The organism is Caballeronia sp. SEWSISQ10-4 2 (assembly GCF_030464885.1).
Taxonomy (GTDB): Bacteria; Pseudomonadota; Gammaproteobacteria; order Burkholderiales; family Burkholderiaceae; genus Caballeronia.
Window position 1 is genome coordinate 114,198 of sequence record NZ_JALPRJ010000009.1, and the last position, 57,671, is coordinate 171,868.

The following is a 57,671-nucleotide window of genomic DNA, read 5'->3' on the forward strand; positions in this document are numbered from 1 at the left end:
AGCGATTTCGCAAATTCGACGATGCCAGACTTGTCGGAAACGGAAAGGAGCGCTTGCTTGATCATGATGGGAACGGCGGAAGCCGGTAGGGGAGTCGAGGGAATCAGGAAATTCGAGTCGACCGCCGTACGCCGCGACGGTCCGGGTAAAACAGATACGTCAAATCAGGCCGTGCTGTTGCAGCTTCTTGCGCAGCGTGTTGCGGTTGATACCGAGAAACTCCGCCGCGAGCGACTGGTTGCCCTCGGCTTGCTTCAGCACGACTTCCAGCATCGGTTTTTCGACGCACGAAATCACCATCTCGTAGACGTCGTGCGGCTTCGAGCCGTCCAGATCCTGGAAATAATTGTCCAGGCTCTGGCGGACGCATTGTTCTATGTGATGTCTACTCATGCGGCTAGTCGGTCTGTGTGGTTCTGCCCGTCGCACGATTCTTCTGCTTCGTCGTTGCCGCCGCAATCGGCGTTCGCGCCGAGTTCTTCGACATAGACGAGACGGTCGGACAACGCCTTTTGGGCGTCGAAGAATTCGTTCACGGCAAGCAATTGTTCTCGTGTGGAATCCAGCGTGTTCATCCGATGTCTGAACGTGTTGGCGCCGGAAAGGCCGCGAGTGTACCAGCCGATGTGTTTGCGCGCTGTACGAACGCCCGTGAATTCGCCATAGAAATCATAGTGATCTTCGAGATGCTCATTCATCAGTAACTGGATCTCGTCGATACGCGGCGCCGGCAAATGTTTGCCCGTTGCCAGAAAGTGTTCGATCTCGCGAAAGAGCCACGGACGGCCCTGTGCGGCGCGGCCGATCATGATTGCATCCGCGCCGGTGATGGTCAGCACGTGACGCGCTTTTTCAGGCGTGGCGATGTCGCCGTTCGCTACCACTGGAATGCGCACGGAAGCTTTGACGGCCGCGATGGTCTCGTATTCCGCGTCGCCTTTGTACAGATCAGCGCGCGTGCGGCCATGTACGGTCAGCATCGAAATGCCTGCGTCCTGCGCGATGTGCGCAATGTTCAGCGCGTTTTTGTTCTCGCGATTCCAGCCCGTGCGGATTTTCAGCGTGACGGGCACGGCATCAGGACCGACGCCGACCGCGTTCACCACGGCCTGCACGATCTGCGCGACCAATGTTTCGTTTTGCAGCAATGCCGACCCAGCCGCCACATTGCAGACTTTTTTGGCTGGGCAGCCCATGTTGATGTCGATAATCTGCGCGCCGTTCGCGACATTGTGACGCGCGGCTTCGGCGAGCATTTTCGGATCGGCGCCGGCGATCTGAACCGAGACAGGCTCCACTTCGCCCGTGTGATTCGCGCGACGCAGCGTTTTCTCGCTTTTCCACAATTGCGCATTCGATGCAACCATTTCGGACACCGCGTAACCCGCGCCCATGCGCTTGCACAACTGCCGGAACGGCCGGTCCGTCACACCCGCCATGGGGGCGACGAACAAGTTGTTACGCAAAATATGGGGGCCGATGGCCGGTGTGGAAATGGGCATGAAACTCGCGGCGTCCCGGATCGGAGGGACGCAAAAGCGCTTAAGGAAACGCGTATTTTAACGCGAACACGCTGGGTCAATTAAGTCCAATCGACGGGCAAGTTGTTAAATCCTCTATGAAACTTGCGAACGTCATAGAGTAAAAGCACGACTTTGGGTAGATGAATGCCGTATCGGGTAAGGCATGTGATCAGTCACCGCAAGCTCGCAACTTACGCGCCCGACTCGCGAAGAATCAGCGTCGCTGCCCGAACATCATCTGCCGTGCCAGCACGGTCTTAACCGGCGGGACAAATTCCAGCGCGCTCAATGCCAGTCCGCGCAGCGCGGCGAGCGGTGGGAAGTCGATAGTGAAAAGACGCGCAAGGGTGTCGGTGGCGCCGATCGTCATGCGCCGGTCCAGCGCGCGTCGTTGAGCAAAAAGACTCAGGGCAACCGTTGTCGGGCCATTCGTCGATAACGCGTCGCAAAGCGCGTGGGCATCGCGGAGACCGAGATTGAGTCCTTGTCCGGCGACTGGATGCAGCGTTTGCGCCGCGTTGCCGATAGCGACCGTGCGCCTGTCGACGAGTGCATTCAGCGCGTTTAGTCCGAGCGGGAACATGGCTCGTCCCGCAATTCGCGTGAAGCGGCCCAAGCGCTCGCCGAATGCCGCGCCGAGTTCGGCGAGGAACGCGTCATCGGGGAGTTGCGATCGGCGGGCCGCCTCTTCGGGATCGCAGCACCAGACCAGCGCGTAGTCCGCCTGACGCGCGCCGCCGCACGGCAGCAATGCGATCGGACCCTCGGGCGTGAAGCGTTCCCATGCGACGCCAGGTTGGGGCGACGACACGCTCACCGTTCCGACGATAGCCGTCTGGCCATAGTCGCGCGTGTTTTTGACGTCGGCTGAAAGAGCGGAAGAGGCGTCCGTTTCCTTATCCTTATACAACCCGCCTTCCGCGTTCACCAGAATGCGCGCGCGAATCGTGCGGTCGCCGGTTGCCGAATGGATCGGCAGCGTGACGCCGTCGTGATCGTGCAGGGGCGTCGACGCGGTGGTTTCCGTGAACCAATGCACGCCGGTTTTGCTCACGGCCTGCGCCAGCGTCGTAACAAGCGAGCCATAACGCACGACATAGCCGAGCGCGGGCAGACCGTGTTCATCGTGATCGATCAGCGTGCGGCCGAATTGACCGCGTTGAGAAACGTGAATGCGTTTGATCGGCGTGGCATCAGCGGGAAAACCGAGCGACGATTCGAGCATCGCGCGGCTGCCATGCGAAACGGCGATGGCACGTGGATCAGCTAATGCCGCGTCAGGTTCGCGCGCGTCGATCAACGCCACCGATAACCGCGATGTCGCGCTCCGTTTCACCAGCCAGCCGGCAAGCGCGAGCCCGACGGGTCCCGCGCCGACGATTGCTATATCGAAGTGATAATCGGCAGGCGGTGCATGGCCGATAGTTTCCGCAGTTTCAATTTGCATCTTGCGTTTGCGCGTCGCGCATCAAGGCTTCGATTTCGTCGGCGTCGACGGGGACTTCGCGCGTCATCAACTCGCAGCCGTTTTCGGTGACGATGGCGTCGTCCTCGATCCGGATGCCGATGTCCGCATAACGTTCGGGCACGTCAACGGCCGCGCGAATGTACAGGCCCGGCTCGATGGTCAGCGTCATGCCCGCCTTCAACGTGCGCCATGCACGTGCGCCCTGGTCGTCGAGGTGTGCGTGGGCGTCGCGGTAATCACCGGCATCGTGCACGTCCATGCCGAGCCAATGTCCCGTCCGATGCATGTAGAAACGCTGATAAGCGCGCTCGGCGATGACATCGTCGACGGTGGCGAACGTGTTCTTATCGACAATGCCAGTGTCCAGCAAACCTTGCGCCAACACACGCACCGCAGCTTCGTGCGGCGCATCGAAACTGACGCCCGCGCGGGTCGCGTCGACGGCGGCGTATTGCGCGGCCAGCACGATGTCGTAGATTTCCCGTTGCGCCGATGTGAACCGCCCGCTCGCCGGAAACGTGCGCGTGATGTCGGACGCGTAGCCGTCGAGCTCGCACGCGGCGTCGATCAGGATCAGGTCGCCTTCGCACACGATCGCGTTGCCCGCCGGGTAATGCAGCGTGCAGGCATTTGCGCCGGCCGCGACGATCGTGCCGTACGCGGGCGATTGCGCGCCGCGTCGGCGGAACGTGTAGAGCAACTCGGCTTCGAGTTCGTATTCGTGCATGCCGGGGCGGCAGGTTTGCATCGCGCGCCGGTGTGCTTCGGCGGAAATCTTTCCGGCGCGCCGCATGATCGCGAGTTCGTGCGCGTCTTTGATCAGGCGCATTTCGTCGAGCAAAGGCAGCAGGTCGTTTGCTCTCAGTGGCGTTTTCACACCAATCCGGCTTTGCGCCCGAACCGCCGCGAGCCAGCCGCGCACTTGCGCGTCGAGTTCGGCGGAGCGGCCGAGCGCGTAATACAGCGCAGTTTTATCGGCGAGCAGGCGCGGCATTTCTGCGTCGAGCTGATCGATGGGGAACGCCGCCTCGAAACCCAGCGCGAGACGCGCGCCTTCGGGGCCGTACCGGAAACCGTCCCAGGTTTCCCGCTCGGCGTTTTTCTCGCGGCAGAACAGGATGGCGGCGGGTTCATCGGCTTCGGCGCTGGCGTCGAGCACCAAAGTCGCTTCGGGTTCGGTGAAGCCCGTCAGGTAATAGAAGTAGCTGTCGTGACGGAACGGATAGTCGGCGTCGCGATTGCGCATCACCTCGCGCGCAGTCGGCACGATGGCGATGCCGCCGCCCGATTCACGCAGCGCCGTGAGGACGCGGTCACGGCGGCTGCGATAGACGTCGATGGCTAAGGATTGGGCTTCAGTCGATGAGTTCATGCAGCGATTGTAGCGCCGCGTTTGCGATGCTTCACTCCGTCGCTTCGGGCGCCTGATCGGCGGCTGGGGCCGGTCGATTCCGCACGCTGCCGGCAATCAGATCGAAGCGGAACAGGCGGCATTCGAGCGCGCCGTTGAAGAGCGGCGTTTTCGTCGACTCCCGCAGTCGCAACATGCCCGGCAATTTTCGATCCGATGTCAGCACGTATGCGCGCCAACCCGGAAAGCGCTGCTTGAGTGCGTTGCCAAACGAGATGAAGAATTCCTGATCGGCCGGATCGGGTTGAGCGCGGTGGAACGCTTCTTCATCTTCATCGCGGCCACGATTTTTCGGTTCGCGAAGCTCGCCGCGCGGACCACGCCCGCGTACTTCGATCCGTTCACCGTACGGTGGATTCGCGACCAGGATCCCGGAGGTGTCGGACGGCGGCGTCATATGGCGCGCATCGACTTGTTTCAGCGATAGTTCCGGCAAACCCGCGCGTTCGAGATTCGAATACGCCTTGTCGAGCATGTCGCCGGAAATGTCGCTGCCATAGATCTGGAGATCCGCACGCGATGACCGCGCGGCGCGTTTGGCGTCGACGGCTGCGCCTTTCAGCTTTTGCCACGCGTGCACGTCGTATTGCTTCAACTTTTCGAAGCCGAAACGGCGTTCGACGCCGGGGGCAATGTTCAGCGCAACTTGCGCTGCTTCGGCGAGGAAGGTGCCGCTGCCGCACATCGGATCGAAAAGAGGTGTGCCGGGCGTCCAGCCGGTCAGACGCAAAATTCCCGCCGCGAGATTTTCACGCAAAGGCGCTGCGCCCTTGTCAAGCCGCCAGCCGCGTTTGAAGAGCGGATCGCCGGAAGTATCGATGTAAAGCGTACATTCGTTCAGCGTGAGGAACGCGAAGACGCGGACGTCGGGTTGCGCGGTGTCGACGCTGGGACGATTGCCCGTCAATTCACGCAAGCGGTCGCAGACGGCGTCTTTTACGCGCAAGGTCGCGAATTCGAGGCTGCGTAAAGGCGATTTGATGGCGGTGATATCGACGCGAATGGTTTCATTCGGCGAAAACCACTTCTCCCATTGCTGCTGATACGCGAGCTCGTAAATGTCGTGTTCGCTGCGATAGGGGCCTTGAGCAAGCTTCAGCAACACACGGCTCGCGATACGCGAATGCAGGTTCGCTGCCATGCCGGCCGCCCAGGAGCCGCGGAAATGCACGCCGCCGGGGACTTCCTTGCCGGTCCGGAACTGCGAGCCATCCACATGCTTCGCTCCGATTTCGCCGAGTTCGGCCGCAAGCGGGGCCTCGAGACCGCGCGGGCAGGGGACAAACCAGTCGAAAAGGAAAGTAGTGGCCATGGGGCGGTGCTTGTAGGGGAGATCGAAGGCGATATTGTACGCGGGGGATGAGAAGTGACCGGGCTATACGCAGTCTGGCGCAACGGATCAACAAAAAACGCCGGTGCCTCGCGAGAGCACACCGGCGTTCATGACTCAAACCACAAGCACCCTCACTCCACCGCCTTCACCATATCCTCGATCACCTTCTTGGCGTCCCCGAAAACCATCATCGTCTTGTCCATGTAGAACAACTCGTTATCCAGCCCGGCATAACCCGCCGCCATGGACCGTTTATTCACGATAATCGTCTTCGCCCGATAAGCCTCCAGAATCGGCATTCCCGCAATCACCGATTTCGGATCGGTTTTCGCTGCCGGGTTCACCACGTCATTGGCCCCCAGCACCAGCACCACGTCCGTTTGCTGGAACTCGCCGTTGATGTCTTCCATCTCGTGGACCAGCTCATAGTCCACTTCGGCTTCAGCCAGCAACACGTTCATATGCCCCGGCATACGACCTGCCACCGGGTGAATCGCGTACTTCACGTCGATGCCTTTCTCGATCAGCTTATCGGTGAGCTCCTTCAACGCGTGTTGAGCGCGCGCCACGGCCAAGCCATACCCCGGTACGATCACCACCGTTTCAGCGTTGCCAAGCATGAACGCGGCGTCATCGGCGGAACCGGATTTCACCGGGCGCTGCTCTTGTGCACCACCCGTTGCAGCCGCGCCGCCTTCGTTACCAAACCCACCCAGCAGCACGTTGAAGAACGAGCGGTTCATCGCGCGGCACATGATGTACGAGAGGATCGCACCCGATGACCCGACCAACGATCCCGCAATAATCAGCATCGGGTTATTCAACGAGAAGCCGATACCCGCCGCCGCCCAGCCCGAATACGAATTCAGCATGGACACGACCACCGGCATATCGGCGCCGCCGATCGGAATAATGATCAGCACGCCGAGCGCGAACGCGATCGCCGTCATGATCACGAACGGCAGCCATGCTTGCGTCAGCATGAAGATAATGCCAAACCCGAGCATCGCGAGTGCGAGCAGCAAGTTGATCATGTGCTGGCCGCGATACACGACCGGCGCACCCTTGAACAAGCGGAACTGATACTTGCCCGAGAGCTTCCCGAACGCAATCACCGAACCGGAGAACGTGATCGCACCGACAAACGTGCCGATAAACAACTCCACGCGATTGCCCACGGGAATCGGTTCACCCAGCGCAGCAAGCCCGAACGCTGAGGGTTCCGAAACAACTGCATACGCAATACACACCGCCGCCAAACCGATCAGCGAGTGCATCGCGGCGACGAGTTCGGGCATCTTCGTCATCTCGACTTTCGCCGCGACATACGCACCTACCGCGCCGCCGACCACGAGCGCCCCGAACAGCAGGCCCAAGCCCAGCGACAGATCCGACCCGAGCGCTGAAGCCTGCTTCACGATCAACGCGATGGTCGTCAGAATCGCGATCGCCATGCCAACCATGCCGAACGTATTGCCGATACGCGCCGTCTTCGGGTTCGACAGTCCTTTGAGCGCCTGGATGAAACACACCGAGGCGATGAGATACAGGAGGGTAACGACGCTCATGCTCATTACGCGACCCCCTTCTTCGAAGAATCAGTGATCTGCTTGGGCGCTTTCTTCTTGAACATCTCGAGCATGCGCCGCGTCACTAAGAAGCCACCGAACACATTGACGGCTGCCAATAAAACCGCAAGCGTGCCGAAGAACTTGCCTGCATCGCCAATCGTCAAGCCAGCCGCGAGCATCGCGCCGACAATCACGATCGCCGAAATCGCGTTCGTCACCGCCATCAATGGCGTGTGCAACGCGGGCGTGACGTTCCACACCACGTGATAGCCGACATAGATCGCCAGCACGAAGATGATCAGGTTGATGACCGTGTGATTTACCAGTTCCATATCAGTCTCCTTTGATCCCGCGCGTCACCTGGCCATCGCGGCACAGGAGCGTTGCGGCGACGATGTCGTCGGCCATATCGATGTTCAGCGTCCCTTCCTTCGTCACAATCAACTTGATGAAATCGAGCAGATTGCGGGCATAGAGGGCGGAGGCATCGGTGGCGACCATCGAAGCGAGATTGGTGTAGCCGACCAGATGCACGCCGTGTTTCATCACGACCTGATCGACTTCGGTGAGCGGACAATTGCCGCCGCGCCGGCCTTCGAATTCAGGACCGCGTCCCGCCGCCAGATCGACGATAACCGAGCCCGGTTTCATCGCCTGCACGGTTTCCGCTGCAATCAACGTAGGTGCGGGACGGCCGGGAATCAGCGCGGTCGCAATGACGATATCGGCTTGTTTTGCACGTTCGGCCACCAGCACGGATTGCCGCGCGAGCCAGCTTGGCGGCATGGGACGAGCGTAACCACCGACGCCGACAGCGGCTTCGCGTTCTTCATCGGTTTCGTAGGGGACTTCGAGGAATTTCGCACCCAGTGATTCGATCTGTTCCTTCACCGCCGGACGTACATCGGATGCTTCGATCACCGCGCCGAGCCGCTTGGCCGTGGCAATTGCCTGCAAGCCCGCCACGCCCGCTCCCAGCACGAGCACGCGTGCCGCTTTCACGGTGCCGGCCGCGGTCATGAGCATCGGCATGAAGCGCTGATAGATATTGCTCGCGACCAGCACGGCCTTATACCCGGCGATATTCGCCTGCGACGACAACACGTCCAGACTCTGCGCACGCGTGGTACGCGGGGCAGCTTCCAGAGCAAACGCGACAATTCCGGCCGCAGCCAGGCGCGCATTGTTCTCGGCGTTGAACGGATCGAGCATCCCGGCTAAGACCGCACCGGATTTCAGTAGCGGCAACTCGGCGTCATTCGGCGAATGAACCTTCAAGACGAGCTCGGCGGCGAACGCGGTGTTCACATCGACGAGCTCGGCGCCGGCCGCGGTATACGCGTCGTCGATATAACTCGCTGGCACGCCCGCGCCGCGCTGCACCGTGACCCGGTGACCTTGCGACACAAGCTTCTTGACCGTCTCCGGCGTGGCGGCGACTCGCGCCTCGTTCGCCCGCGTTTCGGCAGGCACTCCGATATGCATCTTCATCCTCCTCACGTTCTAGTTTTGATATGGCCGTGTTCAGTCGCTCGCGCTGTTGCCTGGGAGACGCCTGTGCACATGATTAAGCGGTTGTTTAAGCTGTTATTTGCGGCTGATCGTCACTGTAACCGAAACATTCCTGAAAAATGACTCGTTCCAGCAACATCGCGCGTTATGTCCGCGGGCGACGGAAAAACGCACAAAACGGTAAAATACCGTCCTATGAAACCAGATCGTTGGACTCCGCGCGTGACCGTCGCGGCGATTGTGGAGCGGGACGGGCGCTTTCTCGTCATCGAGGAGCAAACGTCGGACGGGCTCAGGATTAATCAGCCGGCCGGGCATCTGGAAGCGGGGGAAACGCTCGTCGATGCCGTGAAGCGCGAGACGCTCGAGGAAACGGCGCACCATTTTGAGCCGGAGGCGCTTGTCGGCACGTATCTGACGCACTTCGAGCGACCGGGAAGGTCGGTCACGTACCTGCGGTTTACGTTCTGCGGCACAACCTCGGGCGAGGTGCCGGGCATGCAACTCGATTCGGGTATCGTGCGTGCCATGTGGCTCACCGCCGACGAACTGCGCGCATGCGCGGAGCGGCACCGGTCGCCGGCGGTGCTGGAATGTCTCGATCACTACCTCGCCGGGCGGCGCGTGCCGCTCGACTTCATTCATACGCATTCGGTCGCGCCGGTGCGGGTTCAGGATTTGAATTCAGCTTCAGGCAAGTAATTCAGGCAAGTAACGCAGAGAGCAAAATGAGCAAGGCCGGAAAACAGAAAGTCGTGGTGGGCATGTCGGGCGGCGTGGATTCGTCGGTGACCGCGTGGCTGCTCAAGGAGCAGGGCTACGACGTGATCGGCCTGTTCATGAAGAACTGGGAAGATGACGACGACAGCGAATACTGCTCGACGCGGCAGGACTGGATCGACGTGGTGTCGGTGGCCGATCTGATCGGCATCGACGTGGACGCGGTCAACTTCGCGGCCGAGTACAAGGATCGCGTGTTCGCGGAGTTCCTGCGGGAATATTCGGCTGGCCGCACGCCGAATCCGGATGTCCTGTGCAACGCCGAAATCAAGTTCAAAGCCTTCCTCGACCACGCGATGTCGCTTGGCGGCGAAACCATCGCGACGGGGCATTACGCCCGCGTGCGTGAGCGCGACGGGTTGTTCGAGCTGCTGAAAGCCACCGATTCGACCAAGGATCAGTCGTATTTCCTGCATCGGCTGAATCAGGCGCAGTTGTCGAAGACGCTGTTTCCTCTCGGTGAAATGCCGAAGACGAAGGTGCGTGAAATCGCCGCGCAGATCGGCCTGCCGAACGCGGCGAAGAAGGATTCAACGGGAATTTGTTTTATCGGCGAACGGCCGTTTCGCGAGTTCCTGAACCGCTATCTGCCAACGCAGCCCGGCCCGATGAAAACGCCCGATGGGAAGGTTATCGGCGAGCACGTCGGGCTGGCGTTCTATACGTTCGGGCAGCGCAAGGGCATTGGGCTCGGCGGCAGCAAGGACGGTAGCGGCGATCCGTGGTTCGTCGCGGGCAAGGATATGGCGTCGAACACGCTGTACGTGGTGCAGGGCCACGATCATCCCTGGCTGCTGTCACGTTCGCTCGTGGCAGGAAATACGAGCTGGGTGGCGGGCGCCGCGCCGGTCGAAGGCACCGTTTGCGCAGCGAAGACGCGGTATCGGCAGTCGGATGCGCCTTGTGTGATGGGGGCGTCGGAATCGGCGGATGGTCACTTCGGCCTCCGTTTCAACGATGACCAATGGGCCGTCACGCCGGGACAATCGGCGGTGCTTTATCAGGGCGATGTTTGCCTGGGCGGCGGGATCATCGAATCGGCGGCAACCGCGCAGCCCATGCGCCGCGACGCGGGAGCGGCGTTGCTTACTGCGGCGAGGTAGACGGGTCCTCGGACCATCGCGGTGGTTGAGAGCGGGCTGCGGCCCGCTTTTGTCTATTGCCGAGTTCGCGGGGAAACGCACACAAATCAGTAATTCACAAAAAATCGGTACATACCCGATGGGGTTTGTGCGTGCTGTGGGCTGCCCAGAGGGAAAAATATGGCCCGGGTAGTGGGAATGTTGTGCAAAAAATGTTGTACAAACCCCTTGACTATCTATCTTCTAGTAGATAAATTAGACCCCTGACACACTCGTGATGAACACATGGGCGTGAGCGATTTAAGGTTGAAGCGAACGGATTTGAACCCGATTGATAGCAACAACGCAACACGAGGCAACACCAGCGCAACAATACTGTGGAAGCAGCGAGCCAAAACTGAAATGAACACCGACAAAACACCCGACAAAAATACTGTGCGCGAGCAATTGCTCGATCATGCACAGGTGTTGCTCATGACTCGCGGCTACAACGGCTTCAGTTATCGGGATCTGTCGGCGCTGGTCGGCGTGAAGACATCGAGCATTCACTATTACTTCCCGTCGAAGGAGGATTTGGTGCTCGAAGCGGTGAATACGTACAGCGCGGACGTCATGTCGTCTATTTACGCCATCGACAGCTCCGCTTCCGCCGAGAAAAAACTCGACCGGTATGTGAAGTTGTTCGGAAAAATCGTGGGAGAGGGCGATCAGGTTTGTCTTTGCGGAATGCTCGCTGCGGATATTGAATCGCTTCCTGAAGATGTCCGTCATGCAGTGCAGGCTTTTTTCAAGGCCAACGAAACCTGGTTGGCAAAGGTGTTGGCCGAAGGCGAGAAGCAGGAAACCTTGCGTGTGAACGGAAAGCCGGACGTGACGGCGCGCGCGCTGTTCGCGGCATATCAAGGGAGTTTGCTGGCATGCCGATTATTTCACACCAAGGTTCGTTTGGATGAGGTAACTCAAACTGTGAAACGCTAATTCACGATGTGGATCAAAACGTCGATGTTTTTGTGCGGGTTATCTGGGAACTGCTTCATTGAATCGAGTTGCAGCTCGGCAGTGTCTGAATAGCCACGGCCAATGCAAGCGTAGAGCGTCGGAAAGAACGGACTTATTGTTACGCCGGCGTCACTGTAGGGAATATTGTTAAAAATGGATAAGTTTGTGTCAAAAATAGCTGGTATTGGATTATCTATCTTCAGATAGGTAGATTTTGATTACCGATTTTTAAGTGATTTTCCTGTGATTTTCTTCATAGGGAAGATATTTTTTACTGATCAGCATGATTTTTTATCGCGATCGAACAGGCGTCTATACCGATATTTGGTGACTTGCGGCGCAGTGAGTGAATGAAGGATTGGGATCGCCGCTTTTTAGCAGATCAGGCAATCAAGCCGGCTTGCACCGTATTGGAACTGACGGGATTAAGTGATCAGATGCTTGCCGGAGTCTGAAATGTGGTGGCTCAAGTCCGTTTCCTTGTTCTTGTAATAACTAACGAAAACCATAACCAACAATAACGGACAAAGAGGTTAGTGAAACTTATCCCATTGTCTATCTACAAGTAGATTCACTAACTATGAGTTTACGGAAATTTGAGTGAATTTGAGTAGCTCGGTTTTACCCGCCTTACCGCAGTCGCAATGACCCGGTCCCTAAACCGGACCCTAACCCGCCGTCCCCTCACTAACAGGAGTGAAACATGTACAAGCTCAAGTCCTTCGCCGTTGTCTCCGCCGTCGCTGCAATGGTCGGTGCAAGCGCCGCCGCACAAGCTGCGCCGGTGCTCGAACCCACTACGCAGCAATTCATCGACGCGCTCACGGCGCAAAAAGGCCCGCCGATCTACACCTTGTCTCCGGCCGATGCCCGCAACGTACTCGCCGGCGCCCAGTCGCAGCCGGTGTCGAAGGAAGCGGCGCAGATCGAAGACCGGGTGATCAAGGCTGGTCCGACCGGCAAGATCGCGATCCGCATCGTGCGCCCCGCGCACGCGTCGGGCGTGCTGCCCGTCATCATGTATTTCCACGGCGGCGGCTGGGTGCTCGGCGACAAGAACACGCACGATCGCCTGATTCGCGAGATCGCGAATGGCACGCAGGCAGCGGTGGTTTTCGTGGATTACGATCGCTCGCCCGAAACGAAATTCCCGGTGCCGACGGAACAGGCCTACGCCGCCACGCGCTACGTGGCTGAGCATGCAAAACAGTTCCATGTCGATGCCACGCGCATGGCGGTGGCGGGTGACAGTGTCGGCGGCAACATGGCCGCGGCCGTCACGTTGATGGCGAAGGAGCAGGGCGGCCCGGCGCTGCGTTATCAGTTGCTGTTCTATCCGGTCACCGATGCGAATTTCGACGACGGCTCGTATAACGAGTTCGCCGACGGCCCGTGGCTCACCAAAAACGCGATGAAGTGGTTCTGGGACGCGTACGCCCCGAACGCGGCCGATCGGGAAAAGATCACGGCGTCGCCGCTGCGCGCGTCGCTTGAGCAGTTGAAGGATTTGCCCCCGGCGCTCGTCATCACCGATGAAAACGACGTGCTGCGTGACGAAGGCGAAGCGTATGCCCGCAAGCTTTCACAGGCAGGCGTCCGGGTGACGGCGGTGCGCTACGAAGGCACGATCCACGACTTTGTGATGCTGAACGCGCTGGCTAAAACCCCGGCAACGCGCGCTGCGATCGAACAGGCGAACGCCGCGCTGAAAAAGGCGCTGGCGAAGTAAGCGGATTTCACCGCCGCGAAAAAGCCCCGCGCGCCCGAAGGCGCGCGGGGCTTTTGAATCATCGTAACTGCTGCGAAAAAAGTTCGAAAACCTTCAGGTTGGCAAGGTATCGATGAAAGACTGGCGCTGCGACAAACGCTGAAGGTGTTTGTCCAGATTGGGATACTCGTCGCGCCAGTTCACCTCGGGCATCCGGAAATCGAGATAACCGAGCGCGCAGCCGCAGGCGATATCGGCGAGGGTGAAGTGATTCGCCGAGCACCAGTTCTTGGCGGCGAGCCCTTTGGACATGGCCTTGAGGCCATCGTCGATCTTGCGCTGCTGACGTGCGACCCACGCGTCGTTGCGTTGCCCTTCCTCGCGTTGCGTGGATTCGAGGCGAATCAGCACCGCCGCGTCGAGCATGCCGTCGGCGAGCGCTTCCCAGCATCGCACCTCCGTGCGCTCGCGGCGCTCCTGCGGCAGCAGCTTGCCGACCGGGGTGAGCGTGTCGACATATTCACAAATCACGCGCGAATCGAAAACGGCTTCACCATCGTCCAGGATCAGGCACGGCACTTTGCCGAGCGGATTGAAACTATGGATTTTCGAATCGGATGCCCAGACGTTTTCGAGCACCAGTTCGCAGTCGATTTTCTTTTCTGCCATCACAATCCGCGTCTTGCGAACGTACGGGCTGTTGAGCGAACCGATCAGTTTCATCATCTGTGTTGTCGTTTCTGCAAAAGAGTAGTCACGGAGATGGATCTTAACCGCCCCGACGCGCGCCGACTCTAAATTCAAGATGGTGGCGTTGTGGTCGGGCGACAAAAAAAACGGCGCACCTTTCGGTGCAACCGGGTTGCTGTGCAGCGGCGCGAAGTCATGTCTGAGACAGGTGCTTCGGATTACGCTTCAGGTGCTCCCGAGATACGGAGCGCAAGCCTCTCAGCCACGTTCACTGTGTCGGCGCGGCGGTCGCGGACATAGCGGCCGCGGGACAAGGAAGCACGGCTGGCGCGGGAGTCGGAAGCTTCGCCGCCTTGCCCGCTGCGGCTGACGTGGTTGCCGGCACGGGCACGGAACTCACCGTGCGCACGCCCGTGGAAATCTCGCTGGCGAGTTGATCGACAGCTCTCCGATGCCCTGCCACAAGCGCGTCATAACCGGCATCGACGGATTGTTCTGCCCGTGTCCGGCACGTCAAAACCGCTTGATTGCTCACGCCGCGCACGCTCCATACGGCCTCGATCAACGCCCGTCGGCCCGGCGACGATTCGAAGCGCTGCACGTTCACCTTCACGCGATACACCGGTACGCCCTCGGGGTGCGGCGTGCCGTAGACATCGATAGCACCCAGCCGCTGCGACAGATCCGCCGACAGCGCGCGCCGGACTTCATCGGCGGGAAGCGAGGCCCAGCGCTCGTCCTCGAGCACACGGACTTGCGCCGAGCCATCCTGCACGACCATCTGGTTCTTGGCGACTTGCGGCGGCATGTCCACCTGCGACACTTCCAGATAAAACGAAGCGGGCGCAGCCGTTCTTGCCGCGGCGTCGTTGCCGCCGAGCGTATAAAAGCGGCTGACCGGCGAACTGCTGCACGCGGCGAGCGCGGCGACCAGACCCACTGCCGACACCCCGCCGACGGTCCTCAATACTCTCGCCAAGCTCATGGCTTATCTCCTGGTTTCCCGCGCACAAGCGATTCCGGATGACGTTCCAGATAATCGGCGAGCGCATTGAGCGATTGCAGCGTCCGCGTGAGTTCCTGCAGCGCCTGATGAACATCCGACTGCAGCGGCGAATCCTGTTGCAGCGTGTTCTGCGCCTCGCCGAAGGTTTTCTTCGCGGCGACGAGCGTGTCGCGCGCTTCCGGTGCAACCTGCGTATCGAGCTGCTTGAAGAGGCTGTTCGCGTTCTTCAGCGCGCTGTTCAGATTGTTGCCGATGTCGTCGAAGGGAATCTTGTCCAGCTTCTTCGCGATATCCGCCACCTGCAGTTGCAGTTCGTCGAGCGTATTGGGCACGGTTGGCAACTCGACCGGATCGGCGGTGACATTCACCGTGACCTTCGCCGCCTTCGGGAAGACGTCGAGCGCCACATAAAGCTGTCCGGTCAGCAGGTTGCCGGTACGCAACTGTCCACGCAAACCATTCGCGACCAGCTTCTGGAGCAGTTCCTGTCCGGCCGCGGTGTTCGCGGGCGGCGCGGAATCCCGGAAGCGCTTGCCCAGCCGGTCCGGATAGACATTCATGGTCACCGGCATCTGGAAGCTGCGCGATTTCGGGTCGTATTCGATCCCGATGCCCGTCACATTGCCCAGCAGGATGCCGCGGAAATCGATCGGCGCGCCCACCGACAATCCGCGCAGCGACTGGTTGAAATTCATGACTACGCGTATTGGCTGGCCGTCCGGATCGCGCATGGCGTCCGATTCGTCCGAACCGAGGCGGAAAGTCATGTTGTCCGGCGCCTGCTGTCCGGGTTCCTGGTTCGGCGGCGTCTGGAACGCGATACCACCCAGCACGACGGTCGCGAGCGACTGCGTGTTCAGCTTGAAGCCGCTCGCATCCAGCCGGAGATCGACGCCGCTTGCGTGCCACCAGCGTGAATTCGTGCCGACATACTGATCGTACGGTGCGTTGACGAACACCTGCATGGTGACGCCGGTGCCGTCCTTGTCGAGCGAAAAACCGACTACCTGGCCGACCTGCACGCGCCGGTAATAGATAGGCGAACCGATATCGATGGAACCGAGCGACTCGCCGCGCAGGGTGAACTGCCGCCCTTTTTGATCGCCGGTCACGGCTGGCGGCGTTTCGAGCCCCACAAAATGGGTCTCGTCCTCTTTGGATTTCCCGGCATCCACGCCGATATACGCACCGGACAACAACGTGCCGAGCCCGGTCACGCCGCTCGCCGCCACGCGCGGGCGCACGACCCAGAAGCGCGTGTCTTTCACCGCGAAGTCCTCGGCGACCTTGGTCAACTGAACCTCCACGAGCACCCGCGCATGATCTTTCGACAACGTGATGTTCTTGACCGTGCCGACATCGACGTCCTTGTATTTCAGCTTGGTCTTGCCGGTTTCCAGGCCTTCGGCGCTCACGAAGCTGATGGTGATCGTCGGTCCGCGTCCCGACACCGATTTCACCACCAGCGCAATGCCGATCAGGGCGGCGATCAGCGGAATCACCCAGACGAGTGACGGGATCCAGCGGCTGCGCGGCTCGATCACCGGATCCGGAAGATTGGGCGGCAAGCCACCGCCGCCGCCCGCATTTCGCGAAGGCTCGTTCGGGCCCTTGACGGTGTTGTTCGAAGGACCTTGCGGGCTAGTCATGTTTCTTTCCTGAAGGTTCGATGTGATCCCACATTAGTCGCGGGTCGAATTGCATGGAGGCCAGCATGGTGAGCACCACCACGCAGCCGAACGCGAGCGCGCCCGGTCCCGGCGTGATGACGGCGAGTGAACCGAAGCGCACGAGCGCCACGGTGAGGGTGACGACAAAGACATCGAGCATTGACCATCGGCCGATTTTTTCGACGATCCGGTACAGCGTCGTGCGCTGGCGGGGACGCCATTTAGAGCCCGATTGGGTGGCCCAGGTGAGAAACGCGAGCGTGCCGAGCTTGAGCATCGGCACGAGAATACTGGCGATGAAGATGATCGCGGCAAGCGGATAGTCGCCGTCGTTCCAGAACATGGCCACACCGCTCATGATCGTGTCGTCTTCTGAACCGACGATCGACGATGTATGCAGCACCGGGTAAAGATTCGCCGGAATGTAGAGGATCGCGGCGGACAACAGCAACGCCCAAGTGCGCGCGACCGAGTCGGGATTGCGCCTGTGCAGGGTCTCGCCGCAGCGCGTGCAACGCTGGCGTTCGACCGTCAGCACGCGCTTTTGCACGCGGTTGCAGGCGTGACAGGCGATCAGACCCGCTTCCCTGGCCGTGGTGTAGACCGGCTCGGGAGTCTCGGATGGGGCGGGTGCGCTGGCGGTATCGGGCTGGTCGTTCATGACTTTGTCTGTTGCGCGGCAGCGTCGGGTGGCGTTCCGGGCGTTGGCACGAACGGACGCAGCGGGTCGGAGGGGGGACTGGCATGCAGGTCGGCTGAGTGAGCCGACACCGGGCCCGAGCGCAGGCCGCCGAAGGGCGAATACCGCAGTGGTCCGCGACCCGCCAGCCGCTCGGCGATGTCCCACAGCGCGCGTGGATCGAAGGTCAGGATGACGGCGAACAGGAGGGTCAGCGCGCCGAATGCGAACAGCGCCGCCTCCGGAATCACGCGTGCGATGCTCACCATTTTCACCAGCGTCACCAGCACGCCGAGCATGAACACTTCGATCATTCCCCACGGCCGTACGAACTGGATCGCGCGCAGCACCTGGCTGAATCCCGCCGGAATAAACCCCGCGCGCAACGGCACGAGCAAATACAACATGGCGATGAGTTCAGTGAGCGGAAAGAGGACGGTCGCCAAAAAGACCATCACGGCGATGATTTCCATGTTTTCGCCCCACAACGCGACGATTGCACCAATCAGGGTCGTTTGGGACGTAATGCCGTTCGTTTCGAGTTCCACAATAGGAAACGCCTGCGCGATCAAAAACGTGATCAGCGCAGCGAGCGTGATGGAGCAAAGCTTGTCCAGATTTGACGCCACGCTCTGATAGAGCGTGGCGCCACAGCGCGTGCATTTCGCCGAACTGCGGGAAGGCAGTGCGCGCTTATGAAACAGCGTATCGCACTCGTGGCATGCGATTAGATCGTCTTCTTCCATAGGCAGATGCCGGGCTCGTACTGGCGTGTTCTTTTAGTGTCTTGAAACGTCGTGATTCTGGGGCGGCGGCTTAAAAGAGCAAGGCTCGGGCCAGCGGGCATGGTAACAAACGGCGTGGCTATCACGCGCAAGTCACGTTGTGACCGACCTCGCGGGCCGTATCACGAAAAGGGCCCGATGGCGTGCGATGCAGGTTGTGATCGGACCTTTGCACCGACGGAATGGTTCGCGTGCCTGACTCGTTTAGCCTTTAAGAGCCAGGCAACTGATATCAGATTTGTAGCGCGGACGCAGATGGATCGGCAACTATTTCTTTATGAAAAAGCCGGTTTTTACTTGTTCGGGTAGGATGGCGGCCTTGAGACCCTTGTCGTCGGGTTATTGCTGTTGTTGCGCGATAAACCGGTTGGGTCAAGTCATCAATTCCGCACTCTTTCTGGTGGACCACGTATGGAACGCAGCCCGAATTTCGCCAACTCGGAGCGCTACAGCCGGACCGCGATCGGCCTTCACTGGCTGATCGCGCTGCTGATTGTATGCGGCTTCTATCTCGGCTGGATCATGACCGATATTCCCGGTTTCACGCCAACCAAGCTCAAATACTTCTCGTGGCACAAATGGATCGGCGTGACGGTTTTCGCGCTCGCCGTTGTGCGCGTGCTCTGGCGCACAACGCACAAGGCGCCGGCCATGCCGCGGCGCATTCCCGCCTGGCAGAAGGGTGTTGCCCACATCACGCACTTTCTGCTCTATGCGCTGATGCTGGTGATTCCGGCCTCGGGATATCTCTATAGCTCGGCGGCCGGCATCCAGGTCGTGTATCTCGGGCTGGTGCCGCTGCCGACGATCATCGGACCGGATGCCGCGCTGAAGGTCACGCTGAAGATGGTGCACATTTATTTGAATTACACGCTGCTCGTGCTGGTTGTCATGCATGTCCTGGCGGCGTTGAAGCATCATTTCGTCGATCGTGACGGTTTGCTCGCCCGCATGATTCCGTTCCTTCGATAAGTGCAACCCGGGTTCGCATTCAACGGATTTGAAGTGTAATTGATTCCTTGTTGTTGATAGCCAGTTTCCTCCGCGCGGGTTGCGCCGGATTGCGTTTGACTTTTCAATAGCGGCTCAACCGGTTTTCCCGGTGGCCTTAGGACATACATGAAACACGCGATATTTTCCCGTTGGTTGCTTGCCGGCGTTTCCGCCGTATCGCTGGCCGCGGTGCTTCCCGCGTTTGCCCAAGCCCAGGTCGATACGGCCAAAAGCACGGTTACCGCGACATCGAAACAAATGAACGTGCCGGTTGAAGGCAAGTTCAAGAAGTTCACCGCGCAACTCGACTTCGATCCGGCTAAACCCACCGCAGGCAGCGCGAATCTCAGTATCGATGCGGGAAGCTACGATCTCGGCGATGAAAGCTACAACAAGCAAGCCACGGACAAGGACTGGTTCGATACGGCGCATTTCCCGACGGCTACCTTTGTTTCAACGGCCATCGCACCCGCCGGCGGGACCAAGTTCAACGTCAGCGGCAAGTTGACCATCAAGGGCAAGTCGCAGAACGTCACCGTGCCGGTCACCGTCACGAGCCAGGGCGCGACACAAACCTTCGACGGTTCATTGCCCATCAAACGCACGCAGTTCGATGTCGGCTCGGGTGAGTGGAAAGACACCTCAGTCGTCGCCGATGAAGTCGTCATCAAGTTTCACCTCGTCGCCGCCAAGAAGTAAGCGGTCATCGACCCTCAAATTTATCCAGGAAAACACATGAAAAAGAATCTTCTGATTGCAGCAGCAGGTGCGCTGGTCGCGGTGGCATCGTTTAGCGTCATGGCTGAAGAAGCTACGTATCAGCTCGACCCCAGCCACACGTCCCCGAGTTTCGAAGCCGACCACTTTGGCGGCCTCTCGGTCTGGCGCGGCAAGTTCACCAAGGGCAGCGGTACGGTGACGCTCGATCGCGCGGCGAAGAGCGGCACGCTGGACGCGACCATCGATATGACGACGGTCGATATCGGCAATGAGAAACTGAATGGCGAACTGAAGAGCGCACAATTCTTCGATACCGAGAAATTCCCGACCGCGACTTACAAGGGTACGTCGATGAAGTTCAAGGGCGACGTGCCGGTGGAGGTGATCGGCGAGCTGACGTTCCATGGCGTGACGAAGCCGGTGAACCTGAAGATCGACTCGTTCAAATGCATCATGCATCCGATGCTGAAGAAAGAAGTGTGCGGCACGGAATCGACGGCAACGTTCGATCGCGGCGACTTCGGTGTGGATTACGGCAAGGCCTACGGCTTCAAGATGAAGACCACGCTGCACATTCAAGCCGAAGGCGTGAAGCAGTAAGCCAGACGTCTTTTCTCGCTGGGTAAGAAAACCGCTTCGAACCGAAGCGGTTTTTTTCGCCCCCGGGTTTTGCGAGCATTTCGATCCGGATTTCGGCGTGGCACAGTCGGCAGCGTTTGCACTTTGACCAACAGCCTGTCATACCGATATCAATAGGAGAAGTGCATGAGCAGTACACCCGCAGCAGTACCAATCATCCGTCCGGCCGCGTGGCGCGCCGTGGTGGCTGCGTCAATAGGTAATGCGCTCGAATGGTTCGACCTCGTGGTCTACGGGTTCTTCGCGGTCGTCATCTCGAAGTTGTTCTTCCCTTCGGGCAATGATTCAGTGTCTATCCTGCTGACACTCGGCACGTTCGGCGTGTCGTTTTTCATGCGGCCGCTTGGGGCCATCGTGCTCGGCGCATATGCCGACCGGGCGGGGCGCAAGGCCGCGCTCACGTTGTCCATTCTATTGATGATGATGGGTACGCTGATCATCGCCTTGTTGCCCACTTACTCGTCCATTGGAGTTGCCGCACCGTTGGTGCTGGTGCTCGCGCGCCTGATGCAGGGTTTTTCGGCCGGCGGTGAGTTCGGCAGCGCGACGGCGTTTCTTGCCGAGCACGTTCCCGGCCGGCGCGGTTTGTTCGCGAGCTGGCAGGTCGCGAGCCAGGGGCTGACCACGCTCCTGGCGGCAATCTTTGGCGTGGTGCTGACCGGCAATCTCTCACCGGAACAGATGAGTTCATGGGGCTGGCGAGTGCCGTTCATCTTCGGCTTGCTGATCGGGCCGGTGGCGTACTACATCCGCACGCGCCTTGACGAAACACCGGAATTCCTCGCCGCCGTCACTACGACAACGCCCTTGCGCGACACCTTCGCGTCGAACAAAGAGCGTTTGCTGATCGCGATTGGGACGGTGGTGCTGGGCACGGTAGCGACTTACCTCGTGCTCTTCATGCCGACGTATGCGATCCGGCAACTGGGACTCGCGCCGTCGGTGGCGTTCACCGCGATCCTGCTCACGGGCGCAATCCAGATGGTGCTCTCGCCCTTCGTAGGGCATCTCTCCGATACCCACGGCCGCACGCGCATCATGCTGGTCTCGGCGGTGCTGCTGCTTGTGCTGATCTATCCGCTGTTCACGTGGCTCGTCGGCCATCCGACATTCGGCACACTGCTGGTCGTTCAAGCCGTACTCGGCGTGTTGATGACAGGATATTTCGCGGCGTTGCCCGGGTTGTTATCGGAGATGTTTCCGGTGGCCACGCGCACGACCGGTATGTCGCTGGCCTATAACATTGCGGTCACGGTGTTCGGCGGATTCGGGCCGTTCATCATCACGTGGCTGATTGCATCGACGGGATCGAAAGCCGCGCCTAGCTTCTACCTGATTTTTGCCGCGGTGGTGAGTTTGGTAGCGTTGATGGCGGCGCGCAAGCGACTGGGATTCCGATGATGGTTCGTGCAACCGTCGCCTTATGAGTGCCGCTTCTGCTGCGCCTGCATGTAGGCGCGCAGAAGCTTGTTGATCCGCGTTTGATAACCCTGGCCTTGTTCCTTGAACCACGTCAGCACGTCGGCGTCCAGTCGCATGGTCACGGCCTGTTTCGGTGGTGTATGCAACTCGGCGCGTTGAAAGAAGTCGTCGCCGAGTTCGGGCATCTCGCTTGTGTCGATGCTGGAATCCGGCATGGCTTCCAGGCGCTTCCAGTCGGTCTTCGTTGTTTTGCTCATGGCCTGTGCTCCCACCCCTGATTCCGCGAGGCGCCGGTAAAGCGGTTCAATGTACGAGCGCGTGTCCGTAACGCTTTATTTCGGGCCGCGTGGCTTGGCGTGCAGAAATGATCCGGATGGTGTCGCCGCTGCGCTCGACGTACATGACCACGGCTACGATTAGTTTTGTCCATCCGAGCGCGATCCAGCGATCTTCTCCGAAGTTCTCCCTGCCGTCTGCCGCAGTCAGCACCGTATGCTTGAAAATTTCGACTGCGTCGGTGAAATCGATGCCGCGCTTGTGGATGTTGCTTCGATTCTTTACTTCGTCCCATTCGAATTGCATCGCGCCGCCTGTATTTACGATTGTACATACAATGTACGAGTTTAGAAATTATTTCGCGGCCTCCACGCCGTGCGGCCGTGCTGACGTCATCCACGAAATGTTGCAATCGCTGGATCAAAAGCAAAAAAGGCCGACTCTCTCGAATCGGCCTTTCACACTTTCAAACCCTGAATCTCACATCTGCAAGCTTGCGATCAAACCTCGGCGCCTGCGTTCGGATCGGCGGGATCGAACTTTGCCTTCTTGTCCTTCACCAGATCTTCGCGCTTCACGCCCAGCCACATGGCCAGCGCGGCAGCCACGAACACCGACGAGTAGATACCGAACAAGATCCCGACCGTCAGCGCCAGCGCGAAGTAATGCAGCGTCGCACCGCCGAACAGGAACATGGACAGCACCATCATTTCCGTACAACCGTGGGTGATGATGGTTCGCGACATCGTGCTGGTGATCGCGTGGTTGATTACTTCGATCACCGTCATCTTGCGTTGCTTGCGGAAGGTTTCGCGAATCCGGTCGAAGATAACGACCGACTCGTTCACCGAATAGCCCAGCACCGCAAGAATGGCCGCCAGCACGGAGAGCGAAAACTCCCACTGGAAGAACGCGAAGAAACCGAGAATGATCACCACGTCGTGCAAGTTGGCGATCACGCCCGCCACCGCATATTTCCACTCGAAGCGGAACGACAGGTAGATCACAATGCCGATCACCACGCACGCCAGGGCAAGCAAGCCGTTGGTCACGAGTTCCTTACCGACCTGCGGACCGACGAACTCGACACGCTGCAACTGCGCTTGCGCGTCCTGGCTCTTCAGCGCGGCCATCACCTGATCGCTCTGTTGCGCCGACGTCAAACCCTGCTTCAACGGCAAGCGGATCAGCACGTCGCGTGACGTACCGAAGTTCTGCACCTGAGCGTCGGGATAACCGAGCTTGCTCATCGTGCTGCGCACCGGTTCAAGCGGCACCGCTTGCGGATATTGCACTTCCACCACGGTGCCGCCAGTGAATTCCACCGACAGATGCAGCCCACGATGCACGAGGAAAAACACAGCCGCGAGGAACGTGATGAGCGAGATTGCGTTGAAAATCAACGCGCGCTGCATCAACGGCAAGTCGCGGTGAATACGAAAGAATTCCATGATTTATTCTCCGGGACTCAGTTGGACGAGCCGGGTTTTTTCGGTTCGATGCCAGGACCCGAGCGACGACGCGCAACCGGCTTGCCGGTGCGAACCGCCGGCGCGGCCTGCTTTTGCGAACGCGCGGGAACCGGTGCTTTGGCGCGTGCGGCGGGCTGGACGATTTCATCGACGGGGGAGTCGTCGCCGCGCTGATTGGCGAGGTACGCGGCGGTGGCCGCAGCCGTGTCGCTGCCTGCAGGACGCCAGACTTGACCGATTGCGAGCGACTGCAACTTCTTCTTGCCGCCGTACCAGAGGTTCACGAGGCCGCGCGAGAAAAACACGGCCGAGAACATCGACGTCAGGATGCCGATACAGTGCACGACCGCGAAGCCGCGAACCGGACCGGAGCCGAATGCGAGCAGCGCCAGACCTGCGATCAGCGTGGTCACGTTCGAGTCGACAATCGTGGCCCACGCATGCGCGAAACCGTTCTGGATAGCAAGCTGCGGCGGCGCGCCGTGACGCAGTTCCTCGCGAATGCGTTCGTTGATCAGCACGTTGGCGTCGATGGCCATACCGAGCGCCAGTGCAATAGCTGCAATACCCGGCAGCGTCAGCGTGGCCTGCAGCATCGACAGGATGGCGATCAGCAGCAACAGGTTCACCGACAGCGACAACATGGAGATCAGGCCGAACAGCATGTAGTACGCGATCATGAAGACGGCGATTGCCGCGAAACCGTACTGGACGGAATCGAAGCCCTTCTTGATGTTGTCGGCGCCAAGGCTCGGGCCGATCGTGCGTTCTTCGATGATGTCCATGGGAGCCGCGAGCGAACCTGCGCGCAGCAGCAGCGCCAGGTCGGCGGCGGCTTGCGGCGAAGGCTGGCCGGTGATCTGGAAGCGATCGCCGAGTTCGGACTGGATGGTCGCGACCGTCAGCACTTCGCCCTTGCCCTTTTCGAACAGGATCATGGCCATCGGCTTGCCGATGTTGTCGCGCGACACGCTGCTCACCGCGCGGCCGCCGGCTGCGTCCAGGCGAATATTCACCGACGGACGCTGGTGTTCGTCGAATCCCGCCGATGCGTCGATGATCCGGTCACCCGTGAAAATCACCTGCTTTCTCACGAGCGTCGGACCGGTATTGCCCTGCGTGAAGAGTTCGTCGCCGGGAGGAACCGGGTCGTTCGCACCGGGATGGGTGTTGGTCGGATCGGCGAGACGGGCTTCAAGCGTCGCCGTCCGGCCGATGATGTCCTTCGCCTTTGCGGTGTCCTGCACGCCCGGCAATTCGACCACGATCCGGTCGGAGCCTTGCTGCTGGATCACCGGTTCAGCCACGCCGAGTTCGTTCACGCGGTTATGCAGCGTAACGATGTTCTGCTTGAGCGCGCTGTCTTCTGCCAGCTTCTGGGCCGCCGGCGTGAACGTGCCGACCACTTGGTAACCGTCACCGCCCTGACGCGTCGCCCATTGCAGTTCGCTCAAACCGGTCGACAGCGTCGTGCGCGCGGCATCGGCTGCGGCCTGGTCGGCGAAATTGACCACGACCGACTGATTCACGCGATTCACACCGCCATCGCGGATGTTTTTATCGCGTAAAAGCGCACGGGCGTCGGCGGCGTTCGAATCGAGCTTCTTGTTCAGCGCACCCGCCATGTCCACTTGCAACAGGAAGTGGACGCCGCCGCGCAAGTCGAGGCCGAGGTACATTGGCAAGGCATGCAACGCGGTCAGCCAGCGCGGCGAGGCCGCTTGCAGATTCAGCGCGACGATGTATTGCGGATCGCTCGGGTCGCTGTTGAGCGTCTTCTGCAACAGGTCCTTCACGCGCAATTGCGTGTCCGTATCTTTCAGGCGCACGCGAATGTTGGCGTTGAGCGACGAATTGTCGAACGTCACTTCATCTGGCGTCACCTTGTCGGCGGCCAGCGCGTTTTCGACGTTGGCAAGCGTTGATGAGTCCAGCTTGACCGTTGCCTTGCCGCTCGATACCTGCACCGCCGGCGCTTCGCCGAAAAAATTGGGCAGTGTATAGACGAGGCCGATGACGAGCGCCACCAGCATCACGGCATATTTCCAAAGTGGGTAGCGATTCATGGGGATGGCCGAACAGGAGAGTTGGCGAGGAAGGGTAAGCGATGCGTCCGGCGATGAGCGGGCAACTGGCCGCGGAGGCCGCGCCGGACGCGAGAAAAGTTGGCCTTAGAGCGACTTGATCGTGCCTTTCGGGAGGATAGTCGTGACAGCAGCCTTCTGGATGGTGATTTCCGTGCCTTCCGAAATTTCGACGCCAACGTACGCGTCCGTCACCTTCGTCACCTTACCGACGATACCGCCGTTCGTTACCACTTCATCGCCCTTCGCCATGGCAGACAGCATGTTGCGATGTTCCTTCTGACGCTTCATTTGCGGGCGAATCATGATGAAGTACAGCACCGCAAACATCAAAATGAGCGGCAAAAAACTCATGATGCTCGACTGGGCGCCATCAGCACCGCCGCCGAAGGCTTTTGAAATAAACTCCACGTTGGTCTCTCCGTTATAACGATCAGAAAATTAGCCCGCTATTCTACCACCGGGCCACGCCGCGCAAGCGCGGAATGCGCTTTGTGATCAAGCTGTTAAAGCGCGACGTAAAGCAATTGTAATGTTTATCGCGCCGATTGCAGATTCAATGGCCGAACGTTAGCCATCCGGTCAGTCAATTCCCCGTGCCCGATTCTCTTGAAACTGCTTCACGAATGTGTCGAAGGTGTGATTTTCAATCGAATCGCGGATTTCCTGCATGAGCTGCAAGTAGTAGTGCAGGTTGTGAATTGTGTTCAGTTGCGAGCCGAGAATTTCGCCCACCCGATGCAAGTGGTGCAGATAACCGCGCGTGAAATTGCGGCAGGTGTAGCAGCCGCAGGTTTCATCGAGCGGCTTGAGCGAGTTCTTGTGCGCGGCGTTGCGGATCTTGACGTCGCCGAAACGCGTGAACAGCCAGCCGTTGCGCGCGTTGCGGGTGGGCATCACGCAGTCGAACATGTCGACGCCCGACGCCACGCCTGCCACCAGGTCTTCGGGCGTGCCAACGCCCATCAGGTAATGCGGTTTATCGGCCGGAAGCTTCGGGACGATACGTTCCAGCACGCGCATCATGTCCTCCTTCGGTTCGCCGACGGACAAACCGCCAATCGCGAAGCCGTGGAAACCGATGTCGGCGAGACCGGCCAGCGATTCGTCGCGCAGATCCTCGAACATGCCGCCCTGGACGATGCCGAACAGTGCGTTCGGATTTTCACCTTTGGCGAATTCATCGACGGAACGCTTGGCCCAGCGCATCGACATGCGCATGGAATCGGCCGCGTCCTGATGCGGCGTGGGCACGCCGTTGGTCGCGTACGGCGTGCATTCGTCGAACTGCATCACGATGTCCGAGTTCAGCACCTTCTGGATCTGCATCGAGATTTCCGGCGATAAAAACAGCTTGTCGCCGTTGATAGGTGACGCGAACGTGACGCCATCTTCGGTGATCTTGCGCAGATCGCCGAGGGAAAAAACCTGAAAACCGCCGGAATCGGTGAGGATTGGACGCTGCCAGTTCATGAACCGATGCAACCCGCCATGCGCGGCGATGGTTTCCAGCCCGGGGCGCAGCCAGAGGTGAAAGGTGTTGCCGAGGATGATCTGCGCGTTCATTTCCTCGAGCTCGCGCGGCGCGACGGCTTTCACCGTGCCGTACGTGCCGACGGGCATGAAGATCGGTGTTTCGACCACGCCGTGGTTCAACGTGACGCGGCCGCGGCGGGCTTTGCCGTCGGTGGTGATCAGCTCGAACTTGAGGCCGTTCGCGGGTTGGGCCGTTGCATCGATCGTATCGGCTGCGTTGCTTACTTCGGTCATTCAAAAGCTCCTGTGCCACCGGAAAACAGTCCGGCGCAAATGGGGAAATGTTGTTGGGGCACTGCATTATTCAGTGCCCTGATCGGTCGCGGGCGTGGGGCAGGGGGATCTTGCCGGGTGAACGATTCGCCTCGGCAGGCCGAACGCGGCGCTTTGCGCTCAACCGCGCCGGATCGCGTGCCAATCGTTTCTTCCAGCGTCGTCATTTTCACTGTCTCAAGCCGCCGCTTGCCGCGTAAGCAGCATCGCGTCGCCGTAACTGAAAAATCGATACCGCTCTTCAATCGCGTGCGCGTACGCCGCACGGATCGCGTCCATGCCGGCGAACGCCGAGACCAGCATCATCAGCGTCGACTTAGGCAAATGGAAATTCGTCACGAGTCGGTCGACGACGCGAAATTCGTAGCCCGGCGTGATGAAAATGTCCGTTTCGGCGCTGGTTTCGGATAGCGGCCGGCCGGCTTCAGCCGCATCGCGGGCAGCCGCTTCGAGTGCTCGCAGCGACGTTGTCCCGACGGCGATGACACGATTGCCCCGCGCTTTTGTCGCCGTGATCTTGTCGGCGAGGGCCTGCGGCAGCCGATACCATTCGCTATGCATCCGATGCTCCGCGAGATTCTCCACGCGCACCGGCTGGAACGTGCCCGCGCCAACATGCAGCGTCAGCGTCGCGCGCTCCACGCCGCGGGCGTCGAGAGCGGCGAAGAGCGCCGGGTCGAAGTGCAGGCCTGCCGTGGGCGCCGCGACCGCGCCGGGGTTGGCTGCATAGACCGTCTGGTAGCGGGTTTCATCGAAGGCGTCAGGATCGTGTTCGATATACGGCGGCAGCGGCAAGCGGCCATATTGCTCGATCAGCGTCAGGCAATCCGCCGGGAAATGCAGCGTGTAGAACGGCTCGACTCGCTCGCCGACGGTGACTTCGAAGGCATCGGCGAGAACGAGCTTCGTGCCCGGCAACGGGCTTTTGCTCGCCCGGATCTGCGCGAGCGCGGTCGTCGCGCCGGTCAAACGCTCGATCAACACCTCGATGCGGCCACCGCTGGCCTTCTGGCCGAGGAACCGCGCCTTCAGGACTTTGGTATCGTTGAATACGAGCAGGTCGCCGGGTTCGAGCAGGCTGGGCAACTCGGTGAAATGGCGATCGGTAAAAGAGGCCGTCGCGGCGCGATTATTCACGTCGAGCAAACGGCTCGCGCTGCGCTCGGTGAGCGCCGTTTGCGCGATCAGCTCGGGCGGCAGATTAAAATCGAAGTCGGAAAGCGTGAACATGGGGAAAGCAGGTCGATGCGCAATGATGCGCGCGTGATTTTGGCAAAAGCGCTTGGCCAGGCAGCGCGGGTGTGCGCTTCGTTCTTGAGCGTATGCAGTGTCGTCGCTCGCCGCGTTTCCGGGCGCTGTAACGAGCCCGCACATGGCGTGCGGCGTGCTGCTGTTATGGGCGCCGCCGAGTCGAACGAAGCCGATATTGTACTTTGAAGAGATTAGATGCCCTTGTCCGACCGCCGCTTGCTCGTTGCTCCCGACGCCGAAAATGCTCCCGAAGCAGCCGGAGAACCGGACGCGCCTATGCAAAAGCGCAAGCGTGCACGGGCGGGTGGCGCGAAAAAGCTCGCGGATCTGGAGATCGCCGCGGACAAGGTCCAGCCGTTGAAACCCGCCGCCGCGCCGCCCAAACCCGTCGATAAACTCGCCAAGCTCGGCCTCAAATCCGATATCGATCTCGTTCTGCATCTGCCAATGCGTTACGAGGACGAAACCAGCATTACGCCCATCGGCCATCTGATTCCTGGCGACAACACGCAGACCGAAGGCGTCGTTTTCGACAACGAGATTGCGTACCGGCCGCGCCGCCAGCTGCTCGTCAAGATCCACGACGACGCCGGCGATGAACTCACGCTGCGTTTTCTGAATTTCTACGGCTCGCAGGTCAAGCAGATGGCGATCGGCGTGCGTCTGCGGGTTCGCGGCGATGTGCGCGGTGGCTTTTTCGGCATGGAGATGGTGCATCCGGCGGTGCGTCCCGTCGATGAAGACACGCCGCTGCCGCAAGCGCTGACGCCCGTGTATCCGAGCACGGCGGGGGTGTCGCAGGCGTATTTGCGCAAGGCCATCGACAGCGCGTTGTCGCGGGTTCATCTGCCGGAGTTGCTGCCGGAGAAAATCGCCCGCGCGCATCTTCAGCCGCTGAACGTGCCCGCCTTGCTCGACGCTGTAAAAACGCTGCATCACCCGCACGCCGATTCCGATGAACACGCGTTGATCGACGGTACGCATCCGGCGTGGACGCGCATCAAGTTCGAGGAATTGCTGGCGCAGCAGTTGTCGCTCAAACGCGCACATGAAGAGCGCCGCAGCCGTGCCGCCCCGGTGATGCCGCGTTTGTCGAACGTGCCCGAATCGCTGGTCGCGCGCTTCCTGCAGACGTTGCCATTCAAGCTGACCGGCGCGCAGGAACGCGTGTGCGCCGAGATCTCAGGCGAACTCATGTTGCCGCATCCGATGCAGCGCCTGTTGCAGGGCGACGTGGGCAGCGGCAAGACCATCGTGGCCGCGCTCGCTGCCGCGCAAGCCATCGATGCCGGTTTTCAGGCTGCGTTGATGGCGCCAACCGAAATTCTCGCCGAACAGCACGCACGCAAGCTGCGCGGCTGGCTCGAGCCGCTCGGCGTGACGGTCGCGTGGCTCGCCGGCAGCCTGAAAGCGAAGGAAAAACGCGCGGCGCTTGAAGCGGCGGCATCGGGCGCGGCGCAACTTGTGATCGGCACGCACGCGATCATTCAGGACGCGGTGGAGTTCGCTCGCCTCGGGTTTGTGATCGTCGATGAACAGCATCGTTTTGGCGTCGCTCAGCGGCTCGCGCTGCGCGCCAAGGCGCACAAGGCGGCCGACGGCGTGCACAACTTCCAGCCGCATCAACTGATGATGTCGGCCACGCCGATTCCGCGCACGCTCGCCATGACGTATTACGCGGATCTGGACGTTTCGACCATCGACGAATTGCCGCCTGGGCGAACGCCGATCCTGACAAAACTCGTCGCCGATAACCGCCGGGAAGAGGTCATCGCCCGCGTTCGGGAAGCGGCGCTGACCGGGCGGCAAGTGTATTGGGTGTGCCCGCTGATCGAGGAAAGCGAGACGCTGCAGTTGCAGACGGCCGTGGAAACCTACGAAACGCTCGTCGCGGCGCTTCCGGAGTTGCGCATTGGACTTGTGCATGGGCGTTTGCCGCCAGCAGAAAAAGCCGCCGTCATGGAGGCCTTCACGCGCGCCGAAGTGCAGCTATTGGTGGCAACGACCGTCATCGAGGTGGGCGTGGATGTGCCGAATGCCTCGCTGATGGTGATCGAGCACGCCGAGCGTTTTGGTCTCGCGCAGCTTCACCAGTTGCGCGGCCGCGTGGGGCGGGGCAGCGCGGCTTCCGTGTGCGTGCTGATGTACGCCGGGCCGCTGTCCCAAACCGCGCGCGCGCGTTTGCAGACCATGCGCGAAACCACCGATGGCTTCGAAATCGCCCGCCGTGACCTCGAGATACGTGGCCCCGGCGAATTCCTCGGTGCGCGTCAATCCGGTGCGGCGATGCTGCGCTTCGCGAGCCTGGAAAACGACGGCTGGCTGATCGAACCGGCGCGGGCTGCAGCCGATCAGATGCTCGCGCAGTTCCCCGAGGCGGTCACCAATCACCTCGCGCGCTGGCTCGGAGCGCGCGAGCAATATCTGAAAGCTTGAACTTGGAGCCGTTTTGCCGGTCTGTGAGCCACGGCGTTCAGGCGCGGCGTGCCCCGGGTTGGCTAATTGCCTTGGCGGGTGTATAAGTCAAATCCTATCGATTCAATGACTCTGATTGGCCCCTAATGACCCTAACCGAATTGAAGTACATCGTTGCGGTGGCGCGCGAGCGGCATTTTGGCCGTGCGGCCGAGGCGTGTTTCGTGAGTCAGCCGACCTTGTCCGTGGCAATCAAGAAGCTGGAAGACGAGCTGAACGTGCAGATTTTCGAGCGCGGCACGAGCGAAGTCAGTGTCACGCCGATCGGCGAGCAGATCGTCACGCAAGCGCAGCGCGTTCTGGAACAAACCCTCGCCATCAAGGAAATCGCCAAGCAGGGCAAGGACCCGCTGGTCGGGCCGCTGCGCCTCGGCGTGATCTACACGATCGGGCCGTATCTCCTTCCCACGCTCGTCAAGCAGATGATCAAGCGCGTTCCGCAGATGCCGCTGATGCTGCAGGAAAATTACACGCTCAAGTTGATTGAGTTGCTGAAGCAGGGCGAAATCGATGTCGCCATCATGGCGCTGCCGTTTCCCGAAACGGGTCTGATGGTGCGCCCGCTGTTCGACGAACCTTTCGTGGTCGCCATGCCGGCCGGCCATCCGTGGGAAAACCGCGCCAAGATCAATGCCGACGACCTGAAGCTGGAAACCATGCTGCTGCTGGGTAGCGGCCATTGTTTCCGCGATCACGTGCTCGGCGTCTGCCCCGAACTGATGCGCTTTTCGCAGAATGCCGACGGGATTCAGAAGACGTTCGAGGGGTCGTCGCTCGAAACCATCCGGCACATGGTCGCTAGCGGCGTCGGGATTACGGTGCTGCCGCGGATGTCGGTGATGGAAGTAAAACCGCATGCGGGCGGAGTGGATGCCGGTTTGCTGAGCTACGTTCCCTTCGAGGACCCGATTCCAGACCGGCGCGTCGTGCTGGCCTGGCGCAAGAGTTTCACGCGGATGCCGGCTATCGAGGCTATCTGCGACGCCGTTGCTGCCTGCAATATTCCGGGCGTCACGCGGCTCGAGTTGCCCGCCGCCGTCAGTTAACCGCCTCAAAGCCGTTTCCAGCTTGCACCGCGCCCTTGACGGGCGCGGATTCCGGCCCCATTTCCCCTTCTCCTCAAAATCAAGCGCACTTGAAATTTGCTTGGCCTATCGGATAGATTAAATTAATTGAATTCGATATCAAGATAGTTTTTGCTATTCTTGCCTCCATGGGTCGGCTCCGATCCACCAGAACAAACCGGAGGAAGCCATGACGCTGATTGCCCGCCAGGCCACGCAACTTACCGCGAGATATCGCGAAGCAAGAACCGTTGTAGTGGACGTGCTAGCCAGTTTCGCCGGCACCTGCTGAAACTTCCCCGACATAACGTTTCGTCCCCGACAAATTTCACGGAGTAATCGATGACCAATCCGATGACCAATCGCATCCTCACCACAGCAGCAGGCGCGCCTGTCGGCGATAACCAGAACTCGATGACCGCCGGCCCGCGCGGCCCGATCGCGCTGCAGGATTTCTGGCTGATCGAAAAGCTCGCGCATTTCGACCGTGAAGTGATTCCTGAGCGCCGTGTGCACGCCAAAGGATCGGGCGCGTTCGGCACGCTCACCGTTACGCACGATATTTCCCGCTTCACGAAAGCGAAAGTGTTCGCGGAAGTCGGCAAGCAAACGCCATTGTTCATGCGCTTTTCGACGGTTGCGGGTGAGCGCGGCGCGGCTGACGCCGAGCGCGACGTGCGTGGTTTCTCGATCAAGTTCTATACGCAAGAAGGCAATTGGGATGTGGTCGGCAATAACACGCCGGTGTTTTTCATCCGCGATCCGTTGAAGTTCCCTGACTTCATCCACACGCAAAAGCGCGATCCGTACACCAACATGCGCAGCAACGTGGCGGCGTGGGACTTCTGGTCGCGGCATCCTGAGTCGTTGCATCAGGTCACCATCCTGATGAGCGATCGCGGGATTCCGAAGAGCTATCGGCAGATGCATGGTTTCGGCTCGCACACGTATTCGTTCATCAACGCGAACAACGAGCGCTTCTATGTGAAGTTCCACTTCAAGTCGCAACAGCCGCTCGAGAATTTCACCGATGCCGAAGCCGCAGCGGTCGTGGGCGGCGATCGGGAAAGCGCGCAGCGCGATCTGGTGGACAACATCGATCGCGGCAACTTCCCGAAGTGGAATTTCCGCATCCAGGTGATGACGGAGGCGCAAGCGGCGACGTATCGGATGAATCCGTTCGACATCACCAAAGTGTGGCCGCACAAGGATTTCCCGCTGATCGACGTGGGTACGCTCGAGTTGAATCGCAACGCGGGCAACTATTTTGCTGACGTGGAGCAGTCGGCTTTTACGCCGGCGAACGTGGTGCCGGGTATCGGCTTCTCGCCGGATCGCTTGCTGCAAGGGCGCTTGTTCTCGTATGGCGACGCGCATCGGTATCGTCTTGGTATCAATCACCATCAGATTCCGGTGAACGCGCCGAAGGCCGCCGTGCAGAACTCGTTTCATCGCGATGGCGCCATGCGCACCGACGGCAACAGCGGCGGCCGCGTGAACTACGAGCCGAACCGCTTCGGCGACTTCGCGCAGGACGCGAGCGTGAACGAGCCGGCGTTGGCGGCGGGCGCGGTCGAGCGTTATGACCATCGTGAAGACGAGGATTACTACAGCCAGCCGGGCGCGCTCTTCCGTCTTTTCGACGACGCGCAGAAGCAGCGTTTCTTCGGCAACATCGCGCGACACATTCACGGTGTGCCGAACGAGATCGTCAAGGTGCAGATCGAGCATTTCCGTCGCGCCGATCCGGCGTATGCGGCGGGTGTCGTGGCTGCGTTGGCGGAACTGGGCCAGAAAGTAGAAACGGCTGACGCGGATATTGAAGCCGCAGTGAAGTAAGCAGGGCGGGGCACGTCAAGGTGTGTCCCGGTCGATTGAAAACGCAGGGCTCAAGGAGAGCGACGATGACACAAGCGATCATGACACTCGGACGGGCGGTGAATGGCATTGAGGCGAAGAGCCTGAACGCGTCGCGCGGCGTACGGCTCGCGATCGGCTTTGGTATCGTCGCGGCGAGTTACGCGGCGGTGATTATCGAAGGATTGCACGGTCTGAGTTTCGCCGGACTGTCCTGAAGACGCGTCGTCATGACGCGCCCGATAACCCTTGCGGCCCGCCTCTATGGCTGGTCGCGCCGCGTTTCTAAGATAAACTGACGAACGCTTGGCGGCCTCGGCAGCAGCTTCAGCCGGGTCGTGCGCATTGTTCGTATCACTCTCACGGAGTCACTATGGCGAAGAAAATCGCATCACCGGCTGTGAACATCGGTATCAGCGACAAAGACCGCAAGAAGATCGCCGACGGTTTGTCGCATCTATTGGCCGATACGTACACGCTGTATCTGAAGACCCATAATTTCCACTGGAATGTCACGGGGCCGATGTTCAACACGCTCCACCTGATGTTCGAAGGGCAGTACACGGAACTGGCGCTGGCGGTTGATTCGATCGCTGAACGTATTCGCGCGCTGGGCGTGTACGCACCGGGCAGCTATCGTGAGTTCGCGAAGCTGTCGTCCATCCCGGAAGCGGATGGCATTCCGGTTGCTGAAGAGATGATTCGCCAACTGGTGGAAGGGCAGGAAGCGGTTGTGCGCACGGCACGCGAGATTTTCCCGCTGACCGATAGCGCTAATGACGAACCGACGGCTGATCTGCTGACGCAGCGCATGCAGATTCATGAAAAGACTGCGTGGATGTTGCGCGCGATGCTGGGGCAGTGAGATTTTGGAGTTGATCGCCAGGGATTGAGCGTGGCGAATTGAATAGAGGAAGCCCCGCGTGCGGTCGAACGAGGGGCTTTTGTTTTTGTGGGACGTCGTTGTGAGGGATGTTTATCGCGCCGCATGTTTGTGCGTGATCAGCCGCCGAGCAACGGCTCGAGGCGAGACGCTGCCAATGGCTGCCCGGCTGTCAACAAGCCGGACGCCAGCATTGCGTCCGGCCGCCCGCACCGGCAAACCGAAAAAGAACCGCAAATCGCTGCTGCCTTAAAATAGCGTTACCGCCATTTGCCGTCGTCCATTGCCATGCTCGCTCGCCTTCCCCTTTACCTCCGCCTCGTCCGCATGGACAAGCCCATCGGCAGCTTGCTGTTGCTGTGGCCGACGCTCAACGCGTTGTGGATCGCATCGAGTGGTCACCCATCGCCGATGCTCCTTGTGATCTTCGTGCTCGGCACGCTGCTTATGCGCTCGGCGGGATGCGCGATCAACGACTACGCCGACCGCGACTTCGATAAACACGTGAAGCGCACTGAAAACCGCCCGATCACGTCCGGCAAGATTGCTGCGTGGGAAGCCGTGGCGCTGGCGGCGGCGTTATCGCTGATTGCGTTCCTGCTGATCCTGCCACTCAACACGCTGACGAAAGAACTCTCGGTGTTCGCGTTGTTTGTCGCGGGAAGCTATCCGTTCACCAAGCGGTTTTTCGCGATTCCGCAGGCGTATCTGGGCATCGCGTTTGGCTTCGGCATTCCGATGGCCTTCGCCGCCGTGCAGGACCACGTACCGCCGCTCGCGTGGATCATGCTCGCCGCTAACGTATTCTGGTCAGTCGCCTACGACACCGAATACGCGATGGTCGATCGCGACGACGACATCAAGATCGGCATCCGCACGTCGGCGCTGACGTTTGGCCGTTTCGACGTGCTCGCTATCATGCTGTGCTACGCGATAACGCTCGGGATCTACGTGTGGATCGGCGCGGCGTTGGCGTTCGGCGCGCTGTACTGGATCGGCTGGGCAGGAGCCGTGGCGTGTGCGATCTATCACTACACGCTGATCAAGAACCGCGAGCGCATGCCGTGCTTTGCCGCGTTCAAACATAACAACTGGCTCGGCGGCGTGCTGTTCGCGGGGATTGCGGCGCATTACGCCTTTATGCGTTGAGCGAGATTCAACTCGACGAGCGCCTGATGTACTTTAAATCCCCGTAAGGGAGCCACGCCAAGCCTTCTTGGAGCAGAGCCGGGCGGATCAGATCGGCTAAAGGACGCTCACGCAGGCGTGTCAAATAGCTACATACCTGGTAAGAAAAAGCCACGAATCCTAGTGGCTTTTTTCACTGAAAGAGAAGGCTTCACGCCTTGCCCAACTCCGCGCCCATCTCCTTCGCCCTTGCATCGGCAGCTAAAGCGCCACGGACGATAGCTTCCTTCACGCCGTGGGCATCAAAGGAAGCCAAAGCGGCGGCAGTCGTACCGCCCTTCGACGTCACCCGTTCCCGCAATACGCTCGCCGGTTCACCCGATTGCGCGGCCAGTTGCGCCGCGCCGGTAAACGTAGCCACTGCCAACGCACGGCCTTGGTCCTCGTCCATCCCAAGCTGGCGCGCCGCTTCCTGCATGGCCTCGATGAAATAAAACACGTACGCCGGACCGCTGCCCGAAATGGCTGTGACGGCGTCGATCTTCGCTTCGTCGTCGAACCAGACGGTCTCGCCGACTGCTTCCAATACCTTCGATGCCAGCGCTTTTCCCGCATCGTCAACACCGGGCAGCGCAGCCAAACCTGTCACGCCCATGCCGATGAGCGCAGGCGTGTTCGGCATCGTGCGGACAATCTGCGTATAGCCGCCGAGCCAGCGCGACAGATCGGCGGCGCGAATCCCGGCCGCGATACTGATCACCAATTGCTTCGACAACACCGGTTGCAACGCCGTGGCCACGTCCTTCAGCACTTGCGGTTTGACGGCGAGAAGGATCGCATCGTAGCCGGAAAGTTTCGAATCGATCGATGCGCCCGTCGCCACGCCAAACTGCTTTTCCGTGCGCTGCCGTGCTTCTTCGCCAGAGTCGACGACATAAAGATCCGCCGCCGCAACGCCGCGCTTGATCAAACCGCCGATGAGCGCCGACGCCATGTTGCCGCCACCGATAAATGCAATTTTCATAGTGAGTTCAGATCAAAGGTTCAGTTGGAATAATCGCGTGCGCCGAAGATAGCTGTGCCGATGCGAACCATCGTCGCGCCTTCGAGAATTGCGGCTTCAATATCCGCCGACATGCCCATGGAAAGCGTATCGAGTTCAAGTCCGTCTGCGCGCAAGGTGTCCATGATTTCACGCAGACGCCGATGCGGCACGCGTTGTTCGTCAAGCGTGCCGGCGGGTTCGGGAATGGCCATCAACCCGCGTAACCGCAAAAAAGGAAGCGCTACTATCTGGCGTGCGAGCGCCAGAGCCTCTTCCGGCGCAACGCCGCTTTTTGATTCCTCGCCGCTCACGTTGACCTGCAGACACACGTTGAGCGGCGCCATGCCGTCGGGCCGCTGCTCACTGAGACGCTGAGCGATCTTGAGGCGATCGACGGAATGCACCCAATCGAAATTCTCTGCGACCACCTTCGTCTTGTTCGACTGCAACGGTCCGATGAAATGCCACTCGATCTCGCTGCGCAGATCCGCGAGTTCCGCAATCTTTGCCACCGCTTCCTGCACGTAGTTTTCGCCGAACGCGCGTTGCCCGGCGTCGAAGGCGGCGCGGACATCTTCTGCAGGAAAGGTCTTCGATACCGCGAGCAACGCGACCAAAGACGCCTCGCGCGAAGCGTCAGCCGCCGCTTTCGCGATGCGCTGACGGACTTCGTCCAGGTGACGGGCTACAGGAGAGGAGGACATGGAATCGGACGCCGCATATCGAGTAAGCAGAGCCCCGATTATACGGACGCGGCGCCCCGGAACAGCAGGGGCCGGCCGGCGTTAGCCATACATCAGATGTTCGAGCAGTTGAATCCAGTGCACGACGGGCGTGGACGTGCCGCTCTGCAAGTGAGCGATACAGCCCACGTTCGCCGATACGATCATCTGCGGTTCCAGCTTCTCGAGCTTGTCGAGTTTCTGGTCGCGCAATGCATACGAGAGCTTCGGCTGGAGCACCGAATACGTGCCAGCCGAGCCGCAGCACAGATGGCTATCGGCGGGAAGATGCACTTCTATGCCCAACGCCGTCAGCAAATTCTCCACGTGGCCGCGAATCTGCTGACCATGCTGCAGTGTGCACGGCGGGTGAAACGCGACGGTGTGCACGGCGCGCCGCCTGACCATCGTCGTGAGTTCGTCCTCGTAGAGCGGCAGGATTTCGGCGAGGTCGCGCGTCAGGTCCACAATCCGCGCGGCCTTCTCCGCATAGTCCGGGTCATTGCGCAGCAGGTGCGCATATTCCTTCACCGTCGCGCCGCAGCCCGAGGCGTTCATGACGATCGCCTCCACGCTGTTTTCCACGTACGGCCACCATGCGTCGATGTTGTTGCGCACATCGTCCAGCGCTTCGTCGTTGTAGCCAAGATGCAGGCGGATCGCGCCACAACAGCCCGCGTCCGGCGCGGTCATTATCTGGATCCCCAACGCGTCGAACACCCGCGCGGTCGCGATGTTCACGTTCGGCATCATCGCGGGCTGCACGCAGCCGGCGAGCATCAGCATCTTGCGTTCGTGCGTACTGGCGGGCGGCACGAGGGGCCGTTGCGCGACTGGAATCTTCGTTCGCAAGGCTTTGGGCAACAGCGGCCGGAATTGCTGGCCGATCTTCATCGCGGGCGTGAACAGCTTGCTGTTCGGCAGGAAGTTGGCGAGCAGCTTGCGCTGCATGCGCTGGCCGAACGGCCGCTCCACTTTTTCTTCCACCACCTTCCGGCCAATCTCCACCAGCCGTCCGTATTGCACGCCCGATGGGCACGTGGTCTCGCAATTGCGGCACGTGAGGCAGCGGTCCAGATGCAGTTGCGTGCTGCGCGTGACCGGCGCGCCTTCCATCATCTGCTTGATCAGATAGATGCGCCCGCGCGGGCCATCGAGTTCATCGCCGAGGATCTGGTATGTCGGGCACGTCGCCGTGCAGAATCCGCAATGCACGCACTTGCGCAGGATGGCCTCGGCTTCTTCGCCATCGGCGGTGTTGCGCATGAAGTCGGCGAGGTTGGTTTGCATTGCGTGTGTCTTCAGTTCAGAAGTCGGGGTAGAGGCGGCCGCGATTGAAAATGCTCGCGGGATCGAATGCGGCTTTCAGACCGCGATGAATCTTCATCAGCGGGGCGGGCAAGGGCGTGAAGACGCCGGCGTTGCGGTCATACGCCGAGCCCAAGCGGAAGATGGTCGCGTGCCCGCCGGCCTGCTTGGCGCTGATGCGCACGGTTTGCGGATCGGCGTCGGTGATCCACCAGCGTTGCGCGCCGCCCCATTCCATCAGATGTGGACCGGGAAGGTGCATCGGTTCGGCAATCGATGGCAGGGAGAGCCGCCACAACGCGCACTTCGGCGGCAGCACGGCGAAGAACGGGTCGGATTGCTCACGCAAACCGTGCCAGAAACGCTCGGCTTCCACGGCGTCCACCACTTCGCCGCCCAACGATGTGCGCGCCGCTTTTACCGCCGCTTCCGCACCGCCCAGCCGCAGGGCCAGCGTGTGGTCGCGCCAGGCGCTGCCGGTCAGCGGCAACGGATGGCCGCTCCATTCGTTGAGCTTGCGCACGGCGTCGGTGTCGTTCATCTCGAACTTGAGCGTGGCTTCGGCAACGGGTTTCGGCAGGACTTTCACCGACACCTCCAGGATCAGCCCAAGCGTGCCGAGCGAACCTGCGAGCAGCCGCGAGACGTCGTAGCCCGCGACGTTCTTCACCACCTGGCCGCCGAAATGCAGTACGTGGCCCTGGCCGTTCATCACCACCGCGCCCAGCACGAAGTCGCGCGGCGCCCCGGCCGCGGCGCGTCGCGGGCCGGCGAGTCCGGCTGCAATGCAGCCGCCAAGCGTGGCGTTATGCCCGAAGTGCGGGGGCTCGAAGGGCAGCATCTGGCCACATTCGTCCAGTTCCGCTTCGATCTCGCTGAGCGGCGTACCGGCCTTCGCGGTGATCACGAGTTCGGCCGGGTCATATTCGATAATTCCGCGATGCGCCCGCGTATCGACTATCTCGCCTTGCAGCGCCTGCCCGTACCAGTCCTTCGTGCCGCCGCCGCGAATCCGTAGCGGGGTGTTGCTCGCCGTCGCGGCGCGTACACGCTCGGACCAGCTCGCGACAATGTCTTCCTCTGTCATGATGTCCCGCGTTTTATGGCTCTTGGGTCAGTGTATCGGCGCGTTCCTGCACGGCCACTCGTATAAACGTGGATACGTGTCCAGGTCGAACGCCTGGAAACAACCGCCGATACCTGAAAGGGACGTTTACTACCGCGCAACGTTTAGGAGCGCCGCCTAAACATGCCGCTTAAAAGCGTGGAATCTCGGGATGCGGCAGCAAGCCGCCGCGGATATGCATTTTCCCGTACTCGGCGCAACGCGCGCGTGTCGGGATGCCTTTGTCGGGATTGAGCAGGCCGGGGGGATCGAAGGCGCGCTTGATCGCGTGGAACGTGTCGCGTTCTTCCGGCGAAAACTGGACGCACATCGAGTTGATCTTCTCGATTCCCACACCATGCTCGCCCGTCACCGTACCGCCCAGTTCCACGCAGGTTTCCAGGATGTCGCAGCCGAATGCTTCGGCCCGGTGCCATTCGTCCATATTGTTGCCGTTGAACAGGATCAGCGGATGCATGTTGCCGTCGCCGGCGTGGAACACGTTCATGCAACGCAGTGCGTATTTGACCTCCATCTCTTCGATGCGCGCGAGCAGCGGCCCGATCTGGCGGCGCGGCACGGTGCCGTCCATACAGTAATAGTCAGGGGATATACGTCCGGCGGCCGGAAATGCGTTCTTGCGTCCTGACCAGAATTTCAGCCGTTCGGCCTCGGAGCGCGAAATCTGGATGCGATTCGCGCCGAATTCGCGCAGCACCGCCGTCATCCGCACGATTTCCTCCATGACTTCGTCGTGCGTGCCATCCGATTCGCACAGCAGGATTGCCTTGGCGTCGAGGTCGTAGCCCGCTTTCACGAACTCTTCCACGGCGCGTGTGGCAGGTTTGTCCATCATTTCAAGCCCGGCGGGAATGATGCCCGCCGCGATGATCGCTGCGACGGCGTTGCCGCCCTTCACGACGTCGTCGAAACTTGCCATGATCACCTGAGCCGTTTGCGGCTTGGGAATCAGCTTGACGGTGATCTCGGTGACGATGGCAAACATGCCCTCGCTGCCGATCAGCACGGCCAGCAGATCGAGCCCCGGCGCATCGAGTCCGAGCGAACCGAATTCGAGGATCTCGCCTTCCATCGATACAGCCCGCACGCGCATCACGTTGTGACACGTCAGACCGTATTTGAGACAGTGGACGCCGCCGGAATTCTCACTGACATTGCCGCCGATAGTGCAGGCAATCTGCGATGACGGATCGGGCGCGTAATAGAGCCCATAAGGCGCGGCGGCCTCGGATATGGAGAGATTGCGCACGCCCGGCTGTACCGTTGCGGTACGCGCGTACGGGTCGACTTCCACGATCTTGCGAAAGCGCGCGAGCGATAGCACGATTCCATGCCGGATCGGCATGGCTCCGCCCGACAAGCCCGTGCCCGCGCCACGCGGGACGATAGGCACGTCGAGCCGTGCGCAGATTTGTACGACGCGCTGAACCTGGGCTTCGGTTTCGGGCAGCGCAACAGCAAGCGGCAACCGCCTGTACGCCGCGAGCCCATCACATTCATACGCGGTCGTGTCTTCTTCGCGATACAGCAGACAATGCGTCGGCAGCACGGCCATCAACGCCTGGACCACTTCGCGCTGACGTTGCGCCAGCACTTCCGGCGAAAGCTCGGCGGGTGCGTTCATGTCTCCTCCCGGCGGTTTGTGCTCTGGAGTATTTCCAAAAAGCAGATCGTTGATCTTGCACCTGCGCGTCTCTGCCGTCGATTGGGCTAATTACGGGGACGGAGCATCTTTTCGGTCCAGCGCGTTTGTGCACCGGACACCTGCAGCAAACGATCAAGCGTCGTACGAAAAGATCTTGCCCGGGTTCATCAGGTTTTTTGGATCGAGCGCGTGTTTGATCGAGCGCATCACGCTGATTGCGTCCGCGCCGTGCTCCTCGATCATGAAACCCATCTTGTGCAGCCCGACGCCGTGCTCGCCAGTACACGTTCCGCCCATACGCAACGCGCGCTGCACAATGCGGTGATTGATCCGCTCGGCTTCTTCGAACTCTTCGGGCTTGGCGGGATCGAGCAGCATGGCGACGTGAAAATTGCCATCGCCGACGTGGCCGACGATCGGGCACGGCAGCGTGCTTGCCTTCAAGTCCTGCTCCGTTTCGATCACGCATTCGGCCAGCCGCGAGATCGGCACGCAGACGTCCGTGGTCACGGCGCGGCTGCCGGGCTTCAGTTGCAGCATCGCGAAATAGGCATTGTGACGCGCGTTCCAGAGACGGCTGCGGTCTTCCGGCCGAGTCGCCCATTCGAAATCGGTGCCGTTGTTTTGCGCGACGATTTCCTGCACCGTTTCCGCTTGCTCCTTCACGCTGCTTTCCGTGCCGTGGAACTCGAAGAACAGCATCGGCGATTCGCGGAACGTGAGATTCGAATGGCGGTTGATGGCGCGCACCGCGAGCGAATCCAGGAACTCGACACGCGCCACCGGCACACCCATCTGGATGGTTTCGATGGTCGCGCGCACGGCATCACCCATCGACGGAAACGCACACACTGCCGCCGATACCGCTTCCGGTTGCGGATAAAGCCGCACGGTGATTTCGACGATCACACCGAGCGTGCCTTCCGAGCCGACGAACAAACGCGTGAGGTCATATCCCGCCGACGATTTGCGCGCGCGGGTGCCGGTCTTGATAACGCGGCCATCGGCGAGTACGACGGTGAGGCCCAGCACGTTCTCGCGCATCGTGCCGTAGCGCACGGCGTTCGTGCCCGACGCACGCGTGGCCGACATTCCGCCGATGCTCGCGTCCGCGCCCGGATCGATGGGGAAAAACAGCCCGGTGTCCTTCAACGCTTCGTTCAACTGCTTACGCGAAATCCCCGGCTGGACGGTGACCGTCAGGTCTTCGGCGTCTATCGACAATACCTGGTTCAACCCGGACATATCGATGGATACGCCTCCCTGAACCGCCAGCAAATGACCTTCCAGCGACGAACCGTTGCCGTACGGAATGACCGGGACATCGTGTTCGGCACAGAGCCGGACCACGGTCTGGACGTCTTCCGTACTGGTCACGAACACGACAGCGTCAGGCAGTTGCGGATCGAACGGCGATTCGTCGCGGCCGTGATGCTCGCGGACCGCAGCGGTGGTCGAGACACGCTCGCCGAACGCAGCTTTCAGCGCGTCGAGCAGGGCAGTGGGGAAGGTGCGGCGGACAGCGAGCGGCGGGACGGGATGATTCACGGCATGTCTCCGGACATCGGTGCAATGGCATGTTGGGATGCACGAAAACTCGCATCGAAATGCGGGATTCATGCGTTTTATGAGCTTATTTTACGCTGATAGCCCGCATCGAGCCCGCGCCCGGACGTTGCCTATAATGAGCGCGGACGCTGACCGGCGCTCTGTGTCACTTGGAGAACATCATGGGCAATCGCCTGAGCAAGATATCGACGCGCACCGGCGACGACGGCACGACCGGCCTAGGCGATGGCAGCCGCGTGCAAAAGGACGACGCGCGAGTAACCGCGATCGGTGATGTCGATGAACTCAATTCGCAGCTCGGCGTGCTGCTGTGCGAGCCGCTCCCCGACGACGTGCGAGCGGCGTTGGTCGCGATCCAGCACGATCTCTTCGATCTCGGCGGCGAGCTTTGCATTCCCGGCCATTCGATGATCGAGAAATCGCATCTTGCTCGTATCGATGAACGGATCGCCGAATACAACGCAACTCTGCCGCCGCTGAAGGAATTCATTCTGCCCGGCGGATCGCGGGCAGCTTCCCTTGCACATGTCGGCAGGACGGTGTGCCGGCGCGCAGAGCGGTCGATTGTTGCGCTCGGGCGCGTGGACAAGATCAACGCGGCGCCGCGGCAGTACGTGAACCGGCTATCCGATTTGCTGTTTGTGCTGGCGCGGGTGTTGAATCGCGCCGATGGTGGCTCGGACGTGTTGTGGAACCACGAACGGAAGGTTTAGGGCGGCCATGACCGACATGAAGGCTGCGAGAATCCGCAGCCTTCATGTCGGTCACACTCAATCAGTTCCCGTTGCCGCGCGCCACACGCCGCTGCTTCACGGCGTCCGACAGCCCTTCCAGCACGTTCAAGCTGTCTTCCCAGCCGATGCACGCGTCGGTAACACTCTGCCCGTAGGTCAACTCGCAGCCTTCTTTCAGATCCTGCCGTCCGGCAACCAGATTCGATTCCACCATCACGCCGATGATCCGCTCATCGCCGCCTGCGATCTGCCGGCCGATATCGGCGCAAACCGGGATCTGGTTCTCATGCTTCTTCGAACTGTTCGCGTGGCTCGCATCGATCATCAGGCGCGCGGCCAGTCCGGCCTTGCTGATGTCGTTGCATGCGGCGTTCACGCTTTCCGCGTCGTAATTCGGCGTCTTGCCGCCGCGCAGGATGATGTGGCAGTCCTCGTTGCCGGCGGTCGACACGATGGCCGAATGGCCGCCCTTCGTCACCGAGAGGAAATGGTGAGGTTGCGACGCGGCCTTGATGGCGTCGACAGCAATCTTCACGTTGCCGTCGGTGCCGTTCTTGAAGCCGACCGGGCACGACAACCCCGACGCCAACTCCCGATGCACTTGCGATTCCGTCGTCCGCGCACCGATCGCGCCCCACGAAATCAGGTCGGCGATGTACTGCGGGCTGATCATGTCGAGGTATTCGGTGCCGGCCGGCAGACCCAGTTCGTTGATTCGCAGCAGCAATTCGCGTGCGGTCCGCAGACCGTCGTTGATCTTAAAGCTGTTGTCCATGTACGGGTCGTTGATCAAACCCTTCCAGCCGACCGTGGTCCGCGGCTTTTCGAAATACACCCGCATCACGATTTCAAGCTCACCGGCAAAACGCTGGCGCTGCTCGACGAGACGGCCCGCGTATTCCCGAGCAGCCTTGGTGTCGTGGATGGAACACGGCCCGACGATCACGATCAGACGGTCTTCCATGCCGTGGAGGATGCGGTGCATCGACTGGCGCGAGTTGTAGATCAGGGTGGAAACCGGCTCAGCGCAGGCGAACTCGCGGATCAGGTGAGCGGGGGGCGTCAGTTCTTTCAATTCGCGGATTCGGACATCGTCGGTGTTGTGCGGGGGCATGCTGGTTCTCCAGAAACTCGTTTTTGGTGCTGTGTTCGTTGGTCGTTACGTCCGACAGATCAGGGACAGTGCAAAAGTCGTCAAAAAAGTGGGCATAAAAAAACCGCCAGGCTGCGCTGGCGGTTTTTCGGGAAACTTGGGTTCTACAAAAACGACTCACCCCTCTCGATCCGCCAGCGGCTTGAGATGCCAAAAAAAGTAAAAATAAAACTTGGCGGACATGATGGTTTCGGTCGTTTGGGATTGGTTAAGCGTCTGGCTTTATAACCTTAAACACGCGCAGTTGGCAAGTTGTCAGTCTTTAAAATGCGGACAATCCGCGTGGTCGAGCACTATTTCACAGGAAATGTGAGCAATTCATGCGGTTTTCCCGCGCGACGCGCTCATATATCTCATGAGGCGCGGCGCGGGAAAATCAGCGGTTACACGCTCAAACCGTGCCACCTACCGTCATCTTTTCGATGCGCAAGGTTGGCTGACCGACGCCCACCGGCACGCTCTGGCCTTCCTTGCCGCACACGCCCACACCGCCGTCGAGCGCCATGTCGTTGCCGATCATGGTCACGTACTTGAGCGATTCCGGGCCGCTGCCGATCAGCGTTGCGCCCTTCACCGGATAGGTGATCTTGCCGTTCTCGATCATGTACGCCTCGGACGCGGAGAACACGAACTTGCCGTTGGTGATGTCGACCTGACCGCCGCCGAAATTCACCGCATACAAGCCGTTTTTCACCGATGCCAGGATTTCAGCGGGGTCTTTGTCGCCGTTGAGCATGTACGTGTTGGTCATGCGCGGCATGGGCAGGGCGGCATACGACTCACGCCGCGCGTTGCCTGTCACCGGCATCTTCATGAGACGAGCGTTCAGCGAATCCTGGATGTAACCCTTGAGAATGCCGTCCTCGATCAAGGTCGTGCATTGCGTAGGATTGCCTTCGTCGTCGATATTCAGCGAACCGCGCCGGTTCGGCAGCGTGCCGTCGTCGACGACCGTTACGCCCTTCGCCGCCACCCGCTCACCGATACGCCCCGCAAACGCCGACGATCCCTTGCGGTTGAAGTCACCCTCCAACCCGTGGCCGATTGCTTCGTGCAGCAACACGCCCGGCCAGCCCGGTCCGAGCACAACGGTCATTGCGCCGGCAGGAGCCGGGCGCGCATCGAGATTGACGAGTGCCGCGTGTACCGCCTGATCCACGTAGCTGGAGAGGATTTCGTCAGTGAAATAAGCGTAGTCGTAACGCCCGCCGCCACCGCCGCTGCCCATCTCGCGACGTCCGTCCTTTTCGGCGATCACCGTCACGGAGACACGCACGAGCGGCCGGATGTCAGCGGCCAGCGCACCGTCGCTGCGGGCGACCAGCACAACGTCGTATTCACCCGCGAGACCGGCCATGACCTGGACGATGCGCGGATCGCGGCCGCGCGCCATCTGCTCCACGCGTTCGAGCAATTTCACCTTCGCGGTGGCGTCGAGAGAAGTAAGCGGATCGGACGGCAGGTATAGATCGCGGCCGAACACGCCCGTCAGCGAGCTTGCCGACTTGATCTTGTGTTTGCCGCCGCCAGCCTTCGCAATGGCGCGCGTGGCGATAGCCGCCTGACGGATGGAGTCCGGCGACAGGTCGTCCGAATACGCGAACGCCGTCCGGTCACCCGACACGGCGCGCACGCCGACACCCTGATCGATGCTGAAGCTGCCCGATTTGACGATGCCTTCTTCCAGGCTCCACGCTTCGCTGCGCGTGGACTGGAAATAGAGATCCGCGTAATCCACGCGGTGCGTGAAGATCTCGGCCAGCGTGCGCGTAATCGTGGATTCGTCGAGGCCGTAGGGCGTCAGAAGAATCTCTTTCGCGGTGGCGAGATTTCGGATGCCGGGTTCGATGATGTTCATTCGTTGCCTGTGGCGAAGTCTGTGGGGATTAAAAGCATTCTAACGTTCGGGTGTTCGTGCGACATCCTGACAAAATGGAGGGGGTCCTCCGTAAAACAAGCTAACCCAGCACGCGATGGCGATAAGCCGGCAGGCTTTGCCGGACCGACGCGATACGTGCCGCATCAATCGTTCCGGCTACCACGCCCGCGCCTTCCGCCAGCACGGCCACGATTTCGCCCCACGGGTCGATCAGCATGCTGTGGCCCCAGGTCCGGCGGCCGTTTTCGTGTTTTCCGCCTTGCGCGGCGGCGAGCACGTAGCATTGGTTTTCGACCGCACGCGCCTTGAGCAGCGTTTCCCAGTGGGCTTCGCCGGTCGTGTAGGTGAACGCGGACGGCACGACCATCAACGCGCAATCGCCCATTTTTCTGTAAAGCTCGGGAAAACGCAGGTCGTAGCACACCGACAACCCGACGCGCCCGAATGGCGCCTCGAAGGTCTGCACTTCATTGCCTGGACAGATCGTGCGGGCTTCGTCAAAGGATTCCGTGCCTTTCTCGAAGTTGAACAGATGAATCTTGTCGTAGCGGGCGACCTGCTTGCCGGCGGGATCGAAGACCAGCGTGGTATTGAGCACACGGGATGCTTCAGACGACTCCAGCGGCAAGGTCCCACCGATCACCCATACGCGATGTTCGCGCGCCGCGTCCGCCAGGAACTGCTGGATCGGGCCGTGGCCGGGCGTTTCGCGGATTGCCAGTTTGTCCGTGTCCTTGAAACCCATGTAGCAGAAGTATTCCGGCAGCAGCACAAGCTGCGCGCCGTCGCGCGCGGCTTCGGCAATCAGCCTCCCGGCTTCCGCAATATTGCGCTCACGATCCGGCGCGCTCACCATTTGCAGCGCGGCAACATGGAACGTGCCGAGGGTGCTTTCGCTTGAACTTTCGCTCATGTCAGCCTGCTAAAAAGGGGGCGCGATGATGATCGAAATCGCCTGCCGCCAACCTTTAAACCGCTCAGTTGGGCACGGCTTCAGCGGGAGTTTCGATCTTACCCTGATCGCCTTTCACCCGCTGAATGACCGGTTTCGACCACGAGCCTGTAATGGAATAGTCGATGGTGAACGCTTTTCCAATCGACTTCGACAGCAGCAGATCGGCCACCAGCGTGCCGAGCCCGAGCAAAGGATTGATCACCGCTGCGCCCAGCGCCACGGCGCCCGCGCTGACCGTCGGGATGATCTTGGCGTGCAGGTCCTGCGTTTCCTTCGGCAGATTGACCAGTCCCTTCAGTTCGACGCGCGCGGGCGCCGTGATCATCGTGAAATCGTTGGTGCGGCCGATGCCGTTCTGAACCACGCCCGAGCCAGTGATCTTGTCGAACGGCAGCCCCTTGCCAACCACGTCCTGGAAATGCAGCGTGAGAAAGTGCGCCAGACTTTGCAGGCTGAGCACGCCGAGCAATTTGGCCGCGCCCGGATTGACCTTGAGAATCTGGCCGTGATGCAAGTCGACGTCCACCTTGCCGTTGAGCGTGGACAGATCCACGGCGGCCGGGCTGCCGTCCCAGCCGAGCTGGCCCGATACCGTGCCTTTGCCGTTCTTCACGGTGCGCGGCAGGCCCAGCCGTTCGACCAGCGCACCGGCATCCATGATGTCCAGCTTGAAATCGAGCGCGGTGCGGCGGGGGGCGTTGTCGTCGGCGTCGGGCGGATAACCCACGGGACCGCTGATCGTGCGCCAGTTGGCCGTGGCGGAGAGCTTCGCGTCCGGGTTGGTCAGGTCCAGCTTGTCCAGATACCAGACCGGCACCTTGTCCTCCACGTCGTTGCGCGCGTCGACTTCCAGACGCCCGAGCGTGCGTCCGCGCACCACGAGTTCGTTCACGATCAGGTCGATTGACGGCATGTTTTTCGGCGGCTTGCGGATCATCTGTCCGACCAGATCGGTTTCCTCTTTACCGGGAATCACGACTTTGCTGAATCGCGCCTGCAACGCGCCCGGACTTTCCTTCGTTGCACCGGGCATCCACTCGGCATTTCCCGTCACCTGATCCGACGCAATGTTCGCCTGCCACTTGCGGTCATCGCCACGATTGGCTCCGATCGATACATCTTTCCAGCGCCGGTTGAGCAGCTTGACCGTGGTGAAATGCAGCGCGAAGCGATTGGGCACGAACTGCTTCACGATCTGGGATTGAGTCTTCGGGTCGGGTTGCGGCATCGGCCCTAGTTCGGCGATGAATTTGCGCCACGCATCGGCATCGAGTTCGTCGATATCCACCGCGACCGTCACGCCTTGCGCCGGCAGATCGGCCGGCTTGTTCACGCCGATAGCACCACGCTCAACGGTCGGCGCCTCCTTGCCAACCCGCTTGAGCACATAGTGCGCATTCACCGGCCCGAGCGTGAGTTTCGCGTCGTGCTCCAGCGATGATCCGGCGACCGGCACGAACGTGAAGGCGAACGGCATTGGCGTGCCTTCGCTCTTGTTGAAGGGTGCGGGGAAGTCCAGCCCGAGGCCGGTCAGATCGGAACTGGCCTCGACGCGCGGCAACGCGTTTTTCATGCCGCGCAGATGCAGGTCGTACGGCGCGGTGCCGCTGATGTGCTTGAGAATTTGTGCAGCCTGCGCCTGATCGCGCGCGTTCAGGCCCTTGGCAGCATCGGCGCCTATGCGGCCGCTTACGTCGAAGGCGTAACTGCCGTCGGGTTTCACGTTGCCTGTGCCACGCACGTCGCCGCCCAGCAATTTCGCGGTGAGGCCATCGAGCGACACGGTCTTTTCGCCGAACCTCGCTCGCCCTTTGAGATCGGATAGCGGCGGAAATGCGCCGTATGCGAAGTCGTTACCATTAAACGTGAGCGCGCCTTTATAGCCTACGTGCTGCCGCATGCCCGGCGGCGGCGCGACACGCGGAATCAGCAGTTGCAGCGCCAGCGCGGCGTTGCCGGTTGCCTGAATCTTCGTTGCCACGTGGTGCGAGAGCGAGCCGAGCGAACTGTCTTCCACATAACGCAGCATGTCGGTGACCGGACCGCGCGCGTCGGCGTCGATCACCAGCTTCGATTCACGATTGCCCAGGTCCTCAATACGCCCCGTTGTCTTGACCACGCTCACGCCGAGATAACGGCCGCGTGAAATGTCGAAGCCCAGCTTGTTTTCGGCGAGATGAAACGTCCCGTCGATACCATCGAACGCCGGCCACACATTCGGCGTCCCGTTCGCCATGGTCTTGGGCGGATAGGGCGTCGGCTCGAACTTGCCGCCGGTGAACGGTGCGACGATGCGAAACTGGCCGGCATCGGGGAACTTTGAGTAGGGGAATTTCGTGAGGTCGCCGTGAATCTCGATAGTGGCGTTGCGCGAGATGCCGGCTTGCAAGGCGTGGCCCAGATACAGGCGCAATTTTTCGCTGATGCTGGTCGGCAGATAGTGCACAAGGCTCGTCACGTTCAGGCGCGCCGCCTTTGCCTTGAGATCGAGGGAACCGCGGCCTTCACCCTCGTTCCGATATTCCGCCGTCGCGCTCGCCTCGGTATCCGCGTTCCTGACGTGCAGCGTCTCCACGTGCGCGGCAATCGCCTTGTGTGGCTTGCCGGGTGCGTTGGTGAGGGTCCAGGTCACGCGGCCGTCGGCCTGATCGAGCACGAGACGCGGGTTATCGAAGACGCCGGGCACGGTGATCGCGGTGTTCTTCGTATCGATGATCGCGCTGCCGTGATCCTGGTCGGCATCAATACTGCCCCACAGGTTCTCCACACCCGGAATCCCGGCCCGAGGATGGTTGTTGATCGTCAATCCCGGCGGCGGCTCCTGGGCCTGCATACTCACGCCGTGCAAGTCGCCCTTTAGCGTGTAGCGCATCGGCGGTTCTGCGCCTGTCTGGCGCTGAGCTCGCGCTTGTGCGTCGGTTGTGGGCCTGGGGCGCTCGGTTTCCAGTGTGTAATTCGCGATCTGGCCACGCGGGTTGAAGCGGATCAGATCATTCTGCAACTTCGCCGGCAAAGGCAGTGCGCGCAAGAATTCTCCGAGAATGCCGAGATCGACGACATCGCCGGCCACGCCGAACATCTGCCCGCGCTTCAGGCTCGCCGCGCGGTATCGGCCGGTCAGCGTGTGCAGGGCGAGGAGGCGCGACACTGGCGTGCCGTCGGCCAGCGGTGGCTGGCCGAGTTCCGCGTGCAGGTTCGCGAGCTGCAGCGTGTATTCGTCGTCCTGCAGCGCGAGATTCCAGTTGAAGTCCGCGATCGGCACGTCGAGGCGCGGCTGCGTCGGACGCACGCGCAACGCGATGTCAGTTCCGGTCAGGTTGCCGCCCGCCGTTTGCAGCTTGCCGCTCGCGAAGTCGAGCCAGATGCGGTTGTCGAAACGGCCGCCGTAGGTGGCGAACGGCATCGTCACGTAGCGCGAGAGCATGGGCAGATCGACAGGACCCGTCGACAGATACGCTTGGCCCGTCCAGTTCGCCGGCCGGCCGGGCACGCTGAAGTGCGGCGTCCGGAAGTCCGCGCGAAAATCGAGCGGTCCGTGCAGCAGGTCGCCGTCGGGGGACGCCTGCAAGGCAACCCGGTGATGCGAGCCGTCGTTCAGAATGGCGAGCTTAATGCGCTTGAGCGCGAGTTCCGGTGCGCTGCGCTCGCCGTCGTGCCAGCGCAGCGTGCCGTCGCGCAGCACAATGGCTTGCTGCCTCAGCAGCCAGGTCATGAACGCGTCGTTGCCCGTGTGTTTCGCCTGGATCGGCACGCCGGCCACGCTGAACGCTCCGTCGGCGGCGCGGGAGATGACGACATCGGGGCCATCGACGGTGAGATTCGAGAGGACAGGGATGGGACCCAGCAGCGAGCGCCACGCGACCGTGGCGCTGGCGTGCGGCACGGCGAGACCCGGCGTGCCGTCAGCGGCGTCGATCCTGAGATTGTCGATATCGAACGAAGGCTGGATGCCGGACCACTTCGAGGTGAGGCGTCCTATATGCAACTGTGCATGGATTTTCGACGACACCATCTGCTCGATGCGCGGCCTGAACGCATCGATCTGGGGAAGCACGGCATAACGCAGCGCGAGGTAGATGCCGGCGACCGCGAAATACACTACGGCGACCAGCACCAGAAGGACTTTCAGCGCCCGCGATAGTGCGAGCTCGGCGCGACCACCTAGCTTCACAGGTACAGCTTCGGGTGGGTCGGCGAATTCCTTTCGGTCGGACATGCTGCGGCGGGTCGGCGATATGGTAGGTTTTCGAGATTTGACGTTGAAATGTAACACAGCGCGCATCGCAAAAAACTGCGGGAAGACGCTACGATGCGGCCGCTAAGCCGCGCCAGATGGCGTTTTGCGCATCTCGCGCGTGTTTGCGCAAAAGCCCCGGCATGCTGCCGGACTGGTATGTGAGCAATACGTGAGCAATGAGTGAGCCCGACCTTTCATGACCGACGCCGTTTTGCTGAGTTCCAGCACTTCCCACTACGCCGCGCGCATGTACGCAGCGCGTCCCGACTTGCCGGCGGCATTGGCCGAATGGTCGAAAGCGCCCATTCGCCGCGCGTGGATCGAAGCGCGGCTGAATGCGTTGTGCGACGAATGTTCGGCGTCGTCTTCAGGGGAGTCTTCAGGGGCGTCTTCAGGCAGCGGCCGGCTTGATGAAGCCGCGCTCAAGACCGCGCTTCGGCGGCTGCGCATCGAGGTCTTCTGCACGGTGATGGAACGCGATCTCGCCGGCCTTGCGCCTGTTGCCGAAGTCACGGGCGCAATGACCGATCTCGCCGAGCTGACCATCCAGCGCGCGCTTGCCGTGTTGTCGGCGGATCTGGAGGTCATGTTCGGCGAGCCGCGGGGACCGGATGGACAGCGCCTGACGCTGGGTGTCGTGGGAATGGGAAAACTCGGCGGGCGTGAGTTGAACGTGTCGTCGGATATCGATTTGATCTTCGTTTATGAAGAAGACGGTGAGACGACTGGCGGCGAGCGCGCGGCGATATCGACGCAGGAATATTTCACGCGGCTCGGCCGCAAGCTGATAGGTGCATTGGCCGAGGTGACGGAAGACGGTTATGTCTTTCGCGTCGATATGCGTCTGCGTCCGAACGGCGACGCCGGTCCGCTCGCGTGCGGGCTCGGCATGCTCGAAGAGTATTTCTATGTGCAGGGCCGCGAGTGGGAGCGATATGCGTGGATCAAGGGGCGGCTGGTGTCGGAGAGCGAGAGCGAAGCGGCGCAGCGGCTCGCGACGCAACTCGACGGGCTCGCCAAGCCGTTTATCTATCGGCGTTATCTCGACTATGGCGTGATCAGCGCGATTCGTGCGCTGCATCTGCAGATCCGTCAGGAAGCGCAGCGGCGTGCGTCGATGCGTCCCGACAAAGCCGACGACATCAAGCTCGGCCGCGGCGGCATTCGGGAGATCGAGTTCAGCGCCCAGGTGTTTCAATTGATTCGTGGCGGCCAGATTGCCGACCTGCGGATTCGTCCGACCTTGTCCGTGCTGAATCGCGCGGCGGCGCACGGGTTGATATCGGCGACTGTGTGCAGCGAACTCAGCGAGGCCTATTTGTTTCTGCGCAAGCTCGAGCATCGCTTGCAGTATCGAAGCGATGCCCAGACGCACGCGATGCCGGTCGCGCCGGAGGACCGCGCGGTGCTCGCCAAAACGATGGGTTTCGCCGATTACCCCGCGCTCACGGAAGCGCTGGAGGCGCATCGGGCGCGCGTGGAACATCAGTTCGACCAGATTTTCGCCGACAAGGTGAAGGGCGATGGCGGTTGCGCGGTCGCGGAAGATTCGGCGGCGTCGTGGGTCTGGAGCAGCGCGCTTGCCGACGACAGCGCCGAAGAGCAGTTACTCGAACGCGTGACGGAACTCGGTTTCACCGATGCCCCCGCCGTGCTGGCACGTTTGCGCAGCGTGTGGACATCGACGCGGTATGAAGGTTTGCCCGAGCGCAGCCGTGAACGTTTCGATATCGTCGCGCAGCGCGCGCTCGAAGCCGCACAGCGTGCCCAGCCGCCCGAACGGCGCGGCGACACCATCGCCCGGCTGTTCGACCTGCTCGAAGCGGTCAGCCGGCGCGGCGCTTATCTTGCCTTGCTGACCGAATATCCGACGGCGCTCGAGCGGGTATTGTCGGTGCTTGGTGCATCGCGTTGGGCGGCGGGTTATTTGATTCGCCATCCGCAGCTTCTCGACGAATTGCTCGACGACGAGGTGATCGCGAGCCCGTTCGACTGGTCGCAGTTCCGCGAGACCTTGCGTGCGCAGATTGCCGCCGCCGATGGCGCCGAGCAGCAGATGAACTTGCTGCGGCACGCGCATCAGGCCGAGGTGTTTCGCATTCTGCTGATCGATCTGGGCGGCAAGCTCACCGTCGAACATGTGAGCGATTTGTTGTCGGCGCTGGCTGATGCGGTGCTCGATGTCACTATCGAAACGGTGTGGTCGCAGTTTCCCAAGCGCCATCGCGAGGTGCCGCGTTTTTCTGTGATCGCTTACGGGAAGCTGGGCGGGAAGGAGCTTGGCTACGCTTCGGACCTGGACCTGATCTTTCTCCACGACGACCCCGAAGAAGCCGCCGCCGATATCTACGCGATGTTCGCGCGCCGCCTCGTCACGTGGCTTACCACGGCTACGGGCGCGGGCACCTTGTTCGACGTCGATTTGCGGCTGCGTCCAAATGGCGAATCGGGTTTGCTGGTGACGAGTCTGGAATCGTTCCGGCGTTATCAGATTCGTGAAGGCGATGCCGCGAATACGGCGTGGGTCTGGGAGCATCAGGCGTTGTCGCGTGCGCGTTATTGCGCCGGCGATGCCGAGATTGGCGCGCGTTTCGAGGAGATTCGCGCTCAGGTTCTCACGATGCCGCGAGATGCTGCCGCGCTCGCGCAAGAGATCGTCGCGATGCGCGAACGGGTGGACGCCGGGCATCCGAACCGGAGCAGGTTATTCGACTTGAAGCACGATCGCGGCGGGATGGTGGATATCGAGTTCATCGTGCAGTTTTGGGTGTTGCTGCACGCGCGGGAAGACGCCGAATTCGTGCGTAATATGGGCAATATTTCGCTGTTAGGGAGGGCCGCGGAGTTTGGGTTGATTAGCGCCGATGAGGCCGAAACGGTGGCGGCTGCGTATAGGCGGTATCGGAAGTTGCAGCACACGTTGAGGCTCGACGGCATGGAGAAGGCGCGCGTGGAACCGGACGTGGTTGCCGCGGAGAGGGAAGCAGTGATGGGGCTTTGGACGCGAGTGTTTGGGTAGGTGTTTTTGCTCGCGGCCGGACGGGCGAGCTTCCGTTGGTCGGTGACGAGGGAACCTCCCTGCGCCACCGGTGCGAGCCTATGCAGCCAGCATTTCCTTCGCATGCTTGCGCGTGGTGGCCGTGATCTCCAGCCCGCCGAGCATCCGTGCGACTTCCTCCACGCGCTTCGATTTATCCAGTGGCGTGACGGTGCTGACCGTCCCGCCCGTAGAGTCTCCGGTTTTCGCCACCTGGAAGTGATGATCGCCACGTGCCGCGACTTGCGGCAAATGCGTGACGCACAGCACTTGCCGGTCGCGGCCGAGTTGATGCAGCAAACGTCCTACAACTTCCGCGACGCCGCCGCCAATTCCCGTATCCACTTCGTCGAAGATCAACGTCGGAGTAGGGCTCGCCGTGCTTGCAATCACCGCCAGCGCGAGACTGATCCGAGCGAGTTCGCCGCCCGACGCGACCTTGGCCAGCGGCCGCAACGTCACGCCTGCATGACCGGCCACCCGGAATTCGATCTGTTCGAGCCCGTTCGCGCCACCCTCCGCGAGCGGCACGAGTGCGACTTCAAAACTCCCGCCGACCATCGATAATTCCTGCATACCCTGGGTGACGGCCTTGCCAAGCGACTTCGCGGCTTTCCCGCGCGCCTTCGACAACACCGTTGCCTCCGCCAGATAAGCCTCTTTCGCCTTGGCCACCGCGGCGCGCAATGCATCGAGATCGGCGGCGGCATCGAGCGCGGCTAATTGCTTGCGCCGCTCGGCATGTTCCTCGGGCAAGGCTTCGGGCTGCATGCGGAACTTGCGCGCCGCCGAATGCAATTGCTCCATCCGATGCTCGACCTGCGCCAGTCGGTTCGGATCGAGTTCGAGCCGCTGGGCGTAATGCGAGAGCGAATACGACGCTTCCTGCAATTGAATTTCGGCAGGTTCGAGCGAGGCGAGCACGTCGGCGAGCGCGGGATCGATATCGACCAGACTCCGTAGCTTCGACACGATCGCGGAAAGCTGCGTGATCATCGCTTCGTCCGACTCGGACAGCGCGTTCAACGCACCCTGCACACCATCGATCAAACTAGCCGAATGCGACAGCCGATGATGCTCGGCGCTCACTTCTTCCCACTCGCCCGGCTGTGGCGCGAGCTTGTCGAGTTCGCTCAATTGCCACGCGAGACGCTCCCGCTCCAGCTGTAACTCGCGATCGCGGTTCTGCGCCAGCTCCACCGCATGCGTCGCGTCGCGCCATACCCGATGCGCTCGCGCTACTTTTTGCGCGCTGTCGAGGAGGCCCGCGTGGGTATCGAAGAGTTCGCGCTGGGCGTCCGGACGCATCAACAATTGATGCGCGTGCTGGCCGTGGATATCGACGAGCATTTCGCTCAATTCGCGTAACTGCACGAGCGTGGCCGGTGTGCCGTTGATAAACGCACGCGAACGCCCGCTCGAATCGACCACGCGCCGCAGCATCACGGTATCGGCGTCGCCGACGGCGAGCGCGTGCTCGTCCAGCCAGCGCGATACCTGCGCGTGAGTCGAAAACTCGGCCGTGATATCCGCGCGCGCCTCGCCGGTGCGCACGATGCTCGCGTCTGCCCGGGCGCCGAGCGTGAGCGCGAGGGCGTCGATGAGAATCGACTTGCCGGCGCCGGTTTCGCCCGAAAATACGGTGAAGCCGCGCTCGAACTCGAGGTCTAGCGCGGCGACAATGACGAAGTCGCGAATCGAGAGATGGCGGAGCATGGGCGTCTTAGAGTTTCGTGGCGTCTTCGTGCGAGGGATATTCGTTCCAATGCAGCTTTTTGCGCAGCGTGGCGTAATGGCTATAACCGACCGGATGCAGCACCGGCACGGTATGGCGCGAACGCCGTACTTCAATGGTGTCGTTCAGTTCGACAGCGGTAAAAGACTGCATGTCGAAATTCACGTTTACGTCGCGCCCGCCAATAATTTGAATATCGACTTGCGAGTCGTCGGGCAGAACGATCGGTCGGTTGG

Annotated in this window: 49 protein-coding genes (2 of these 49 cut by a window edge); 16 read left to right on the top strand and 33 right to left on the bottom strand. The window is 60.9% G+C overall.

Annotated elements, in window-relative coordinates; genetic code table 11:
- From purH to M0D69_RS08580, 9 genes are all read right to left on the bottom strand, one after another.
- On the bottom strand, positions 1 to 65 hold the 5' end (the start) of the coding sequence (gene purH / locus M0D69_RS08540; RefSeq protein WP_301781593.1) for a bifunctional phosphoribosylaminoimidazolecarboxamide formyltransferase/IMP cyclohydrolase. Its footprint begins 1,501 nt before the window's first position; only the first 65 of its 1,566 coding nucleotides appear in the window; its start codon is at positions 63 to 65; the stop codon falls past the left edge of the window.
- 94 nt (positions 66 to 159) lie between these two features.
- On the bottom strand, positions 160 to 393 hold the full coding sequence (locus M0D69_RS08545; RefSeq protein WP_031357513.1) for a Fis family transcriptional regulator: 234 nt from the start codon (positions 391 to 393) through the stop codon (positions 160 to 162).
- Complete coding sequence (gene dusB, locus M0D69_RS08550) at positions 390 to 1,502, bottom strand: tRNA dihydrouridine synthase DusB (RefSeq protein WP_301781594.1); 1,113 nt, start codon at positions 1,500 to 1,502, stop codon at positions 390 to 392. Before dusB ends, M0D69_RS08545 begins: the two co-directional genes overlap by 4 nt.
- A 235-nt stretch (positions 1,503 to 1,737) precedes the next feature.
- Positions 1,738 to 2,970 carry a UbiH/UbiF/VisC/COQ6 family ubiquinone biosynthesis hydroxylase gene (locus tag M0D69_RS08555; protein WP_301781595.1) on the bottom strand — a complete coding sequence of 411 codons (1,233 nt, stop codon included), beginning with the start codon at positions 2,968 to 2,970 and terminating at the stop codon, positions 1,738 to 1,740.
- The gene (locus tag M0D69_RS08560) at positions 2,960 to 4,363 is read right to left on the bottom strand and encodes an aminopeptidase P N-terminal domain-containing protein (protein WP_301781596.1); all 1,404 of its coding nucleotides are present in this window, start codon (positions 4,361 to 4,363) and stop codon (positions 2,960 to 2,962) included. The genes M0D69_RS08555 and M0D69_RS08560 overlap by 11 nt, the downstream gene beginning before the upstream one ends.
- 31 nt (positions 4,364 to 4,394) lie before the next feature.
- Positions 4,395 to 5,714: a class I SAM-dependent RNA methyltransferase gene (locus tag M0D69_RS08565; protein WP_301781597.1), complete on the bottom strand. Its 1,320-nt coding sequence runs from the start codon at positions 5,712 to 5,714 to the stop codon at positions 4,395 to 4,397.
- A gap of 152 nt (positions 5,715 to 5,866) precedes the next feature.
- Positions 5,867 to 7,309, bottom strand: coding sequence for an NAD(P)(+) transhydrogenase (Re/Si-specific) subunit beta (locus M0D69_RS08570; protein ID WP_301781598.1), 1,443 nt, complete (start codon positions 7,307 to 7,309; stop codon positions 5,867 to 5,869).
- Positions 7,309 to 7,638: an NAD(P) transhydrogenase subunit alpha gene (locus tag M0D69_RS08575; RefSeq protein ID WP_047895676.1), complete on the bottom strand. Its 330-nt coding sequence runs from the start codon at positions 7,636 to 7,638 to the stop codon at positions 7,309 to 7,311. The genes M0D69_RS08570 and M0D69_RS08575 overlap by 1 nt, the downstream gene beginning before the upstream one ends.
- A gap of 1 nt (position 7,639) precedes the next feature.
- Positions 7,640 to 8,791, bottom strand: coding sequence for a Re/Si-specific NAD(P)(+) transhydrogenase subunit alpha (locus M0D69_RS08580; protein ID WP_301781599.1), 1,152 nt, complete (start codon positions 8,789 to 8,791; stop codon positions 7,640 to 7,642).
- A 222-nt stretch (positions 8,792 to 9,013) separates the two neighbouring features.
- On the opposite strand from M0D69_RS08580, the gene M0D69_RS08585 reads away from it, so the two are divergent.
- The 4 genes from M0D69_RS08585 to M0D69_RS08600 all read left to right on the top strand — a co-directional run bounded on the left by M0D69_RS08585 (position 9,014) and on the right by M0D69_RS08600 (position 13,408).
- Positions 9,014 to 9,520, top strand: coding sequence for an NUDIX hydrolase (locus M0D69_RS08585; protein ID WP_301781600.1), 507 nt, complete (start codon positions 9,014 to 9,016; stop codon positions 9,518 to 9,520).
- A 26-nt stretch (positions 9,521 to 9,546) separates the two neighbouring features.
- The gene (gene mnmA / locus M0D69_RS08590; RefSeq protein ID WP_301781601.1) at positions 9,547 to 10,701 is read left to right on the top strand and encodes a tRNA 2-thiouridine(34) synthase MnmA; all 1,155 of its coding nucleotides are present in this window, start codon (positions 9,547 to 9,549) and stop codon (positions 10,699 to 10,701) included.
- 381 nt (positions 10,702 to 11,082) lie between these two features.
- Positions 11,083 to 11,658 (top strand): TetR/AcrR family transcriptional regulator, encoded by a 576-nt coding sequence (locus tag M0D69_RS08595; protein WP_277048634.1) that lies wholly within the window; start codon positions 11,083 to 11,085, stop codon positions 11,656 to 11,658.
- 724 nt (positions 11,659 to 12,382) lie between these two features.
- Entirely contained in the window at positions 12,383 to 13,408 is a 1,026-nt protein-coding gene (locus M0D69_RS08600) for an alpha/beta hydrolase (protein ID WP_301781602.1), read from the top strand.
- A 93-nt stretch (positions 13,409 to 13,501) separates the two neighbouring features.
- On the opposite strand, the gene M0D69_RS08605 is transcribed toward M0D69_RS08600, so the two are convergent.
- The 5 genes from M0D69_RS08605 to M0D69_RS08625 all read right to left on the bottom strand — a co-directional run bounded on the left by M0D69_RS08605 (position 13,502) and on the right by M0D69_RS08625 (position 18,178).
- On the bottom strand, positions 13,502 to 14,113 hold the full coding sequence (locus M0D69_RS08605) for a glutathione S-transferase C-terminal domain-containing protein (protein ID WP_301781603.1): 612 nt from the start codon (positions 14,111 to 14,113) through the stop codon (positions 13,502 to 13,504).
- 232 nt (positions 14,114 to 14,345) lie between these two features.
- Entirely contained in the window at positions 14,346 to 15,062 is a 717-nt protein-coding gene (locus tag M0D69_RS08610) for a membrane integrity-associated transporter subunit PqiC (RefSeq protein ID WP_301781604.1), read from the bottom strand.
- Positions 15,059 to 16,732, bottom strand: coding sequence for an intermembrane transport protein PqiB (locus tag M0D69_RS08615; protein ID WP_301781605.1), 1,674 nt, complete (start codon positions 16,730 to 16,732; stop codon positions 15,059 to 15,061). Before M0D69_RS08615 ends, M0D69_RS08610 begins: the two co-directional genes overlap by 4 nt.
- Positions 16,725 to 17,414 (bottom strand): paraquat-inducible protein A, encoded by a 690-nt coding sequence (locus tag M0D69_RS08620; RefSeq protein WP_301781606.1) that lies wholly within the window; start codon positions 17,412 to 17,414, stop codon positions 16,725 to 16,727. The genes M0D69_RS08615 and M0D69_RS08620 overlap by 8 nt, the downstream gene beginning before the upstream one ends.
- Entirely contained in the window at positions 17,411 to 18,178 is a 768-nt protein-coding gene (locus M0D69_RS08625; RefSeq protein ID WP_301781607.1) for a paraquat-inducible protein A, read from the bottom strand. The genes M0D69_RS08620 and M0D69_RS08625 overlap by 4 nt, the downstream gene beginning before the upstream one ends.
- Before the next feature lie 450 nt (positions 18,179 to 18,628).
- Between M0D69_RS08625 and M0D69_RS08630 the strand changes: the two genes are divergently transcribed.
- From M0D69_RS08630 to M0D69_RS08645, 4 genes are all read left to right on the top strand, one after another.
- Positions 18,629 to 19,189, top strand: a complete 561-nt coding sequence (locus M0D69_RS08630) for a cytochrome b (RefSeq protein ID WP_301781608.1) — start codon at positions 18,629 to 18,631, stop codon at positions 19,187 to 19,189.
- 147 nt (positions 19,190 to 19,336) lie between these two features.
- Positions 19,337 to 19,909 carry a YceI family protein gene (locus M0D69_RS08635; RefSeq protein ID WP_301781609.1) on the top strand — a complete coding sequence of 191 codons (573 nt, stop codon included), beginning with the start codon at positions 19,337 to 19,339 and terminating at the stop codon, positions 19,907 to 19,909.
- Positions 19,910 to 19,945: 36 nt separating this feature from the next.
- Positions 19,946 to 20,530, top strand: coding sequence for a YceI family protein (locus tag M0D69_RS08640; protein ID WP_301781610.1), 585 nt, complete (start codon positions 19,946 to 19,948; stop codon positions 20,528 to 20,530).
- Positions 20,531 to 20,695: 165 nt separating this feature from the next.
- Complete coding sequence (locus M0D69_RS08645) at positions 20,696 to 21,970, top strand: MFS transporter (protein ID WP_301781611.1); 1,275 nt, start codon at positions 20,696 to 20,698, stop codon at positions 21,968 to 21,970.
- A 20-nt stretch (positions 21,971 to 21,990) separates the two neighbouring features.
- On the opposite strand, the gene M0D69_RS08650 is transcribed toward M0D69_RS08645, so the two are convergent.
- The 7 genes from M0D69_RS08650 to queA all read right to left on the bottom strand — a co-directional run bounded on the left by M0D69_RS08650 (position 21,991) and on the right by queA (position 28,862).
- Entirely contained in the window at positions 21,991 to 22,248 is a 258-nt protein-coding gene (locus tag M0D69_RS08650) for a BrnA antitoxin family protein (protein WP_301781612.1), read from the bottom strand.
- Between the two features lie 46 nt (positions 22,249 to 22,294).
- A complete protein-coding gene (locus M0D69_RS08655) occupies positions 22,295 to 22,573 on the bottom strand; it encodes a BrnT family toxin (RefSeq protein ID WP_301781613.1) in 279 nt (92 codons plus the stop codon).
- Positions 22,574 to 22,767: 194 nt separating this feature from the next.
- Complete coding sequence (secF, locus tag M0D69_RS08660) at positions 22,768 to 23,718, bottom strand: protein translocase subunit SecF (protein ID WP_301781614.1); 951 nt, start codon at positions 23,716 to 23,718, stop codon at positions 22,768 to 22,770.
- A 17-nt stretch (positions 23,719 to 23,735) separates the two neighbouring features.
- Entirely contained in the window at positions 23,736 to 25,805 is a 2,070-nt protein-coding gene (secD, locus tag M0D69_RS08665; RefSeq protein ID WP_301781615.1) for a protein translocase subunit SecD, read from the bottom strand.
- 105 nt (positions 25,806 to 25,910) lie between these two features.
- The gene (gene yajC / locus M0D69_RS08670) at positions 25,911 to 26,177 is read right to left on the bottom strand and encodes a preprotein translocase subunit YajC (RefSeq protein WP_231937357.1); all 267 of its coding nucleotides are present in this window, start codon (positions 26,175 to 26,177) and stop codon (positions 25,911 to 25,913) included.
- Positions 26,178 to 26,405: 228 nt separating this feature from the next.
- Positions 26,406 to 27,593, bottom strand: coding sequence for a tRNA guanosine(34) transglycosylase Tgt (gene tgt, locus M0D69_RS08675; protein WP_301781616.1), 1,188 nt, complete (start codon positions 27,591 to 27,593; stop codon positions 26,406 to 26,408).
- Positions 27,594 to 27,809: 216 nt separating this feature from the next.
- On the bottom strand, positions 27,810 to 28,862 hold the full coding sequence (gene queA / locus M0D69_RS08680; RefSeq protein WP_301781617.1) for a tRNA preQ1(34) S-adenosylmethionine ribosyltransferase-isomerase QueA: 1,053 nt from the start codon (positions 28,860 to 28,862) through the stop codon (positions 27,810 to 27,812).
- A gap of 216 nt (positions 28,863 to 29,078) precedes the next feature.
- On the opposite strand from queA, the gene recG reads away from it, so the two are divergent.
- The 6 genes from recG to ubiA all read left to right on the top strand — a co-directional run bounded on the left by recG (position 29,079) and on the right by ubiA (position 36,311).
- Entirely contained in the window at positions 29,079 to 31,319 is a 2,241-nt protein-coding gene (gene recG, locus M0D69_RS08685) for an ATP-dependent DNA helicase RecG (protein ID WP_301781618.1), read from the top strand.
- Between the two features lie 125 nt (positions 31,320 to 31,444).
- Positions 31,445 to 32,404, top strand: coding sequence for a hydrogen peroxide-inducible genes activator (locus M0D69_RS08690; protein ID WP_301781619.1), 960 nt, complete (start codon positions 31,445 to 31,447; stop codon positions 32,402 to 32,404).
- Between the two features lie 372 nt (positions 32,405 to 32,776).
- Positions 32,777 to 34,261: a catalase gene (locus tag M0D69_RS08695; protein ID WP_301781645.1), complete on the top strand. Its 1,485-nt coding sequence runs from the start codon at positions 32,777 to 32,779 to the stop codon at positions 34,259 to 34,261.
- A 65-nt stretch (positions 34,262 to 34,326) separates the two neighbouring features.
- The gene (locus M0D69_RS08700; RefSeq protein WP_301781620.1) at positions 34,327 to 34,497 is read left to right on the top strand and encodes a hypothetical protein; all 171 of its coding nucleotides are present in this window, start codon (positions 34,327 to 34,329) and stop codon (positions 34,495 to 34,497) included.
- A gap of 155 nt (positions 34,498 to 34,652) precedes the next feature.
- Complete coding sequence (locus tag M0D69_RS08705; RefSeq protein WP_301781621.1) at positions 34,653 to 35,144, top strand: Dps family protein; 492 nt, start codon at positions 34,653 to 34,655, stop codon at positions 35,142 to 35,144.
- A gap of 306 nt (positions 35,145 to 35,450) precedes the next feature.
- Positions 35,451 to 36,311, top strand: coding sequence for a 4-hydroxybenzoate octaprenyltransferase (gene ubiA / locus M0D69_RS08710; protein ID WP_301781622.1), 861 nt, complete (start codon positions 35,451 to 35,453; stop codon positions 36,309 to 36,311).
- 190 nt (positions 36,312 to 36,501) lie between these two features.
- Here ubiA and proC read toward each other — a convergent pair whose 3' ends face one another.
- From proC to M0D69_RS08740, 6 genes are all read right to left on the bottom strand, one after another.
- Positions 36,502 to 37,314, bottom strand: coding sequence for a pyrroline-5-carboxylate reductase (gene proC, locus M0D69_RS08715; RefSeq protein ID WP_301781623.1), 813 nt, complete (start codon positions 37,312 to 37,314; stop codon positions 36,502 to 36,504).
- Positions 37,315 to 37,334: 20 nt separating this feature from the next.
- Positions 37,335 to 38,039 (bottom strand): YggS family pyridoxal phosphate-dependent enzyme, encoded by a 705-nt coding sequence (locus M0D69_RS08720; protein WP_301781624.1) that lies wholly within the window; start codon positions 38,037 to 38,039, stop codon positions 37,335 to 37,337.
- Between the two features lie 81 nt (positions 38,040 to 38,120).
- Positions 38,121 to 39,347, bottom strand: coding sequence for a glycolate oxidase subunit GlcF (glcF, locus tag M0D69_RS08725; protein ID WP_301781625.1), 1,227 nt, complete (start codon positions 39,345 to 39,347; stop codon positions 38,121 to 38,123).
- A gap of 16 nt (positions 39,348 to 39,363) precedes the next feature.
- Positions 39,364 to 40,452 carry a glycolate oxidase subunit GlcE gene (gene glcE / locus M0D69_RS08730; protein ID WP_301781626.1) on the bottom strand — a complete coding sequence of 363 codons (1,089 nt, stop codon included), beginning with the start codon at positions 40,450 to 40,452 and terminating at the stop codon, positions 39,364 to 39,366.
- A 169-nt stretch (positions 40,453 to 40,621) separates the two neighbouring features.
- Positions 40,622 to 42,115: an FAD-linked oxidase C-terminal domain-containing protein gene (locus tag M0D69_RS08735; protein WP_301781627.1), complete on the bottom strand. Its 1,494-nt coding sequence runs from the start codon at positions 42,113 to 42,115 to the stop codon at positions 40,622 to 40,624.
- Between the two features lie 153 nt (positions 42,116 to 42,268).
- Positions 42,269 to 43,684, bottom strand: coding sequence for an FAD-binding oxidoreductase (locus M0D69_RS08740; RefSeq protein WP_301781628.1), 1,416 nt, complete (start codon positions 43,682 to 43,684; stop codon positions 42,269 to 42,271).
- Between the two features lie 182 nt (positions 43,685 to 43,866).
- Between M0D69_RS08740 and M0D69_RS08745 the strand changes: the two genes are divergently transcribed.
- Positions 43,867 to 44,418 carry a cob(I)yrinic acid a,c-diamide adenosyltransferase gene (locus M0D69_RS08745; protein ID WP_301781629.1) on the top strand — a complete coding sequence of 184 codons (552 nt, stop codon included), beginning with the start codon at positions 43,867 to 43,869 and terminating at the stop codon, positions 44,416 to 44,418.
- Between the two features lie 61 nt (positions 44,419 to 44,479).
- On the opposite strand, the gene aroG is transcribed toward M0D69_RS08745, so the two are convergent.
- From aroG to M0D69_RS08765, 4 genes are all read right to left on the bottom strand, one after another.
- Positions 44,480 to 45,553 (bottom strand): 3-deoxy-7-phosphoheptulonate synthase AroG, encoded by a 1,074-nt coding sequence (gene aroG, locus M0D69_RS08750; RefSeq protein ID WP_301781630.1) that lies wholly within the window; start codon positions 45,551 to 45,553, stop codon positions 44,480 to 44,482.
- A gap of 430 nt (positions 45,554 to 45,983) precedes the next feature.
- Positions 45,984 to 47,450, bottom strand: coding sequence for a metalloprotease TldD (gene tldD / locus M0D69_RS08755; protein WP_301781631.1), 1,467 nt, complete (start codon positions 47,448 to 47,450; stop codon positions 45,984 to 45,986).
- A 100-nt stretch (positions 47,451 to 47,550) separates the two neighbouring features.
- Positions 47,551 to 48,384, bottom strand: coding sequence for a carbon-nitrogen hydrolase family protein (locus M0D69_RS08760; protein ID WP_301781632.1), 834 nt, complete (start codon positions 48,382 to 48,384; stop codon positions 47,551 to 47,553).
- 64 nt (positions 48,385 to 48,448) lie between these two features.
- On the bottom strand, positions 48,449 to 52,642 hold the full coding sequence (locus M0D69_RS08765; protein ID WP_301781633.1) for a YhdP family protein: 4,194 nt from the start codon (positions 52,640 to 52,642) through the stop codon (positions 48,449 to 48,451).
- A gap of 217 nt (positions 52,643 to 52,859) precedes the next feature.
- Here M0D69_RS08765 and glnE point away from each other — a divergent pair, with 217 nt between their 5' ends.
- Positions 52,860 to 55,682, top strand: coding sequence for a bifunctional [glutamate--ammonia ligase]-adenylyl-L-tyrosine phosphorylase/[glutamate--ammonia-ligase] adenylyltransferase (gene glnE / locus M0D69_RS08770; RefSeq protein WP_301781634.1), 2,823 nt, complete (start codon positions 52,860 to 52,862; stop codon positions 55,680 to 55,682).
- 78 nt (positions 55,683 to 55,760) lie between these two features.
- Here the strand turns inward: glnE and recN are convergent, their stop codons facing one another.
- Together recN and M0D69_RS08780 are read right to left on the bottom strand one after the other, a co-directional pair.
- A complete protein-coding gene (gene recN / locus M0D69_RS08775; protein WP_301781635.1) occupies positions 55,761 to 57,416 on the bottom strand; it encodes a DNA repair protein RecN in 1,656 nt (551 codons plus the stop codon).
- Positions 57,417 to 57,423: 7 nt separating this feature from the next.
- Positions 57,424 to 57,671, bottom strand: partial view of an NAD kinase gene (locus M0D69_RS08780; protein WP_301781636.1) — the 3' portion only. Its footprint extends 655 nt past the window's final position; only the last 248 of its 903 coding nucleotides appear in the window; the start codon falls outside the window, past its right edge; it ends in the stop codon at positions 57,424 to 57,426.

Excerpts from the sequence above, each read along its gene's own strand:
- M0D69_RS08545 (WP_031357513.1), bottom strand. The coding sequence starts at position 393 with ATGAGTAGACATCACATAGAACAATGCGTCCGCCAGAGCCTGGACAAT.
- dusB (WP_301781594.1), bottom strand. The coding sequence starts at position 1,502 with ATGCCCATTTCCACACCGGCCATCGGCCCCCATATTTTGCGTAACAAC.
- M0D69_RS08555 (WP_301781595.1), bottom strand. The coding sequence starts at position 2,970 with ATGCAAATTGAAACTGCGGAAACTATCGGCCATGCACCGCCTGCCGAT.
- M0D69_RS08560 (WP_301781596.1), bottom strand. The coding sequence starts at position 4,363 with ATGAACTCATCGACTGAAGCCCAATCCTTAGCCATCGACGTCTATCGC.
- M0D69_RS08565 (WP_301781597.1), bottom strand. The coding sequence starts at position 5,714 with ATGGCCACTACTTTCCTTTTCGACTGGTTTGTCCCCTGCCCGCGCGGT.
- M0D69_RS08570 (WP_301781598.1), bottom strand. The coding sequence starts at position 7,309 with ATGAGCATGAGCGTCGTTACCCTCCTGTATCTCATCGCCTCGGTGTGT.
- M0D69_RS08575 (WP_047895676.1), bottom strand. The coding sequence starts at position 7,638 with ATGGAACTGGTAAATCACACGGTCATCAACCTGATCATCTTCGTGCTG.
- M0D69_RS08580 (WP_301781599.1), bottom strand. The coding sequence starts at position 8,791 with ATGCATATCGGAGTGCCTGCCGAAACGCGGGCGAACGAGGCGCGAGTC.
- M0D69_RS08585 (WP_301781600.1), top strand. The coding sequence starts at position 9,014 with ATGAAACCAGATCGTTGGACTCCGCGCGTGACCGTCGCGGCGATTGTG.
- mnmA (WP_301781601.1), top strand. The coding sequence starts at position 9,547 with ATGAGCAAGGCCGGAAAACAGAAAGTCGTGGTGGGCATGTCGGGCGGC.
- M0D69_RS08595 (WP_277048634.1), top strand. The coding sequence starts at position 11,083 with ATGAACACCGACAAAACACCCGACAAAAATACTGTGCGCGAGCAATTG.
- M0D69_RS08600 (WP_301781602.1), top strand. The coding sequence starts at position 12,383 with ATGTACAAGCTCAAGTCCTTCGCCGTTGTCTCCGCCGTCGCTGCAATG.
- M0D69_RS08605 (WP_301781603.1), bottom strand. The coding sequence starts at position 14,113 with ATGATGAAACTGATCGGTTCGCTCAACAGCCCGTACGTTCGCAAGACG.
- M0D69_RS08610 (WP_301781604.1), bottom strand. The coding sequence starts at position 15,062 with ATGAGCTTGGCGAGAGTATTGAGGACCGTCGGCGGGGTGTCGGCAGTG.
- M0D69_RS08615 (WP_301781605.1), bottom strand. The coding sequence starts at position 16,732 with ATGACTAGCCCGCAAGGTCCTTCGAACAACACCGTCAAGGGCCCGAAC.
- M0D69_RS08620 (WP_301781606.1), bottom strand. The coding sequence starts at position 17,414 with ATGAACGACCAGCCCGATACCGCCAGCGCACCCGCCCCATCCGAGACT.
- M0D69_RS08625 (WP_301781607.1), bottom strand. The coding sequence starts at position 18,178 with ATGGAAGAAGACGATCTAATCGCATGCCACGAGTGCGATACGCTGTTT.
- M0D69_RS08630 (WP_301781608.1), top strand. The coding sequence starts at position 18,629 with ATGGAACGCAGCCCGAATTTCGCCAACTCGGAGCGCTACAGCCGGACC.
- M0D69_RS08635 (WP_301781609.1), top strand. The coding sequence starts at position 19,337 with ATGAAACACGCGATATTTTCCCGTTGGTTGCTTGCCGGCGTTTCCGCC.
- M0D69_RS08640 (WP_301781610.1), top strand. The coding sequence starts at position 19,946 with ATGAAAAAGAATCTTCTGATTGCAGCAGCAGGTGCGCTGGTCGCGGTG.
- M0D69_RS08645 (WP_301781611.1), top strand. The coding sequence starts at position 20,696 with ATGAGCAGTACACCCGCAGCAGTACCAATCATCCGTCCGGCCGCGTGG.
- M0D69_RS08650 (WP_301781612.1), bottom strand. The coding sequence starts at position 22,248 with ATGAGCAAAACAACGAAGACCGACTGGAAGCGCCTGGAAGCCATGCCG.
- M0D69_RS08655 (WP_301781613.1), bottom strand. The coding sequence starts at position 22,573 with ATGCAATTCGAATGGGACGAAGTAAAGAATCGAAGCAACATCCACAAG.
- secF (WP_301781614.1), bottom strand. The coding sequence starts at position 23,718 with ATGGAATTCTTTCGTATTCACCGCGACTTGCCGTTGATGCAGCGCGCG.
- secD (WP_301781615.1), bottom strand. The coding sequence starts at position 25,805 with ATGAATCGCTACCCACTTTGGAAATATGCCGTGATGCTGGTGGCGCTC.
- yajC (WP_231937357.1), bottom strand. The coding sequence starts at position 26,177 with ATGAGTTTTTTGCCGCTCATTTTGATGTTTGCGGTGCTGTACTTCATC.
- tgt (WP_301781616.1), bottom strand. The coding sequence starts at position 27,593 with ATGACCGAAGTAAGCAACGCAGCCGATACGATCGATGCAACGGCCCAA.
- queA (WP_301781617.1), bottom strand. The coding sequence starts at position 28,862 with ATGTTCACGCTTTCCGACTTCGATTTTAATCTGCCGCCCGAGCTGATC.
- recG (WP_301781618.1), top strand. The coding sequence starts at position 29,079 with ATGCCCTTGTCCGACCGCCGCTTGCTCGTTGCTCCCGACGCCGAAAAT.
- M0D69_RS08690 (WP_301781619.1), top strand. The coding sequence starts at position 31,445 with ATGACCCTAACCGAATTGAAGTACATCGTTGCGGTGGCGCGCGAGCGG.
- M0D69_RS08695 (WP_301781645.1), top strand. The coding sequence starts at position 32,777 with ATGACCAATCGCATCCTCACCACAGCAGCAGGCGCGCCTGTCGGCGAT.
- M0D69_RS08700 (WP_301781620.1), top strand. The coding sequence starts at position 34,327 with ATGACACAAGCGATCATGACACTCGGACGGGCGGTGAATGGCATTGAG.
- M0D69_RS08705 (WP_301781621.1), top strand. The coding sequence starts at position 34,653 with ATGGCGAAGAAAATCGCATCACCGGCTGTGAACATCGGTATCAGCGAC.
- ubiA (WP_301781622.1), top strand. The coding sequence starts at position 35,451 with ATGCTCGCTCGCCTTCCCCTTTACCTCCGCCTCGTCCGCATGGACAAG.
- proC (WP_301781623.1), bottom strand. The coding sequence starts at position 37,314 with ATGAAAATTGCATTTATCGGTGGCGGCAACATGGCGTCGGCGCTCATC.
- M0D69_RS08720 (WP_301781624.1), bottom strand. The coding sequence starts at position 38,039 with ATGTCCTCCTCTCCTGTAGCCCGTCACCTGGACGAAGTCCGTCAGCGC.
- glcF (WP_301781625.1), bottom strand. The coding sequence starts at position 39,347 with ATGCAAACCAACCTCGCCGACTTCATGCGCAACACCGCCGATGGCGAA.
- glcE (WP_301781626.1), bottom strand. The coding sequence starts at position 40,452 with ATGACAGAGGAAGACATTGTCGCGAGCTGGTCCGAGCGTGTACGCGCC.
- M0D69_RS08735 (WP_301781627.1), bottom strand. The coding sequence starts at position 42,115 with ATGAACGCACCCGCCGAGCTTTCGCCGGAAGTGCTGGCGCAACGTCAG.
- M0D69_RS08745 (WP_301781629.1), top strand. The coding sequence starts at position 43,867 with ATGGGCAATCGCCTGAGCAAGATATCGACGCGCACCGGCGACGACGGC.
- aroG (WP_301781630.1), bottom strand. The coding sequence starts at position 45,553 with ATGCCCCCGCACAACACCGACGATGTCCGAATCCGCGAATTGAAAGAA.
- tldD (WP_301781631.1), bottom strand. The coding sequence starts at position 47,450 with ATGAACATCATCGAACCCGGCATCCGAAATCTCGCCACCGCGAAAGAG.
- M0D69_RS08760 (WP_301781632.1), bottom strand. The coding sequence starts at position 48,384 with ATGAGCGAAAGTTCAAGCGAAAGCACCCTCGGCACGTTCCATGTTGCC.
- M0D69_RS08765 (WP_301781633.1), bottom strand. The coding sequence starts at position 52,642 with ATGTCCGACCGAAAGGAATTCGCCGACCCACCCGAAGCTGTACCTGTG.
- glnE (WP_301781634.1), top strand. The coding sequence starts at position 52,860 with ATGACCGACGCCGTTTTGCTGAGTTCCAGCACTTCCCACTACGCCGCG.
- recN (WP_301781635.1), bottom strand. The coding sequence starts at position 57,416 with ATGCTCCGCCATCTCTCGATTCGCGACTTCGTCATTGTCGCCGCGCTA.